This window comes from Dysgonomonas massiliensis, assembly GCF_900240225.1.
Taxonomy (GTDB): domain Bacteria; phylum Bacteroidota; class Bacteroidia; order Bacteroidales; family Dysgonomonadaceae; genus Dysgonomonas; species Dysgonomonas massiliensis.
The window spans coordinates 57,672-115,342 of record NZ_OEPV01000006.1 but is presented as its reverse complement, the minus strand read 5'-3'; the positions used below and the strand labels follow the sequence as shown (position 1 = coordinate 115,342).

The 57,671-nt window shown below is 37.8% G+C and carries 52 protein-coding genes (2 of these 52 cut by a window edge); 27 read left to right on the top strand and 25 right to left on the bottom strand.

What is annotated here, in order from left to right; all coding sequences use genetic code 11:
• From C1A06_RS07485 to priA, 6 genes are all read left to right on the top strand, one after another.
• Positions 1-747, top strand: partial view of an RluA family pseudouridine synthase gene (locus tag C1A06_RS07485; RefSeq protein WP_101689624.1) — the 3' portion only. Its footprint begins 348 nt before the window's first position; the window shows 747 of its 1,095 coding nt (coding positions 349-1,095); its start codon lies beyond the left edge, outside the window; it ends in the stop codon at positions 745-747.
• A gap of 8 nt (positions 748-755) precedes the next feature.
• A complete protein-coding gene (locus C1A06_RS07480; RefSeq protein ID WP_101689623.1) occupies positions 756-1,739 on the top strand; it encodes a D-alanine--D-alanine ligase in 984 nt (327 codons plus the stop codon).
• 10 nt (positions 1,740-1,749) lie between these two features.
• Positions 1,750-2,913, top strand: a complete 1,164-nt coding sequence (locus C1A06_RS07475) for a 1-acyl-sn-glycerol-3-phosphate acyltransferase (protein WP_101689745.1) — start codon at positions 1,750-1,752, stop codon at positions 2,911-2,913.
• 118 nt (positions 2,914-3,031) lie between these two features.
• The gene (locus C1A06_RS07470; RefSeq protein WP_101689622.1) at positions 3,032-4,885 is read left to right on the top strand and encodes a DUF4139 domain-containing protein; all 1,854 of its coding nucleotides are present in this window, start codon (positions 3,032-3,034) and stop codon (positions 4,883-4,885) included.
• A 71-nt stretch (positions 4,886-4,956) separates the two neighbouring features.
• Positions 4,957-5,580, top strand: a complete 624-nt coding sequence (locus tag C1A06_RS07465; RefSeq protein ID WP_101689621.1) for a porin family protein — start codon at positions 4,957-4,959, stop codon at positions 5,578-5,580.
• A gap of 13 nt (positions 5,581-5,593) precedes the next feature.
• Positions 5,594-8,029 carry a replication restart helicase PriA gene (priA, locus tag C1A06_RS07460; RefSeq protein WP_101689620.1) on the top strand — a complete coding sequence of 812 codons (2,436 nt, stop codon included), beginning with the start codon at positions 5,594-5,596 and terminating at the stop codon, positions 8,027-8,029.
• A gap of 140 nt (positions 8,030-8,169) precedes the next feature.
• On the opposite strand, the gene epsC is transcribed toward priA, so the two are convergent.
• From epsC to C1A06_RS07440, 4 genes are all read right to left on the bottom strand, one after another.
• Entirely contained in the window at positions 8,170-8,967 is a 798-nt protein-coding gene (epsC, locus tag C1A06_RS07455) for a serine O-acetyltransferase EpsC (RefSeq protein WP_101689619.1), read from the bottom strand.
• 29 nt (positions 8,968-8,996) lie between these two features.
• Positions 8,997-11,228 carry a RelA/SpoT family protein gene (locus C1A06_RS07450; RefSeq protein ID WP_101689618.1) on the bottom strand — a complete coding sequence of 744 codons (2,232 nt, stop codon included), beginning with the start codon at positions 11,226-11,228 and terminating at the stop codon, positions 8,997-8,999.
• An 86-nt stretch (positions 11,229-11,314) separates the two neighbouring features.
• Positions 11,315-11,509: a type II toxin-antitoxin system antitoxin gene (locus tag C1A06_RS07445; protein ID WP_101689617.1), complete on the bottom strand. Its 195-nt coding sequence runs from the start codon at positions 11,507-11,509 to the stop codon at positions 11,315-11,317.
• A gap of 12 nt (positions 11,510-11,521) precedes the next feature.
• Positions 11,522-12,427, bottom strand: coding sequence for an SPFH domain-containing protein (locus tag C1A06_RS07440; protein WP_101689616.1), 906 nt, complete (start codon positions 12,425-12,427; stop codon positions 11,522-11,524).
• A gap of 175 nt (positions 12,428-12,602) precedes the next feature.
• Between C1A06_RS07440 and C1A06_RS07435 the strand changes: the two genes are divergently transcribed.
• The 3 genes from C1A06_RS07435 to C1A06_RS15295 all read left to right on the top strand — a co-directional run bounded on the left by C1A06_RS07435 (position 12,603) and on the right by C1A06_RS15295 (position 15,259).
• Entirely contained in the window at positions 12,603-13,199 is a 597-nt protein-coding gene (locus C1A06_RS07435) for a hypothetical protein (RefSeq protein WP_145996362.1), read from the top strand.
• Between the two features lie 595 nt (positions 13,200-13,794).
• Entirely contained in the window at positions 13,795-14,256 is a 462-nt protein-coding gene (gene ndk / locus C1A06_RS07430; protein ID WP_101689614.1) for a nucleoside-diphosphate kinase, read from the top strand.
• Positions 14,246-15,259, top strand: a complete 1,014-nt coding sequence (locus tag C1A06_RS15295) for a peptidoglycan DD-metalloendopeptidase family protein (RefSeq protein WP_281253936.1) — start codon at positions 14,246-14,248, stop codon at positions 15,257-15,259. Before ndk ends, C1A06_RS15295 begins: the two co-directional genes overlap by 11 nt.
• A 72-nt stretch (positions 15,260-15,331) precedes the next feature.
• Here C1A06_RS15295 and C1A06_RS07420 read toward each other — a convergent pair whose 3' ends face one another.
• The 3 genes from C1A06_RS07420 to C1A06_RS07410 form a co-directional block, all read right to left on the bottom strand.
• A complete protein-coding gene (locus C1A06_RS07420) occupies positions 15,332-16,792 on the bottom strand; it encodes an aminoacyl-histidine dipeptidase (RefSeq protein ID WP_101689613.1) in 1,461 nt (486 codons plus the stop codon).
• A 247-nt stretch (positions 16,793-17,039) separates the two neighbouring features.
• A complete protein-coding gene (locus C1A06_RS07415) occupies positions 17,040-17,732 on the bottom strand; it encodes a hypothetical protein (protein ID WP_101689612.1) in 693 nt (230 codons plus the stop codon).
• Between the two features lie 134 nt (positions 17,733-17,866).
• On the bottom strand, positions 17,867-19,711 hold the full coding sequence (locus tag C1A06_RS07410) for a DEAD/DEAH box helicase (protein ID WP_101689611.1): 1,845 nt from the start codon (positions 19,709-19,711) through the stop codon (positions 17,867-17,869).
• A 216-nt stretch (positions 19,712-19,927) separates the two neighbouring features.
• On the opposite strand from C1A06_RS07410, the gene bamJ reads away from it, so the two are divergent.
• On the top strand, positions 19,928-20,962 hold the full coding sequence (bamJ, locus tag C1A06_RS07405; protein WP_101689610.1) for a BamJ family beta-barrel-assembly machinery protein: 1,035 nt from the start codon (positions 19,928-19,930) through the stop codon (positions 20,960-20,962).
• A 289-nt stretch (positions 20,963-21,251) separates the two neighbouring features.
• A complete protein-coding gene (locus C1A06_RS07400; RefSeq protein ID WP_245872028.1) occupies positions 21,252-23,558 on the top strand; it encodes a transglycosylase domain-containing protein in 2,307 nt (768 codons plus the stop codon).
• Between the two features lie 34 nt (positions 23,559-23,592).
• Here the strand turns inward: C1A06_RS07400 and C1A06_RS07395 are convergent, their stop codons facing one another.
• Positions 23,593-24,693, bottom strand: coding sequence for a glycosyltransferase family protein (locus C1A06_RS07395; protein WP_101689608.1), 1,101 nt, complete (start codon positions 24,691-24,693; stop codon positions 23,593-23,595).
• A 292-nt stretch (positions 24,694-24,985) separates the two neighbouring features.
• Between C1A06_RS07395 and C1A06_RS07390 the strand changes: the two genes are divergently transcribed.
• The 5 genes from C1A06_RS07390 to C1A06_RS07370 all read left to right on the top strand — a co-directional run bounded on the left by C1A06_RS07390 (position 24,986) and on the right by C1A06_RS07370 (position 31,045).
• Positions 24,986-28,450 carry a glycosyltransferase family 117 protein gene (locus tag C1A06_RS07390; RefSeq protein ID WP_101689607.1) on the top strand — a complete coding sequence of 1,155 codons (3,465 nt, stop codon included), beginning with the start codon at positions 24,986-24,988 and terminating at the stop codon, positions 28,448-28,450.
• Between the two features lie 67 nt (positions 28,451-28,517).
• Positions 28,518-29,129: a polysaccharide deacetylase family protein gene (locus C1A06_RS07385; RefSeq protein ID WP_101689606.1), complete on the top strand. Its 612-nt coding sequence runs from the start codon at positions 28,518-28,520 to the stop codon at positions 29,127-29,129.
• Between the two features lie 60 nt (positions 29,130-29,189).
• The gene (gene recF, locus C1A06_RS07380; protein WP_101689605.1) at positions 29,190-30,296 is read left to right on the top strand and encodes a DNA replication/repair protein RecF; all 1,107 of its coding nucleotides are present in this window, start codon (positions 29,190-29,192) and stop codon (positions 30,294-30,296) included.
• Complete coding sequence (locus C1A06_RS07375) at positions 30,293-30,586, top strand: DciA family protein (protein ID WP_101689604.1); 294 nt, start codon at positions 30,293-30,295, stop codon at positions 30,584-30,586. The genes recF and C1A06_RS07375 overlap by 4 nt, the downstream gene beginning before the upstream one ends.
• A 12-nt stretch (positions 30,587-30,598) precedes the next feature.
• The gene (locus C1A06_RS07370; RefSeq protein ID WP_101689603.1) at positions 30,599-31,045 is read left to right on the top strand and encodes an acyl-CoA thioesterase; all 447 of its coding nucleotides are present in this window, start codon (positions 30,599-30,601) and stop codon (positions 31,043-31,045) included.
• Positions 31,046-31,055: 10 nt separating this feature from the next.
• Here the strand turns inward: C1A06_RS07370 and C1A06_RS07365 are convergent, their stop codons facing one another.
• Positions 31,056-32,123, bottom strand: coding sequence for a metallophosphoesterase family protein (locus tag C1A06_RS07365; protein WP_101689602.1), 1,068 nt, complete (start codon positions 32,121-32,123; stop codon positions 31,056-31,058).
• A 310-nt stretch (positions 32,124-32,433) separates the two neighbouring features.
• Between C1A06_RS07365 and trpB the strand changes: the two genes are divergently transcribed.
• From trpB to C1A06_RS07340, 5 genes are all read left to right on the top strand, one after another.
• Positions 32,434-33,621 (top strand): tryptophan synthase subunit beta, encoded by a 1,188-nt coding sequence (gene trpB / locus C1A06_RS07360; RefSeq protein WP_101689601.1) that lies wholly within the window; start codon positions 32,434-32,436, stop codon positions 33,619-33,621.
• 124 nt (positions 33,622-33,745) lie between these two features.
• Positions 33,746-34,918 (top strand): MFS transporter, encoded by a 1,173-nt coding sequence (locus C1A06_RS07355; protein WP_101689600.1) that lies wholly within the window; start codon positions 33,746-33,748, stop codon positions 34,916-34,918.
• Positions 34,919-34,988: 70 nt separating this feature from the next.
• Complete coding sequence (locus tag C1A06_RS07350; protein ID WP_101689599.1) at positions 34,989-36,437, top strand: lipopolysaccharide biosynthesis protein; 1,449 nt, start codon at positions 34,989-34,991, stop codon at positions 36,435-36,437.
• A gap of 8 nt (positions 36,438-36,445) precedes the next feature.
• On the top strand, positions 36,446-37,447 hold the full coding sequence (locus tag C1A06_RS07345) for a glycosyltransferase family 2 protein (RefSeq protein ID WP_101689598.1): 1,002 nt from the start codon (positions 36,446-36,448) through the stop codon (positions 37,445-37,447).
• Complete coding sequence (locus tag C1A06_RS07340; RefSeq protein WP_101689597.1) at positions 37,447-38,271, top strand: LicD family protein; 825 nt, start codon at positions 37,447-37,449, stop codon at positions 38,269-38,271. The genes C1A06_RS07345 and C1A06_RS07340 overlap by 1 nt, the downstream gene beginning before the upstream one ends.
• A gap of 2 nt (positions 38,272-38,273) precedes the next feature.
• On the opposite strand, the gene C1A06_RS07335 is transcribed toward C1A06_RS07340, so the two are convergent.
• The 8 genes from C1A06_RS07335 to rpmB form a co-directional block, all read right to left on the bottom strand.
• Positions 38,274-38,516 (bottom strand): hypothetical protein, encoded by a 243-nt coding sequence (locus C1A06_RS07335; RefSeq protein ID WP_101689596.1) that lies wholly within the window; start codon positions 38,514-38,516, stop codon positions 38,274-38,276.
• Between the two features lie 5 nt (positions 38,517-38,521).
• Entirely contained in the window at positions 38,522-39,721 is a 1,200-nt protein-coding gene (locus tag C1A06_RS07330; protein WP_101689595.1) for an HU family DNA-binding protein, read from the bottom strand.
• On the bottom strand, positions 39,714-40,004 hold the full coding sequence (locus C1A06_RS07325) for an HU family DNA-binding protein (protein WP_101689594.1): 291 nt from the start codon (positions 40,002-40,004) through the stop codon (positions 39,714-39,716). Before C1A06_RS07325 ends, C1A06_RS07330 begins: the two co-directional genes overlap by 8 nt.
• Positions 40,005-40,025: 21 nt before the next feature.
• Complete coding sequence (gene rimO, locus C1A06_RS07320; RefSeq protein ID WP_101689593.1) at positions 40,026-41,324, bottom strand: 30S ribosomal protein S12 methylthiotransferase RimO; 1,299 nt, start codon at positions 41,322-41,324, stop codon at positions 40,026-40,028.
• Positions 41,325-41,330: 6 nt separating this feature from the next.
• Positions 41,331-42,284 carry a signal recognition particle-docking protein FtsY gene (gene ftsY / locus C1A06_RS07315; RefSeq protein ID WP_101689592.1) on the bottom strand — a complete coding sequence of 318 codons (954 nt, stop codon included), beginning with the start codon at positions 42,282-42,284 and terminating at the stop codon, positions 41,331-41,333.
• 152 nt (positions 42,285-42,436) lie between these two features.
• Positions 42,437-42,598 (bottom strand): DUF4295 domain-containing protein, encoded by a 162-nt coding sequence (locus tag C1A06_RS07310; RefSeq protein WP_101689591.1) that lies wholly within the window; start codon positions 42,596-42,598, stop codon positions 42,437-42,439.
• A 13-nt stretch (positions 42,599-42,611) separates the two neighbouring features.
• Positions 42,612-42,800: a 50S ribosomal protein L33 gene (gene rpmG / locus C1A06_RS07305; RefSeq protein WP_101689590.1), complete on the bottom strand. Its 189-nt coding sequence runs from the start codon at positions 42,798-42,800 to the stop codon at positions 42,612-42,614.
• 18 nt (positions 42,801-42,818) lie between these two features.
• Positions 42,819-43,073, bottom strand: a complete 255-nt coding sequence (gene rpmB / locus C1A06_RS07300) for a 50S ribosomal protein L28 (protein ID WP_101689589.1) — start codon at positions 43,071-43,073, stop codon at positions 42,819-42,821.
• Positions 43,074-43,272: 199 nt separating this feature from the next.
• On the opposite strand from rpmB, the gene C1A06_RS07295 reads away from it, so the two are divergent.
• From C1A06_RS07295 to C1A06_RS07270, 6 genes are all read left to right on the top strand, one after another.
• Positions 43,273-44,289: an NAD-dependent epimerase/dehydratase family protein gene (locus C1A06_RS07295; RefSeq protein WP_101689588.1), complete on the top strand. Its 1,017-nt coding sequence runs from the start codon at positions 43,273-43,275 to the stop codon at positions 44,287-44,289.
• Positions 44,280-45,278 (top strand): M28 family peptidase, encoded by a 999-nt coding sequence (locus tag C1A06_RS07290; protein ID WP_245872025.1) that lies wholly within the window; start codon positions 44,280-44,282, stop codon positions 45,276-45,278. Before C1A06_RS07295 ends, C1A06_RS07290 begins: the two co-directional genes overlap by 10 nt.
• A 348-nt stretch (positions 45,279-45,626) precedes the next feature.
• Positions 45,627-46,631: a type I glyceraldehyde-3-phosphate dehydrogenase gene (gap, locus tag C1A06_RS07285; RefSeq protein WP_101689587.1), complete on the top strand. Its 1,005-nt coding sequence runs from the start codon at positions 45,627-45,629 to the stop codon at positions 46,629-46,631.
• A 236-nt stretch (positions 46,632-46,867) separates the two neighbouring features.
• The gene (locus C1A06_RS07280; RefSeq protein WP_159461391.1) at positions 46,868-48,400 is read left to right on the top strand and encodes a phosphoethanolamine transferase; all 1,533 of its coding nucleotides are present in this window, start codon (positions 46,868-46,870) and stop codon (positions 48,398-48,400) included.
• A gap of 18 nt (positions 48,401-48,418) precedes the next feature.
• Complete coding sequence (locus C1A06_RS07275) at positions 48,419-48,718, top strand: Dabb family protein (protein ID WP_101689585.1); 300 nt, start codon at positions 48,419-48,421, stop codon at positions 48,716-48,718.
• Between the two features lie 4 nt (positions 48,719-48,722).
• On the top strand, positions 48,723-49,394 hold the full coding sequence (locus C1A06_RS07270; protein ID WP_101689742.1) for a DNA alkylation repair protein: 672 nt from the start codon (positions 48,723-48,725) through the stop codon (positions 49,392-49,394).
• A 49-nt stretch (positions 49,395-49,443) separates the two neighbouring features.
• Here the strand turns inward: C1A06_RS07270 and C1A06_RS07265 are convergent, their stop codons facing one another.
• From C1A06_RS07265 to C1A06_RS07230, 8 genes are all read right to left on the bottom strand, one after another.
• Complete coding sequence (locus C1A06_RS07265; RefSeq protein ID WP_101689584.1) at positions 49,444-50,286, bottom strand: mechanosensitive ion channel family protein; 843 nt, start codon at positions 50,284-50,286, stop codon at positions 49,444-49,446.
• A gap of 17 nt (positions 50,287-50,303) precedes the next feature.
• Positions 50,304-50,969: a 4'-phosphopantetheinyl transferase family protein gene (locus C1A06_RS07260; RefSeq protein ID WP_101689583.1), complete on the bottom strand. Its 666-nt coding sequence runs from the start codon at positions 50,967-50,969 to the stop codon at positions 50,304-50,306.
• A 328-nt stretch (positions 50,970-51,297) separates the two neighbouring features.
• Positions 51,298-53,079, bottom strand: a complete 1,782-nt coding sequence (locus C1A06_RS07255; protein WP_101689582.1) for a hydroxymethylglutaryl-CoA lyase-like TIM-barrel protein — start codon at positions 53,077-53,079, stop codon at positions 51,298-51,300.
• A gap of 302 nt (positions 53,080-53,381) precedes the next feature.
• Positions 53,382-53,801, bottom strand: coding sequence for a DUF4377 domain-containing protein (locus tag C1A06_RS07250; RefSeq protein WP_101689581.1), 420 nt, complete (start codon positions 53,799-53,801; stop codon positions 53,382-53,384).
• 108 nt (positions 53,802-53,909) lie between these two features.
• Positions 53,910-55,391, bottom strand: a complete 1,482-nt coding sequence (gene gltA / locus C1A06_RS07245) for an NADPH-dependent glutamate synthase (RefSeq protein ID WP_101689580.1) — start codon at positions 55,389-55,391, stop codon at positions 53,910-53,912.
• A gap of 13 nt (positions 55,392-55,404) precedes the next feature.
• Complete coding sequence (locus C1A06_RS07240) at positions 55,405-56,187, bottom strand: sulfide/dihydroorotate dehydrogenase-like FAD/NAD-binding protein (RefSeq protein WP_101689579.1); 783 nt, start codon at positions 56,185-56,187, stop codon at positions 55,405-55,407.
• 43 nt (positions 56,188-56,230) lie between these two features.
• Positions 56,231-56,653 carry an rRNA maturation RNase YbeY gene (gene ybeY / locus C1A06_RS07235; RefSeq protein ID WP_101689578.1) on the bottom strand — a complete coding sequence of 141 codons (423 nt, stop codon included), beginning with the start codon at positions 56,651-56,653 and terminating at the stop codon, positions 56,231-56,233.
• Between the two features lie 132 nt (positions 56,654-56,785).
• On the bottom strand, positions 56,786-57,671 hold the 3' portion of the coding sequence (locus C1A06_RS07230) for an isocitrate dehydrogenase (NADP(+)) (protein ID WP_101689577.1). It continues 341 nt past the right edge of the window; 886 of the gene's 1,227 nt are visible here — the last part of the coding sequence; its start codon lies beyond the right edge, outside the window — the gene reads right to left on this strand; the stop codon is at positions 56,786-56,788.

Genomic DNA, 57,671 nt, shown 5'->3' with positions numbered 1-57,671 from the left:
GAAGACGAAGATCTAATGGTTATAAATAAACAAGCCGGGCTAGTTGTTCATCCCGGGTTTGGTAATTGGGATGGCACATTAGTCAACGCTATAGCATGGCGACTGAAAGACACTCCTGAATACGATCCGAAAGATCCCAGATTTGGGTTAGTACATCGTATAGACAAAGACACTTCGGGACTTTTAGTTATCGCTAAGAACGAAAAGACAAAAGCGCATTTAGCATCTCAATTCTTTCATAAGACTTCGAAAAGGGAGTATGTAGCACTCGTTTGGGGCTTAATAGAAGCTGATAGAGGACGCATTGAAGGAAATATTGGAAGAAGTCCGAAAGACAGAAAACAAATGACAGTGTTTCCCGATGGAGAGCAAGGCAAAGCTGCCGTTACAAATTACGAAGTTATAGAAAGGATTGGTTATGTAACGTTAGTAAAATGTCGTCTCGAAACTGGTCGAACTCATCAGATACGTGTTCACATGAAACACATAGGACACACCCTATTCAATGATGAACGCTATGGAGGTAATGAGATACTGAAAGGAACTCGATTTACAAAATACAAACAGTTTGTACAGAACTGTTTCAGCATATGCCCACGACAAGCATTACATGCTCGCACACTAGGCTTTGTGCATCCACGTACTGGAGAAGAAATGCTATTCGAAACTTCTATACCCGACGACATGAGTCAACTTATTGACAAATGGAGGGGATATATTGCCAACAGAGAAATTTTTGAACAATAGTAAAACTAATGAACATGAAAAATATAGCAATTGTCTGGGGAGGATACTCATCCGAGATGATAGTTTCAGCTAAGAGCATGCAAGGTATTTATGGCTTTATGGATAAGCAAAAATACAATGTATACAAAGTACAAATTAGCCGTGATGCATGGAGAGTAGACGTTGAAGGAGAAGTTTTCGATGTCAACAAGAACGATTTCAGCTTTACTGACTCTAAAGGCAATATAACAAAATTCGATTTTGCCTACATAACAATACATGGCACACCTGGAGAAGATGGACGCCTTCAAGGTTATTTTGACATGATCAACATTCCATACTCAACTTGTGGAATGATGGCTTCAGCTTTGACTATCAATAAATACCTATGCAATAAGTTCCTAAAGAACTTCGATATAAAAGTTGCCGAATCTCACTATATAAAAAAAGGAGAGTCGTACGATGCGCAACAGATAATCTCGGATCTAGGACTGCCTATTTTTGTAAAGCCTAACACCGGAGGGTCTAGTTTTGCTACTACAAAAGTCAAATCAATAGAAGAACTACCGACTGCAATAGATACGGCACTTCAAGAAACCGACGAAGTTATTATCGAAAGCTTCATGCAAGGACGCGAAGTTACATGTGGCTGTTACAAAATAAAAGACAAAGAAGTAATCTTACCAATAACTGAGGTTATCACTTCTAACGAGTTTTTCGACTACAACGCGAAATACGAAGGTGAGGTTTTGGAGGTAACTCCTGCTCAAATTTCAGAAGTTTTGACAAATAAGATACAAGAGTTAACATCTAAAATATATAACTTAGTAGATGCGAAAGGAATCATCCGTGTAGATTATATCATCAAGGAAGATAACATACCTTATCTACTAGAGGTAAACACTACTCCGGGCATGACGGCTACAAGCTTTATACCACAACAAGTTGAAGCAGCAGGCCTATCGATGACCGATGTGTTAAATGACATTATTGAAAACGAATATCAGAAATAATATTCAGAATATGGATAGTACAAGATTTAATGATATTGCTCCGCTACCTGACAACGTAGTAAAATATGCAATCAATGACCTATTAGAAGATCCGGGATTTAAGCACGCTGTCGGATATGTAATCCCCAATATCGATTGGGAAGAATTCTCGGCAACTATGCGTAGCTTCAAAAGCCGCGAGGATTTTCAAAGCAATATGATTTCGCCCGTTATGTGGGCTTTAGCAGCAAAAGTTACGGATGGTTTGGATGGCGAAGGCTGGGAGAACCTTGAGAAAGACAAAGCTTATACAATATTGACAAACCACAGAGATATCGTTCTTGACTCTGCTTTTCTCAACATATTGATGGTCAAATATGGCTACCCAACGACCGAAATTGCAATTGGAGATAATCTATTAATCCACCCATGGATCGAGACACTAGTAAGGCTCAACAAAAGCTTTATAGTTCGCCGTGGTGTATCTGTCCGTCAGATGCTGGAAGTATCTAAACATCTATCAGCATATATTCACTACGCTGTGAATGAGAAAAAGTCATCAGTGTGGATGGCTCAGCGTGAAGGACGAGCTAAAGACGCAAATGACAAAACTCAGGAAAGCGTACTCAAAATGCTATCACTTGCTCCGGAAGGTGGAAACTTTATCGACAACCTGAAAGATGCAAATGTATTGCCTGTATCTATTTCTTATGAGTATGATCCTTGCGATTATTTGAAAGCTCAGGAGTTCCAACTTAAACGCGACGTTCCCGGCTTTAAGAAATCGAAACGAGACGACCTTTTCAGCATGGAAACCGGCATACTAGGAGATAAAGGCCAAGTATATATACATTTCGGTAAAAACATAAATGACAGTCTTGATAAGATTCGTGAAGTTGAATCGGATAAACGCGTTCAGGTTGAAATGGCTTGTAAAGCTATAGATCATCAAATATATAGCAATTATAAGATTTTCCCTTGTAATTATATAGCATACGAAATGCTATACAATGAAAATCGCTTCAACGACAAATACACATCACAAGACAAAGAAAAGTTTGAGGCATATTTGGAGAAACAACTCGACAAAGTAGAAATACCAAAGAAAGATCAGGATATCAACTTCTTAAGATCAAAAATTCTTGAAATGTATTCAAATACATTGAAGAACCACATGAAAACGATAAATCTATAAAGAACAATAATTTTAATTAAGAATACGAACCCTACAAGTTAAATTGTGGGGTTTTTTCGTGAAAATTTATATACCTTGCAAAAGTTATGACCCAATATAAACCTTAAACAATAAGGCCATGAATACAAAAATATCGATCCTTATCTTGCTTATAATCGTTTGCACATCTAAAAGTTTTGCTGACACCAAACCAATCAAGGCTGAGCTAAAAGAAGCTACTGTTTTCTTTACTGGAGCAGAACTCAAACACAAGACAACCAGCATTCAACTGAAGCAAGGCGAAAACAATATCGTTATTGAAGGGATTAGTCCTAAGATAGATAAAAACAGTCTCAAAATAAAAGCGTCGAACGGAGTGTTAATTTCTTCTTTCGAATTCTCTATTGATTATCTATCTGAAGTGAAGAATAAAAACCAACAAACAAAAACCCTTCAAGATTCGATTGATTTATATACAGAGAAAGTTAATGCAGTTAATACCGAATTCAAGATAAACAACGAGCTTGCTGATATACTCAAGAAAAGTACTGACAAAAATGTTTCAGGTTCAGAGAAAGGGCTGGGTATAGACGAATTGGTAAAAACTATGGACTACTATAAAACCAAGAGGAGCGCTTTAGAAAAAGTACTTAGCTCGAATAGAAAACAGATTGATAAATATAACGAGATTATCGAGCGCTTAACAAAACAACTGAAGCAAGAGTCTATCAAAAACAACATATCATCGGGAATTCTTAATTTATCACTTAACTCCCCAACAGCTACAAATTCGACTTTCGAAATAAGTTATTATACAACCGATGCCACTTGGACACCATTCTACGACATCAACATACCATCGACAGATAAGCTCATACAAATAGAAAGCAAGGCGAAAGTTCGCCAAATCACAGGACTCGATTGGGATAAAATAAAGCTCACCTTATCAACAGCTACACCCAGTAACGGTAAAGTTGCACCTCTATTCAGTACATGGTTTTTAGAAGAAGTAAAGGCAGCCAATAATATAAGAATAAGAGGAATGTCCAGTATCAATAATGCGATGCAGAATAGCTACTCTTACAAAGAGCAAAATAGACTTAATTTTTCTCAAGACACAATCTCTCAAGCTAACAAATATGGAAAGAACATAATTAGAGACTCAATGCCAATACCCCCTCCAGGGCCCATCTACATAGTAGATGGGATGCCAATGGATGCGGATCAAGCAACACATATTAATCCGAATGCCATAAAGAATATAGAAGTACTAAAAGATGCATCAGCGACAGCACTTTATGGATCAAGAGCAAAAGATGGTGTAGTACTTATTACCCTTAAAGACAACATGAGTGATCACATCTACGTATCTGACAACGATCTGAATATCTCTTACAATATAGATCTTCCATTCTCGGTACCCGGCAACGGCAAAGAACAGTCTCTTACATTGAAAAAAGATGAAATCATGGCTGATTACAAATATTACTCAGCGCCTAAACTTAATCCTGAAACCTATCTGCTTGCCGAAATAGATAATTGGGAAAAATTGAACTTGCTTAACGGCAAAGCCAATATTACCTACGATGGCACATATGTGGGAGAATCTCTGATAGATGCCAGCAGCACTTCGAAACTACTGACATTGACTTTAGGAAGCGATAATCGGGTTGTAGTCAAACGCGAAAAGATGCGAGACTATAGCAGTACTAAATTTTTGGGTAATGATACTCAGCAAATTTTCACATACAACCTAACGGTCAAAAACAATCAAAACAAAGACATCAAAATGGTACTGAAAGATCAGTATCCAATATCGACACAAAAAAATATCGTCGTCGAACTCATTGATCAGAACACGACCAGACCAACAATCAACAAGCCTGAATTGGGCGTAATTACTTGGGAAGAAACGCTAAAACCGGGCGAAACAAAAATCTATAAAATAAGCTATAGCATTAAGTACCCAAAGAACATGAAACTAAACTTATAACCCAATCAGAATTGAGAAATCAAGATTTTAGTATCTTTGTTTAATAATTTACACTTCTAATTTTGAAAATTATGAAAACGACTAAAGTTATAACATTGCTTGCAATATGCCTATTTGCTTTTGCAGCTACCGCTACAGCCCAACTCCGTTTAGGAATAAAAGGAGGCGTAGGTATTATAGACCACAAGTTAAAATCAGATATCCTCAACGCTAAAAACCGACTAGGATACTCGATAGGGCCAACACTTGAATTATGCGGACCTACAGGTTGGGGCTTCGACCTTTCAGTTCTTTATGGACATAAAGAATATTCTGTCGAAGACCATAATAAATATGATTCGACTTTCGAGCTAACTGATTACAAATACGTAGCAATCCCTCTAAATCTTAAGAAACGATTCGATCTAGGAATCGTAGGCATCTACGGAGCAGTAGGTCCATACGCTGCAGTGAAGATAGATGGTGGAGATTTGAAAGAAATAGTATCGCAAGAGACTGTGAATAACTTCAAATCGAAGAACTTCGAATTCGGTATCAACGCAGGATTTGGCATCAGCCTATTTAGTCATGTAGACCTAGGTTTGAACTATAAATGCAGATTGACTGAGAATTTCAAAACCGACGAGCCTAGAGTCAAAGATTTGAAAGACAAGAAATACCAGTCTTGGGAAGCTAACTTAACTTACTTCTTCTAAGTAACCCCTCGGAATGACATACGCCGACGTTATATTGCCTTTACCTCTACACGAGGTATATACATACTTTGTGCCCGAAGATATGCAATCGGATATAAAGGTCGGCAGCCGTGTAATAGTACAATTCGGATCGAAAAAGCTTTATACGGCCATCGTTTTCCGCATATACGATTCCCAACCCAAAGAGGGTATCAAGGAATTAAGTTTTTTGCTTGATGACTATCCAACCGTAACACAGAAACAGCTCAATTTCTGGCAATGGATTGCATCCTATTACATATGCTCTCTAGGCGACGTGTATAAGGCTGCATTACCTTCTGCACTGAAACTGGAAAGCGAAACTTTCGTTCTTCGAAATCCCGAATTCGAAGGTGAAGCTCAACTTACGTCCAACGAGACTAAGACATTCTATGCTCTTTCCGACAGCAAGGCAATGCGCATAAGTGAGATAGAAAAGAAAGCCTCGTTACGCTCTGTTATCTCGAATGTGAAATCGCTAGTGGATAAGGGAGCAGCCATCATCAGCGAAGATGTTAATCGCGATTATTCAGCCAAAACTCAGTCTGCTGTGAAGTTCTCCAAAGAATTTACCGATGCAGAGCTGATCGAAATAATTGATTCGCTCAAGAAAGTAAAGAAACAAGAGCATTTACTACTTACATTTCTTGACTTAAAGTCGGACAAAGACTTCGTATTCAAAAAAACGCTCCTCGAAAAAGCAGAAGTAACCAGCGGAGTTTTAGACTCTCTAGCAAAGAAAGGAATCCTGACTATTTATGACCATGAAGTCAATCGTATTGACTATGGTACAGCACATCTGGACGCAGCTCACCAACTGAATGGACATCAACAAAAGGCTTATGAAGATATTGTCGATTCATTCACGCAGAAAGATGTTACCCTTTTATTTGGTGTCACATCTAGTGGAAAAACCGAAGTATACATCCGCCTGATACAAGACTATATTGCTCAGGGCAAACAAGTACTTTATCTTCTGCCCGAAATTGCACTTACAACACAGATTACCGAACGTCTGAAAGCGATATTCGGAAATCAATTAGCTGTTTACCATTCACGCTTCAACGAAAATGAGCGCGCCGAAGTCTGGTCTAAGCTTCTGAACAACAAAGAAGTTAAAGTTGTCTTAGGTGCTCGATCTGCCATATTCTTACCATTCACCGATCTTGGACTAGTGATAGTTGACGAAGAACACGAAAGTTCTTACAAACAACAAGATCCTTCACCCAGATACAATGCTCGAAATCTTTCGATGGTACTGTCAGCAATGTACAAAGCTAAAACCTTACTAGGAACGGCCACACCCGCAATCGAAACATACTACAATGCCCTGCAAGGCAGATATGGATTGGTTCGCCTGACAAAACGTTTCGACAACATTCCATTACCCGAAATACAAGTAGTAAATGTAAAAGAGCTACGCCGTACCAAAAAGATGAAATCTATTCTTTCGCCCCCTCTCATTCAAGATATGGATCAGGCACTAGCGCGAAAAGAACAAATAATCCTTTTCCAAAACAGACGTGGATTTTCCTCAATGGTCGAATGCACAACCTGTTCATGGACTCCTCATTGTCAGCACTGCGATGTAAGTCTTACTTATCACAAAGGACAAAACGTGTTGGTTTGTCATTATTGTGGAGCAGCATATTCTGTACCGAGTGTATGCGCTGAATGCGAGACTCCTACTCTCAGCAATATCGGTTACGGAACGGAGCGTATTGAAGAAGAAGTTGAAAATCAGTTTCCTCAGATCAAAACACTACGTATGGACTTAGATACCACTCGCGGTAAACGTGCATACGAACGTATCATCACCGATTTTGCAACAAACAAAGCAAGTGTACTGATTGGCACTCAAATGGTATCCAAAGGATTGGATTTCGACAATGTTAGTATCGTTGGCATTCTGAATGCAGACAACATGCTCAACTATCCCGATTTCAGAGCTTACGAACGTGCTTTTCAGATGATTATGCAAGTCAGCGGTCGTGCCGGACGAAAAAACAAACGTGGCTTGGTTGCTTTACAGACATCACATCCGGGAAATCCAATCATTCAAGCAGCCGTAAAGAACGATTATGAATCTTTCTACGAAATGCAACTTGCCGAACGGCAACTATTCAGATATCCTCCTTTCTTTCGATTGATCGAAGTTATAATCCGCGGAAAACATGAAAATATTGTTGAGCAAGCATCCAAACGTTTCGCCGATTCGCTACGCACTACGTTTGGCGAACGTATCCTAGGGCCAAGTAAACCTCCTATTGCCCGTATACAAACATTGTATATTCGTAAGATTGTAATGAAAATAGAACATCAGGCTTCTATATCCGATGTCAGAGCTGCAATCAAACATCATCAGCAAGCAATATTTACAATACCTGAGTTCAAATCATTGCTCATACATTTCGATGTAGATCCAATGTAGTACTAATTGTTAAAAAGTAACACTTGTGCACAGTTTTTATTGGTTTTACGATTGCCTCTTTTTGCTTATCACAAAACACCCACAGTTTCAAAGACCTTTATCATATAGATAAAAATCTAAGAATAAGATACAAGAAAATGCTATTTCCTTTCTGTCAGTGTACTTCGAATCGTAACCTGAGCTTTTTGCTGTACTAGTGAATGAGGTGCAATAGACTCGGTCACCCAAGCATTACCACCTATAATAGAATCATGCCCGATAACGGTTTTACCTCCAAGAATAGTCGCGTTTGCATAAATAATAACATTATCCTCAATGGTAGGATGACGCTTCTGATCGCTCATCTCTTTTGTCACAAATAGCGCCCCTATAGTAACCCCTTGGTAGATGGCTACATTATTCCCGATAATGGTAGTTTCGCCAATTACAATACCGGTACCATGATCGATATAGAAAGAGTCTCCTATCTGTGCCCCGGGATTAATATCTATTCCAACCCTAGAATGGGCATATTCCGAGAATAGACGAGGAACAATAGGCGTCTGCATCATATAAAATTCATGCGAAATGCGATAAACAGTCAAAGCATAGAAACCCGGATAAGTAATTATAACTTCCTCTATCGATTTGGCTGCAGGATCATTTCGGTTGAAAACTTCGGCTTCGCGATACAATTGCTCTTGTAATGCAGGTAATTTGTCTATAAAAGAATCGATTTGCATTTCAGCTACTTCACGACCTAATAAGCTTTCCATATTACGGATCATCGTTTCACGAAAGAAAAACAATCCATTCGCAACAGTAGATTCGCCACAACAGACCGGGAATAAAACATCACTTATTAATACACTCAGAGCTTCCTCCAACTCAAGTTTATTTATAGCTAACTGCTTTGTAGAAGCTTTTAGCTGATTTGCGATCTGCGAAATTTTAGACATACCAATCTTTGCGGTTAATATTAATAGTATTAATTAAGGCGGGTAACCTGCTTTATACCCTTTATTGTTTTTATTTTTTTGACCAACATATTCAACGTACCGGTATCGGTAAGCATTACTGTTATATTACCTTGAAATAGACCATCATTAGAATCGATACTTATCGAACGCATCGAAACTCCTTTTTCCTTCGAGATGATTGATGTCAGGTTATTAACAATGCCAATATCGTCGTTTCCGATAATACGAAGAGTAATAGCATAATCTGAGCGTGGAGTTCCTGACCATTTGGCCGGTACGATACGGTAACCAAAACGCTCGAATAAATCTTGCGCATTCGGACAACTTGTTCTATGAATCTTTATTCCTTGTGTCGATACAAATCCGAATATTTCGTCGCCATAAATTGGATTACAACATTTAGCCATACGATAATCGATACCGGTCATATTCTGATCGATAACCAATTCATCATTCTGACGCACACCTTCTTTTACCTCATCAGGAGTATAAACAACATAATTTTCAGCACTTGTTGCCTCATGCTTTTCATGTTGCTCTGCTTCTTTGCGTTCCAGATCGTTGTATTGCTCAATTACACTATTGACATCCAACGATTCATCAGCAATCTTGATGTAGAAGTCTGTCACCGTCTTGAATCCGAGTTTACGAATCAAACGCATCAATACTGCTTCAGATATCTCAATTTTACGATTCTTGAAACGGCGTGCCAGCTGTTCTTTGGCGATTTCTATCTGCTTGTTGGTCTCCTCTTTCAGCTGCTGACGAATTCGGTTACGAGCTTTAGTCGTAACTACTATATTCAGCCAGTCTCGCTTAGGTGACTGATTGGGCGATGTGTTAATTTCAATCTGATCACCGCTGTTCAATTTATGCCGTATGGGTACATTTCGCCCATTTACTTTTCCCGAAACGCAAGTAGATCCTATACGTGAGTGGATTGCAAAAGCAAAGTCCAACACTGTTGCTCCCTTTGGCAATTTATAAAGATCACCTTTCGGAGTAAAGACATATATTTCATCTTCGTAGATATCCAACTTGAAGTCTTTCAACTTCTCGGTAGTATCCATCGATTTATTCTCTAGAATTTCACGCAGATTTGCAAGCCATTCGTCGACACGTTTCTCGTTACTCTTTATTCCTTTATATTTCCAGTGAGCTGCGAAACCTTTTTCGGCAATCTCGTCCATCCTTCGTGTTCGGATTTGCACCTCGAACCATCTCGAGTTTTTACCCATAACCGTTGTATGCAAGGATTCATAACCGTTGCTTTTCGGTATAGAAAGCCAATCTTTCAATCTCTTAGGATTTGGTATATAAAGATCTGTCACTACAGAGTAAACCTGCCAGCAGTCTGCCTTCTCACGATCCAAATCAGAATCTAGAATAATTCTTATCGCGAAAATATCATATATATATTCGAAATCAATCTTTTGCTTCTTCAGTTTGTTGTTGATCGAAGAAATAGATTTGACACGTCCTTTTATTTCATATTTTAAGCCTAAATCGCGTAAACGTTGATCTATAGGCTGAATAAATTCTTTAATAAACAGATCACGGGCATCTTTACTTTCCGATAGTTTGTGCTCTACGAAATGATAGGCTTCAGGGTCGCTATATTTCAGATACAAGTCTTCAAACTCGGTTTTAATGTTATACAAGCCCAACTTATGCGCTAATGGAGCATAAAGATATGAGACCTCCACAGTCAATCGCTTCGCTTCGTGCTCTGTGCATAGCTCGATATGGCGCATCAAAAATAAACGTCCAGCCAAAGCGATAAGTATCACACGAATATCCTCGGCCATTGATAATAGCAGATTGATAAAGTTTTCGGATGCTAACGCCGATTGATTGGCTTCCAATTCACCGATCTTGATCAGACCTGACACAATCTTTGCGACATCAGAGCCAAACATTTCTTTGACCTCTGACAAAGAGACTCCACCTGATTTGGTTGGGATGTATAAAAATTGAGCTAAAACAGACGAACCTTTCAATCCGAGTTCTTCAATTCCAATAATAGCACTTTTAACTATCGAAGTAAATGAGATATAATACTTCTTATCATAATTATAGATATGCTCGCGAAATGATCTTTTTAGAATGTACCTCAGATTTTTGTATTCTTCGTCAGAAAGCACAGCCCTAGCTCCTAGCAACAGACGTTTTGCTGTCGAATACCTTACTTTTCCCTCTATATTATGGTCTTTTGCTCCTTTTACTTTCTCTGAGTTCATCTTTCGCCTCGTTACTTTACTTCTCCAAACATTACAAATGTAGTGTTTTTTTCAGTGAGAAATCTGTCATTTCAACTTAAAGAATATTATTCAATATCATTTTTATGTTTGTTCTTCTTGATTCTTCCTGCCTTTCGCAACGCTTCGTTCAATAGATATTGAATCTGACCATTGGTGCTGCGAAACTCGTCCGCAGCCCACTTTTCAATCGCATCCATCATATCCTTATCCATTCGCAGAACAAAGCTCTTAACAGTAGATTCATTTTCTTTCTTTGCCACTTTCTATACAATTTAATGATGCAATGTTCCGGTATTAACTACGGGCTGAGCCGATTCGTCGGCACATAGCACAACTAAAAGATTACTAACCATTGCAGCTTTGCGCTCTTCATCCAGTTCAACTACTTTATCTTTTTCTAATTTTTCCAGAGCCAATTGTACCATACTCACAGCTCCTTCTACAATTTTTTCGCGAGCTGCAATAATGGCATCGGCCTGCTGACGACGCAACATAACACTAGCTATTTCGGATGCATAGGCCAAATAATTTATTCGAGCTTCAATCACTTCAATACCAGCAATGGCCAATCTGCTATTCAACTCGTCTTCCAAACGTTGACTAACTTCATCGCCATCAGAACGCAATGTAATTGCATCTTTATCATTATTGTTATTATCGTAAGCATACATACCTGCTACCTGACGCAAGGCTGCATCACTTTGTATCATCACAAAGCTTGAGGCTGCTAGCATTTCATTCCCTTTTAGAGAATCGATATCGAACGTGACCTTATAAGTATCTTTTACTCGCCATACAAGAACAGCACCAATCATAATCGGATTACCAACCTTATCGTTTACTTTCACGGGATCAATATCTAAGTTACGAGCCCGAACGGGAATTCGTCTTTTAGATAAAAATGGATTTACCCAAAAGAAGCCATTATCAGAAAGTGTTCCTTTATATTTACCAAAAAACACCAATACGCGCGTCTCGTTTGGCTCAACCATCACCAATCCTGAAATCACAGCAGGTATTAGAGCCAAAGACAGTAGCACCCCAACCACCGTGAGAGCCTCATCCTTAAACACAACATAACCTACCAGCAACAAGCAAACTACAATTAAAACAGCAAGACCTATAGCAGCAAATCCGGACATTTTAAAACCTGCAAAATTTTTCTCTTTTGTTTCCATATGCAAATATTTTGATATTATAACGATATCACTAATATATAATTTTTATTCCAATTAAACATGTATTTTCAAAATAAATTTCTAGATATACTTCTATTAACAAAACACCTTTTGTTAAATTTTAAGAACATTTTCACACTCATCTATGTATCTTTGCAAGTATAAAATAGAAAATATGAAACCAACAGATTGCTTAAAACTAGAAAACGACAATACTTTCAAAGGCAAATACCTACGCATGACATCGTGGTGGAAAACACCACTTATTATTCCTCCAATATTAATACTTTTCACAGGTATAGTAGGACTTATCTATTGCCTTAAAGCAGATTTACTGATTTCAGTATACTCTATCCCATATATCATAATATTCCTACTAGGCACGATCTGGTTTAAAGGATTAAAGAAATATCTATTCAAATCAAAACTTAACGACAAAAATGCTTTTAAGGTCTGCCTTAGCGGAATTCTAGCAATAGAGAATAGTCACACTTATCTTGTTTTCTCAAAGGATCAAAAACGCCATAACGAGCATTTCATCAACAAAGTATCATCTATTATATCGAACAAAAGCATCGATCTATCAACAATAAAGAATAGCCAAGCTAGTCCAATAGATCACATCGAGGATACGGAAATACTTCTTACTAAGATATCGAATGGAAAACTGAAAAAATCAATTGCTAATATTGAGAGCAACCAATCTATTCCACTACTATATATTAATGACAAAAACATTTTTGTGATACTCAAAAAGGACCAAATAAATTAAATATTCAGGATAAAAGGAGTAAACAATTTGAAAAAATATTGTTTATGCTAATTTAATATTTATCTTTGCGTCATAACAACGCTACAAACAGAGCTAAAAACATAACTAAAATACAACCAAACAATATAAGAACTGTCATCAGCAATCAAATCATTTACAAAAGGATAACAATATAATACAACAAAGCATAAATCCAATGTCTTGATAGAAGAGGTTGTTATTTCAACCATAACTCTACAATTCAAAAAACTTGTCTTTCAACTTTATGTCTAGCTTAGAGGTGTGTTGCTTGAGAAAGCAGTCTCCTTCAAAAAATCCTGAATTAGTGGATTATTCTTGACAGCATTGGATTTTTCTTTCTTTAACTAAGCAAAACTCTATCAGCATTATCTACAACACTTTTCAAACGACTCAAAATATGAACGATTCACTCTACAAATCAAAACAATGTGTTTTTAAACATAGGATTTTGATACAATAAAAAAGGTTATTTAAGGTTTCTATAGAAGACTATATCATAAGAAATGTCTTATATTTGCATGTTAAGTTTTCTTGATAACAATACTTATTATTATAATTACAAAATCACAATAGCATGGAGCGCACACTGATCATTCTAAAACCATCATGCATACAAAGAGGCCTGATTGGTAGAGTCATAAGCAGATTCGAACAAAAAGGGTTACAACTGGCAGCAATGAAGATGGTTCAACTGGATGATAAAATACTAAGTGCACACTATGCTCACCTTAAAGACAAACCATTTTTTGGCGATGTTAAAGCATCTATGATGGTATGTCCGGTTGTAATTATGTGTTGGGAAGGAAAAGAAGCCGTAAGAGTTGTACGTAACCTTACCGGATACACTAATGGCAGAGAAGCTCTACCAGGTACTATTCGCGGAGATTTTTCAGTAAGTATGCAAGAAAATATTATTCACGCATCAGACAGCGCCAAATCAGCAAAAGCTGAACTGAAACGCTTTTTTGATGAAAAAGAAATTTATAACTATAAACTATCTACAGCAGCAAATTTATATTCTGACGATGAAATTTAAAGTAATGAATCTAAGAAAACTAAGTATAGCTAAATTCCTTATCATCCCTGTATTCTATTTGGCTTCGACGAGTGCCGCTTTCGGCCAAGAAAATATAAGTAAGGCTGACGACAATCAGAAAGAAAATTCTGAGAATCGCATATCATTCAACTATCGTCAACGACATAGCAGCCTTATTACCAACAATCAGAATTTATATGCTGACGGGATCAAAATAAAAAGAGATCTCTCAATCCTAAAGGAAGTCCAAGAACAACGCATCCTGAGCGAAACTGAAATTCCGGCTGAAGATCTTTATGGCGGATTATGGGTTAACAACAGAGTTGCTGCATACAACGATATTATTAAACAAGCTCCAGATACATTTAAAGTAGATCTTAGCGGATTCACAATGCCAACGACCGGACATGTCACTTCTCAATTTGGAATGCGTCGTCGCAGAATGCATTATGGGATGGACCTAAAAGTACAAACCGGTGATACGATCTATGCTGCATTCGATGGAAAAATACGAGTTCGTCAATACGAAAGACGCGGATATGGATATTACTTAGTTATCCGCCACCCAAATGGACTTGAAACTGTATACGGCCATCTTTCAAAATTCTTAGTAAATGTTGATGATGTTGTAAAATCAGGACAACCAATCGGTCTTGGAGGCAATACTGGTCGCTCATTCGGATCGCATCTGCACTTCGAACTACGCTATCTTGGCAAGCACATTGACCCTCGCGAAATCATAGATTTCGAGAACCAAGTCTGCCACAGAGACACATATACTATAACACCTGCAACATTCAACTACCGTGGCTCAAAATATTTGAACTATGCAGCAAAAGGAACTGTCAAAGCAGGACAATCGAGTTTTCACCGTATAAAAAGCGGCGATACATTATCTACTATTGCCAGAAGGTATGGAACTACAGTAAGCAATCTATGTCGTTTGAACAACATAAATTCCAAATATATACTAAGAGTAGGACGCTCGCTAAGAGTTTCTTAAGTATAGATAAAATATAGAAAAAGACATTGCAAATGCAATGTCTTTTTTTTGCTTAATATTATAGCGTAAAGATTATTTGATTCTTTCCAAAGTCTTTATCAAATAATCATAGAATGGCTCTACTGTATCTATTTCGATATATTCACCCGGTGAGTGCGCATTCAAAATTGTAGGTCCAAACGAAACGATATCCAATCCTGGTGTGCTTGCCAATATGATACCACATTCCAAACCTGCATGTACTACCGAAACACGAGCTTCTTCATTAAACATTTCTTTATACAGATCACGCATCATATTCAATGTATCTGATTGAGCATTAGGTTGCCATCCCGGATAAGGATTTTCGATAGAAACACGAGCTCCTGCCAGAGAAAAGATACTATCCAGACTAGAACAGATCTCAGCCTTTTTAGTTTCGGAAGAACTGCGAGTCAACATTTTCGCTTCTATAATACCTTCTTTCGACTTAACCGATGCTAGATTTGTTGAAGTTTCGATTGTTCCTGCAAAAATAGAGTCAGACAATACACTGATTACTCCATTCTGACAACCAACTACAGCATGGATCAAGCTATCTTGAATTTCCTCTGGAATCAATGTTTTAGGCAATTCAGTTTTCTCGGCCTTGAATGAAATATTCGGATCAGCTGCTTTATATTCTTCACGATATATTTCTTCAAACTCAGAAACCAAATCCAAGAAGTCTTCAACATCTTCCTCCGGAAGAGTTACAATAGCAAACGCTTCGCGAGGGATAGCATTACGTAACGAACCTCCATCAACCCAAGAAAGACGTACTTCACAATCGGCAACTGCTTCTTTCAAGAAACGGAACAACAGTTTATTCGCATTTGCACGCCCCACGTGGATTTCTGTACCAGAGTGACCACCTTTCAATCCAGTTACACTCAATCTATAAGCTACATCCCCTTCAGGAACTTCTACATCCTTGTATTGCCAGTCAACGTTAACATCTGCTCCACCAGCACAACCAACACACAAGTCTCCGATTTCTTCGGTATCAAGATTCAACAGAATTGAACCAGTAAGGAATCCCGGTTTCAAACCGAAAGCTCCGATCATACCTACTTCTTCATCTATTGTGAAAAGAGCTTCAAGTTTACCATGCTTTAGAGTTTTGTCAGCCAAAACAGCCATCATAGCTGCAGCACCCAAACCATTATCAGCACCCAAAGTTGTATTGTTAGCTCTAACTACCTTTCCATCAATATGCGCATCGATAGGATCTTTCAAGAAATCATGCACTTTATCAGCATTTTTCTGAGGAACCATATCAACATGCGACTGTAGGATAACCGTAGATAGATTTTCCATACCCGGAGTAGCAGGCTTTGTGATCAATACGTTACCCACCTCATCCATCTTAGTATCTAATCCTAACGATTTACCAAAATCGAATACGAATTTTGTCACTTGTTCCATATGTCCGGTTGGACGAGGAATCTGCGTAAGCTCATAAAAATACTCCCAAACCTTTGCAGGCGCTAAACTTAGTATGTCTTTTGCCATTTTTATATTTATTTTAAGTTAGTACTCAATATAACAAAGATAAGAAAATTGAAAGATGTTCCTTTACAATTTGACATATTTCTAAACAGGGTTTTTACATTCAAAATCTTAATTTCATTTATAAAAAGTGACACTTGTATACAACTTTTCATTGTTTCTTCGTTTATAATTTAATCTAAAGAAAAAAGCCTCATCCATAAAATAGTATAGATAAAGCTTTCTGAAATATTTAGTAATAAGAACTCTACTACTCAATAGTATAATCTCCGAAGATATCTTTCTTGACAGTTTTCTTATTCCCTTTACTATCCTCTATAATCGTATTCCCAAAGATGTCTTTTTTCACAGTAGTCTTATTACCGTCTGAATCTTCGATTATAGTATTTCCGAAAATATCTCTCTTGACAGTTTTCTTATTTCCTTTATCATCTTTTATAATTGTATCGCCAAAGATATCTTTTTTCACAGTAGTCTTATTGCCGTTCGAATCTTCGATTATAGTATCGCCAAAAATGTCCTTTCTCACTTTCTTCTTACCACCGCTATCACTGTTTATAATCGCATCTCCAACTACCCCTTCTAGAATATCATCATGAATAGTCCTTTCTCTGGATTTTACCACTGCCGATACATTTTGTTCTACCGGTTGATTTATTACTGGTGGAATATATCTATGTAATTCTACTAAACGCCCATCGATAAAATAAAAAAGATAATCCGGCGAATATGTATAGTTGAAATGGATAACCTCCAGCAGCCCTTCAGGAACATTCGACATCGATTCGAGAATAAAGTTTCTTTCACCCATTATACCGATAGCTTCTTCTTTACTCATACCCAACGTAATCTGCGGTACTAGCTTGCTCGAATCCGGAGCATTGAGAACTGAACAAGAGGTTAATATAGCAGATGAAATTAATACAAGAAACATTTTTTTCATAGGTCTTTATTTTGATGTTTAAAATTTGACACTTTCTCGGAGGAAAGGTTTAATTCTAAGAGACCTCTAAGATAGAAAAAGCCCTTGAACCTAACGTTCAAGGGCTTCAAATTATTTAGCAGCTATATGATATTTTAAAATCTAGGCTTACTTCCTTTTCTGTGACTGCTTGATTTTCCTTTCGAAAAACCGCCTTTATCTCCTCCTTTACTGTCTCTGCGTTCTCTACGTTCGCCACCCGAACGATCGTTACCTCTATCGCTTCCACCTCTGAATCCGCCACGGCCTCCGCCTCTGCTCGACCCCGAATTTCCAGTACCGCTACCATCTCCGGTTGCAACTTCAATTGCTATCTTACGGCCGTTGTTACCTTCTTGGCGATGCATTCCTTTAACTACTTTCGTAGCATCACGTTCTGCCACTTCGAAGAACGAGAAGTTTTGCATAATATCGATACGACCGATTGACACTTTACCAGGAACGTAATCGTTAACTAAGCCCATCAATGTGGCAGGATTAACATTATCTGTACGACCTATATTGATGAACAAACGAGTAAATCCTTTTTCAGCTTGACGAGAACCGCCACGACTGTCGCGATCTCTACGACGAGGATATGATTGATCGTCACGATCTCCGCCTCTCGATGCTGTTGGAGTTTCAATTTCTTCAGCATCACGATAGTAATCTAGAATTCTGTTAAACTCTAGAGATACTACACGTTTGATGATATCTTCTTTTTGTAACCAGTCTAATTTGCGATAAACTGCAGGAAGGAACTTTTCGATTTCTTCTTCGTTTACTTTTACTTTTTCTACTCTGTCAACAAAGTTAAATAGTTGTTTTTCGCAAATCGCATCACCCGACGGCATTTCGCCAATTTCGAATTTCTTGTTGATTATTTTTTCGATCTCGCGTACTTTACCTTTTTCCTTAACATGGATAATCGATAATGAAATACCGGTTTTTCCGGCACGACCAGTACGACCACTACGGTGTGTATATGATTCTATATCATCAGGCAAACCATAGTTGATTACATGTGTCAAGCTATCCACATCCAATCCACGAGCAGCAACATCAGTTGCAATCAGTAACTGAAGGTTATGAACTCTGAATTTTTGCATCACACTATCACGTTGAGCTTGAGACAAGTCTCCGTGTAATGAATCAGCATTATAACCATCTTGAATTAACTTATCAGCTATTTCCTGTGTCTCTTTACGAGTACGACAGAATACAATTCCGTAGATATTCGGATAATAGTCAGCCAAACGTTTTAGAGCTAAATATTTATCTCTTGCATGAACCATGTAATACACATGTTTCACATTGTTTGATCCTTCATTTTTACGACCGATAGTAATTTCTTTCGGATCGTCCATGTATTTGCGAGTAATTTTCGCAATTTCCTTCGGCATCGTAGCCGAGAACAGCAACATTGTGCGTGTTGATGGAACTCTAGACAAAATATCATCGATACTTTCAGTAAAGCCCATATTCAACATTTCGTCAGCTTCATCCAGAACAACGTAACGCACATTATCCAATGCAACAGTCTTACGGTTCATCAAGTCAATCAAACGACCTGGTGTAGCCACAACAATTTGCACACCGCGTTTCAACGCTTTAATCTGGCTATCTATACTAGATCCACCATAAACCGGCAATACGCGTAAATTGTTGATATACTTCGAGTAGTCAGCCAAATCACCTGCTATTTGCAAGCAAAGTTCGCGTGTTGGACACAGAATCAATGCCTGAGGCACATTTTCATTTGTATTTATCTTCTGTAATACAGGAAGTCCAAACGCTGCAGTTTTCCCAGTCCCGGTCTGCGCCAATGCGATTACGTCTTTTGTTTCGGCCAGCAAATAAGGAATCACTTCTTCTTGTACCGGCATGGGCGACTCATAACCCATTTCTTCGATTGCACGACGGATATCCGCTGCAACCCCTAATTCTTCAAATGTCTTCATTAAAAATATATAACGTTTTATATTAAAACTTTGCGCTGACCGTAACCCGTTAATCTGCACGGCACTGACAAAATCGACTGCAAAGATAATCAAATCAATCCATGTTTTTATATCTATTTAGAATAAGTTTGATTAGTCATATGTTAATTACAAGTCAAAATTTATATCTTTGCTGCCATCTGAAACAAAAGAAATTAACTTTATCTGAATAAATTGATGAAAAAAATAGCATTATTAATATTAGCAACGGGTGTTCTGGTACCTTGTTCGCTATCAGCTCAAAAGAAAAGCAAGAAGAAAGAATCGAAACTAACAGAAAAAACTGCTGAGCCAGTTTCTATTCAAAGCCAAAACGACTCGATCTCATATGCTTTCGGTGCGAGTCTTACTCAAGGACTTCCTCAATATCTCACTCAGCTAGAAGTGTTAACAGACACAGCAGCTATCAGCAGAGAATTCAATCTGAAAATAGAAAACGAAAGTGATCTTAAGAAGCAAGAATCATTACGCAAAGAGCTGGCATCTAAATTAGACTCGACTAATACTGCAAACTCAGCAAATACTGCAAGATTCTTGGATGGTATAAGCAAAGGCCTAAACGATTCGAAAGACAAAGCCTACGAAACAGGGCTAAGCATTGCCGGACAGCTGAAAGAAATTGCACAGCGTTTTGCATCCGAAACTCTGAAAGAAGGAGAAGCTGTCAATCTCGATAAATTCAAAGCTGGATTTCTAGCAGCTTTCAAAGGCGAAAACACGCTTATCAATGAGCCTTCACAGCTGATCGACAATCTTATCACGAAATCCAGAGAAAATAAAGCAAAAGCAGAAGAAGCTGCATTGAAAGAACAATATGCAGAAACGATTGCCGAAGGTGAAAAATTCATGACTGAAAATAAAAGCAAGCCGGGAGTAATAACACTTCCTAGCGGATTGCAGTATAAGGTTCTGAAAAAGGGCGAAGGTGTTATTCCTCAAAACGGCGAACAAGTAACAGTTCACTATCATGGAACATTGCTTGACGGAACTGTATTTGACAGCTCGGTAGATCGTGGCGAGCCAATCAGCTTCAATGTTGGCCAACTCATCAAAGGCTGGAACGAAGCTCTGATGCTTATGCCCGAAGGATCGAAATGGGTATTGTATATACCTTACGATTTGGCTTATGGAACACGGGATCAAGGCCCGATCAAACCTTTCTCGAATCTGATATTCGAGGTAGAATTAATCAAAGTAGGCGACGGAGAATAATACACACAACTATATATTTACGAGGAACTTCTCTCTATAAGGGAAGTTCCTTTTCTATATCCCTAACTCTCTTATATATAAGTTTAAGCATTTTTAGAAATATATTTGAAACGTTTTGAGTAAATTTGCAGAAATTTCAGAGGAGTGTGCCTACAAGTACAAAAGAAAAAAATAACAGCACAAACCTAGATTAATTATCGATATGGATAAAAATACATCAAAGAAAGAAAAATCATCTGTGAAGAAAAATAAAGAATCTCGCTTTTCTATCAAAAAGATAGTAAAGTTTATGTGGGTTGTATTTATCGCTGGATTAGTTTCTACGATATTACTTTTCATTCTCATTGCCAATGGGGCTATTGGTTACATGCCAGACATCAAAGAGCTGGAAAATCCGATAGACAAATACGCATCACAAGTATACTCGTCTGACGGAGAATTACTAGGGACATATTCGCAAGCCAAAAACAATCGCATATACTCGGATTACAGTGATCTACCTCAGCATCTGATTGATGCATTGGTAGCTACTGAAGACGTTCGCTACTACAAACACTCGGGAGTAGATGCTAAAGCTCTAGGCCGTGTTATAGGAAAAACTATCTTAACGCTTAATCCGAGCGGAGGAGGTGGTAGTACCATAAGTCAACAGTTGGCTAAGTTACTATACTCGCCACCATCTGAAGGGCTACTTGATCGCGCCCTAAAAAAACCGATCGAATGGGTAATTGCTGTACAGCTGGAACGTTACTACACAAAGGACGAAATCATCAATTTGTACCTGAGTCAATTCGACTTTTTGAATAATGCAGTCGGAATACAATCAGCTGCTCAGGTATATTTCAACAAAAAGCCTCAAGAATTAACAATCGAAGAATCGGCGACTTTAGTAGGTATGTGTAAAAACCCATCTTACTACAACCCAGTACGCAAAAAAGCTTACGAACGTACAAAGCTAAGACGCAATACCGTTCTTGAACAGATGGAAAAGTATAATTTCATTACAACACAAGAATGTGATTCGTTAAAGAAATTAGACATGACGACCGATTTCCGTCGTGCTGATCACAAAGACGGGTTAGCTCCATACATGCGCGAGTACTTACGCATGATAATGAATGCAAAAAAACCGGATCGTAATAATTACAGAGGTTGGCAAGAACACCAATATTATTCTGACTCGGTAAACTGGGAAACAAACCCTCTTTACGGATGGTGTAACAAAAACAAAAAGCCGAACGGAGATAATTATAACTTATCGACTGATGGACTTAAGATATATACAACCATAGATTCTCGCATCCAGCAATATGCTGAAGAAAGTATGAGAGAACATATGGGTAATACTGTTCAACCGGCTTTCGACAAAGAGAAGAAAGGACGTAGCTATGCTCCGTTTGCATACTCGCAACGCAATCGTGCAAATGAGATTCTTGAGCGCGCCATGAAGCAAACCGACAGATACCGCAACCTAAAAAATGCAGGAGCAAGCGAAGACGAGATTAAAAAATCGTTCAAAACACCTGCCGAGATGAAAGTATTCTCATGGAAAGGCGAAATCGATACAACTATGACTCCGATGGACTCGATCCGTTATCATATGCAGTTCTTAAGATCGGGTTTTACGGCAGTAGACACATATACCGGACATGTGAAAGCTTACGTAGGAGGTATCGATTTCAAGTACTTCCAATACGACATGGTCAATAAAGGGCGCCGTCAAATCGGTTCGATTATCAAGCCATTCCTATATACACTGGCTATGGAAGAAGGTGCTACACCTTGCGACCAGATGCTACACGTAGAACAAACATTGATAACCGAAACCGGAAAACCTTGGACTCCAAGAAATGCAAATAGAAAATTAATCGGCGAAATGGTCTCTATCAAATGGGGGCTGCAAAATTCGGACAACTGGGTTACAGCTTACTTGATGGGAAGAACATCTCCATATACTTTTGCCCGCCTACTCTACTCTTTCGGTATTACGGGTAAAATTGATCCCGTTGTGTCAATGTGTCTTGGCCCACATGACGTATCGGTTGGAGAAATGGCTTCGGCTTATACAGCCTTTGCTAATAAAGGTATTCGAGCGACACCTATGTACGTAACTCAAATTGAAGATACACATGGGAATATAATTGCAACATTCTCGCCTCAACTTCACGAAGTGTTCAGCGAAAGAACATATGTCAAAATGATTGATATGCTTCGTTCTGTAATCGATGGAGGAACTGGCGGCCGTATGCGCCGATATGGTGTTGAAGGACAAATGGGTGGTAAGACTGGTACCAGCCAAAACAACTCTGATGGTTGGTTTATGGCTTTCTCGCCACGCCTTTCAACTGCTTGTTGGGTAGGAGGTGAAGATATGAGTATCCATTTCGACCGCATGAGTGAAGGACAAGGAGCTGCAATGGCATTACCTATCAATGCGTTATTCTTCAAGAAACTATATGCTGATGGGAAAACGGGCTACTCTAAATTCGATGAATTCGAAACAGTACCGGGAATCAGTCCTTGCGACAAATCACTTGACATGGAGGACGATGGTCAGAACCCTCAAGTAAAAATTGATAATATGTTCAACGAATAAAAGAACAGTAGATAAAGATATACATAAAGCAGTATCAAATTTCGTCCCAGAAATTTAGGTACTGCTTTGCTATTTTTCGGTAATCGTGATGTTCTTCGACAAACACCCTGCTATTGACTGACAATCGAGGAAGCTTTGACTTATTCAGTACCAGCCATTCTAACTGCTCGAACACGCCTTCGTATGTAGGAAAAACGTTTATAATCGGAAAATTTTCATCTTCGCCCAACAGATCATATATCTCTGGCTCGCCACCACTGACAACGACTTTACCTTTAGCCATTGCCTGCAAAGCATTTACTGCAGGTGAATGCGAATACAATTGATCCAAAACAACATGGGCTTTATCCATAGCTCGCTGATATTCCGAATAGCTCAATGATTCAGCACGTATCACATTAACCTGATCAGGATATTTATTTGCAATCGCATTCAAAGCTCTTTCCATAATATCGGTACCCTTCAATTCGCTACGGTCTTTATTAATACCTATAAAAAAGTTTACTTTATGCGGCTCAACCTCAATTGGGTCGAAAGCAATCTTATCAACATTAATCGGCAAAGGTAGATACTCTAATTTATCTTCATAATAAGGTTTATATGCCTTATAGTATTCATAAAGACAAGCTGCAATCCCATCCGATTCTTCAGCCATCATACGATTAGCCCTTTCGGCTGGCGAGTCTATCCATGTAGCTTTCAATATTTCGTTGCACTTCAAGTTAGTGGGCTTACCATCTATCCAGAATTCAGAGTATTTGAATATTTTATTATCCATGCAAGCTCTTACCCAATAGCTATCATCACCGAAAGCGCCTAGTATTATTTTCTTGTTATTTTTCTTTAATCTGTGGAAGAACTTTTCGTTAAAATTCACGTTTAGTGTTGTAAAATTTGGATTAATTAGCTGAACAACATCAAAACCTCGCATCTTCGATATTTTACGCGAGAAATCGAATACAGAAGAAAACGTATCGACGAGCCCCGAACTTTTACGTGTTAAATCAATATCACGCTCGAAGTCCTTAAAACCATCACCATTAGATGCCACAACCACTTCGTGTCCAAAAGTGCGCAAACCCTCAGCAAGGGTCAGATGCAAACGACTATATTCTCCGACTAAAAGAATCTTCATTTTTCAAATCTTTATACAGCAAAAATAGCATTTCTTTATTCGAATATCAAAATTGCCCTTTCTTTTTCACAGATATAACATTTCAGGGCCAAATATTAGTCAATTACACTTCAAACCCGACTAACATAAAACGTCAAAAAGCATATCAAATTATCGTCGTATATGGATTCCTAAAAGAACTGAAATTGTCATAAAAACACAATACATTAATACTTTATCTTTCTTTTTAACTATATTTGCAGCCTGATAATTATAATTATGCAATAGCCTGTCGGCTTACGAAAATAATCTTATGAAGAAATACAATCTTATAAACAATATTTGTGGCTGGTTTAGCTTTCTGATAGCTGCAACTGTTTATCTGTTAACCATCGAACCTACAGCCAGTTTCTGGGACTGTGGAGAGTTCATTTCATCAGCTTACAAGCTAGAAGTTGGCCACCCACCGGGTGCACCTTTCTTCATGATAACAGGTAACTTATTTACTCATTTTGCATCCGATCCTTCACAGGTGGCTGTCATGGTCAATGCCATGTCGGCTCTATTGAGTGCTGCAACAATCTTATTCCTTTTCTGGACAATTACTTTCCTTGTCAGAAAGCTCGTTTATACAGATAAATCGAAAGAAATGACTTTGGCTCAACTTATCGTTATCATGGGTAGCGGTCTAGTTGGAGCATTGGTATATACATTTACAGATACATTTTGGTTCTCAGCAGTTGAAGGGGAAGTTTACGCCTACTCTTCGATGTTTACTGCACTGGTTTTCTGGCTAATACTCAAATGGGAAAATCGTGCCGATCAACCAGGATCCGACAAATGGTTGGTACTTATAGCCTACGCAATGGGGCTTTCTATCGGAGTCCACTTGCTGAATCTACTTTGTATTCCTGCTATCGGACTTGTTTATTACTACAAAAAAGCTGCGAATCCGAACCTAAAAGGCACGTTATTAGCATTAATCGCTTCGGGATTCCTAATCGTCGTACTGATGTATGGAATCATACCGGGATTCACTAAAGTTGGAGGATGGTTTGAATTGTTATTTGTAAACCAATTCGGGCTATCATACAATAGCGGTGTATTCTTCTACATCGTTTTAATACTTGCCGTAATAGCTTGGGGATTATACGAAACTATAGCTAAGAAAGGCACTCTTAAGAAAGCAAAAATAGCAATGGCTCTTAGCCTTGTGCTAAGTGGCGCTGTACTTATTGGTGACAATGTGTTGCTTTGGATAGTACTAATAGCTGCACTAATAGCAGGTACGGTGATGTATAAAAAATTGGATGCTCAACGTATTAACACTGTAATACTTTGCCTTCTAGTTATACTTATCGGATACTCGTCATTCGCATTGATTCCTATTCGTTCGATTGCAAATACGCCGATGGATCAGAACTCGCCTGAACATGTATTCTCACTGGCTAGTTATCTGAATCGAGAGCAATATGGAGATCGTCCTTTATTCTATGGACGTACCTATGTATCGGATGTATTACGTGACAGCAATGGCCGTGCCTTAGAGCCTGCAAGCCAAAAAGAGAGCTACGACAAAATAGTAAAAGACAGCCCTGAAGATAAAGATCATTATTATGTAGCATCTACTATACCATCATACAAATTTGACAACGAAATGTTGTTCCCTCGTATGTATTCGAATGTAGATCGTCACTTAACCGGTTATCGCATCTGGGGGGGGATTACAGATACAAAAGTAAAACCTACTTTCTTCCAGAACATGGAATTCTTCTTCCGTTATCAGCTGAATTATATGTACTTCCGCTACTTCATGTGGAACTTCTCTGGCCGTCAGAATGACATCCAAGGAACTGGAGGTATCAGCAACGGAAACTGGATCACTGGTATCGGATTTATAGACGAACTTCTTGGTAATGGTCCTCAAGACAATCTTCCACCAGATATGGCAGAAAACAAAGGGCACAACGTGTATTACGCAATTCCTTTCCTTCTTGGTATCATCGGTATATTATATCAGGTTACTCGTGGACGCCGAGGCGAAGAACAATTCATAGTTACATTCATGCTGTTCTTCATGACGGGTATTGCAATTATTCTATATCTGAATCAGCAACCATTCGAACCGCGCGAGCGTGACTATGCATATGCTGGATCGTTCTATGCATATTGTATATGGATCGGGCTTGCTGTTGCGGCAATATGGAATTTCTTGTCGAAGAAAATTAAAGGAGCAGACACGATATTAGCTGTTGCTGTATCAGTTATATTATTGCTGGTTCCGGTGCAAATGGCTTGCCAAAACTGGGATGACCACGATCGCTCTGATCGCTACACTATGCGCGATTTTGCTCATAACTATCTGGATAGCTGCGAACCTAATTCAATCCTGTTTACGAATGGAGATAATGACACATTCCCTCTATGGTACGCTCAGGAAGTAGAAGGATATCGTACAGATGTTCGAGTTTGTAACCTGAGCTATCTGCAAACTGATTGGTATGTAGAGCAAATGCGCCGTCAGGCATACGATTCAGAACCGCTTCCGATCAATTGGGAACCTAAACAATATATGGGCGACAGAGGAGCTTCGGCATACTTGTTATCGCGCAAAGAACTGGAAGATGTAATCACATCTCAACTTGATCAATCGGATCGCAGATGGGGAGGTTATGTAAACTATGCGCAATATTTCGATACCGCTGCATTCCGCAACATAATGCCACTTGATGAAGCTCTGAATATATTGAAAAACAACGAGAATTATGCGCCGCGCAATCCGTTTATCAATTCGGGCGTTGTCCTTCCTTCTCGTAAATTCTCAATGCCTATCGATAGCGCAGCTATTGATTGGAAAGCGCTTGGAGTAGAGCCTCGTAGCGAAATGGTTATCGACCTCGATAATGGCAGAGCCGGTATCTATCGTCAGGAAATTATGATCATGGAGATGTTGAACAGCATAAATAAAGATAATTGGAAACGTCCGATCTATTATGCTCTCACTATTGGAGATTATCCACTGAACATCAATAATCATCTTATACTGAATGGTATTGTTTACAGAATTACTCCGGGAGAGGTGAACGCAAATCGTGTAGATACGAAAGTGATGTACGATAACGTAATGAATAAATTCAAATGGGGAAATGCAAACGATCCGAATGTATATCTTGACGAAAACAACTTGCGTCTGTGCCGTACATTCCGTCTGACATTCACTTATCTGATCTCAGCTCTGATGGAAGAAGGTCAGAATGATAAAGCGTTATTAGCTCTAGACAAATGCATGGAAGTCCTTCCTGGTAATACAATTCCTAGAGGACAAGAATCGCTGGTATTTGCTAATGCATATTACGAGTTGGGTCAAAAAGCAAAAGGAGATAGTATTCTGAACGAGATATACTCTCGTGCTGACAGAACGCTACAATGGTATGCTAGACTTGATCAAAATAACATGGTTCAAAGTAGTGTCGATATCAGAGAACATGTTACAACTATGGTTAAATCATTGGATGTAATAAGCGACCTTGACAAAGTTAGATATGACAAAGAGATGACTCATGTATTATCTTATATCGAAACATTCATGAAGAATGGTGTCGTATTCGATAATCGTAGCCATCCGCTTGACTACATATATTATATGATAGCCATGGGACAACGTATCGACACAGATTCAGCATCGCAAGAGCAATACAAAGCATATGCTTCGAAAGTGCTTGATCTAATGAACAGATACGATCAAAGTCTTCTTCAAAAATATATCAGACAACAATAATTTACTAAAGTAGCATAAGAAACAGGTTTCAGAATTGTAAAACCTGTTTCTTTCTAAATATTACACAATGCTAATAGAACAGCCACCTTTGCTGTACAGAGCCCTTTATAAAGGAGCTATCTGGAAAAAAGAAATAGAAGGAGAGAAAGTAGTATATCTGACTTTCGACGATGGACCAATTCCCGACATAACACCTTGGGTACTTGACCTTCTAGACCAATACAATATCAAAGCAACATTTTTCTGCGTAGGAGACAATGTGCGCAAATATCCCGATATCTATCAAATGGTATTAGATAGAGGTCACCATGTTGGCAACCATACATTCAACCATCTTCAAGGACTGAAAACGAAAACGAAAAATTACTTGGAGAACGTCGAATTAGCGACCAAGTATATCAAATCAGACTTATTCAGGCCACCTCACGGACACATCCGTTTGCCACAGTTTTATATGCTAAGGAGTCAATATAAAGTTGTGATGTGGGATGTTGTCACACGCGATTACAGTAAGATTCAAACACCTGATAAAGTTCTACAGAATGTCAAGAGATACACTCGTAATGGTTCTGTCATTGTTTTTCACGACTCGATAAAAGCCGAGAGAAACATGAAATATGCTCTACCTAGGGCTATCGAGTGGCTAAAAGAACAAGGATATAGCTTTAAACTATTATAACTAGTTATTTTGTCGACATAAGACTTTAAATTGTATTTTTGTAATACAATTTTATAGATTATGATATTAGAACGGCTATCCATACTCAATTACAAAAATATTGAACAAGCAGAGTTAACACTTTCGCCAAAAATCAATTGCTTTTTAGGAAGCAACGGAATGGGAAAGACCAACTTGCTGGATGCTATCTATTATCTTTCGTTCTGCAAAAGTTACAGCAATCCTATCGATTCGCAAAACATCAGACACGATGCCGATTTTGCCGTTATCCAAGGATTCTACAAGCTAGACGAACGTCCCGAAGAAATCTTCTGCAGTCTTCGCCGTCGTCAGAAAAAGCAATTCAAGCGCAACAAAAAAGAATACGAGCGTTTATCAGATCACATTGGATTATTACCCGTAATTATGATCTCCCCGAGCGATACCGAGCTGATTAATGGAGGTAGTGAAGAACGTCGTAAATTCATAGATACGTTCTTATCGCAATTTGACAAGGAGTATCTCAACTCGTTGATCAGCTATAACAAAGCACTTCAACAACGCAATGCACTATTGAAAACAGATGGGTATATAGACGATACCTTACTCGACCTTTGGGACGATCAGATTGTTGCAGAAGGGCAAATTATATACGAAAAACGAAAAACGTTTATCGAGCAATTTATTCCTACATTTCAGAAATTCTACAACCATATATGTTCATCGAACGAGGAAGTCAGCCTTGCATACGAATCACACTTTGGCAAAGGTGATTTTAGAGACATATTGCAACAAAGAAGATCAAAAGATAAAATACTGGGGTATACTTCGGTCGGAGTACATAAAGATGATCTAGAGATGCAAATGGATGGCTACGCCATCAAAAGGGTTGGATCGCAAGGGCAAAATAAGACATATGTAGTAGCTCTCAAATTTGCACAATTCGACTTTCTACGAAAAGTCGGATCTACAACTCCAATCATGTTATTAGATGATATTTTTGACAAACTAGATGCTTCACGTGTCGAAAAAATCATATCTTTAGTATTGGATAATGATTTTGGCCAAATTTTCGTAACCGACACAAACCGCGAACATTTGGACGAGATACTATCAAATACTCAAACAAACTATCACCTCTATGAGGTTGATAAAGGTGAAGTAACACAAAAAAGACCGGCTAAATGAGAAAGAGAAATACTGAAAGTTTAGGCGAAGTTTTACAGGAGTTTTTCTCCGAGAATCAATTTTTCAGACAGAAATTGGCTGAGAGCAGAGTTGTTTCGGGTTGGCCAAAGCTTATGGGAAAGGCAGTCAGTTCATACACGACAAGTATTTACATGAGAAACGGCATATTACATATTTCCATCAGCTCATCGGTTCTACGCTCCGAACTAATCATGGCCAAAGATGTCCTTATAGAGAAAATCAACCAAATGGCAGGCTTACCTGTAGTTAAAGATATTATTTTCAGATAAAAAACTAACATAATGGATATTCCTCATATCAAATTCAAGCATACAGTTCCACTTCAGATTCGATTCAATGACATCGATTCATTGGGACATATCAACAATAATATTTTCTTCAGTTTTTTCGACTTAGGTAAAACTACTTATTTCGAGAATATAAAAGCGCAGCATTTTACATGGTTCGACGGTGCAATTGTAGTGGCTCGCATCGAAACAGATTTCTACTCGCCGGTATATTACAAGGAAGCTATTGCTGTTGATACTAAAATATCAAAACTAGGCAACAAGAGCGGCACATTCGTACAACAAATTAGAAATGTCGTAACCAATGAAATTAAATGCCGTGCCAAAAGTATATTTGTTGCTTACAATCCCGACATTCAGGCATCAATGCCTATCCCTCGCATCTGGAAAGATGCTATAGAGCATTACGAAGAAGTAACTGCCGAAGAAATGGAAGGATAAGGCTGAAGCCTTATTCTTCCTCAGCTTTATTTTCTTCTACTTTGAAAGAATCGGGATATTTTACTTCGTGAATTTTTTCGCCACCCAACAATCGGATGTAAGAAGTAAACGAACGATCTCCTTCTGTTAGTTCAATCACACGGCAGCCGTTAAGTCCTAAATTGTTATATACAGTTTTACCACCTGAATAGCGTCCATAAGCCAAGGCTATATCCTGATAAACACCTATATAGTCATTGTCGTGGTCGTGACCTACGAAAGTTCCCATAATATCGCCCGACTCGCGCATAGCGGTAAACATTCCTGAGTTAAGTAATGCTGGACATTCATTCTCATTTCGTGTTCCAACTATATTTCCCGACTTAGCCATCACTGTGTATTCACGGAGAGGAATATGAAAAAATGCTAAAGATGGTACAAGGGTACTATCATTCTTGATATAATATTCTTTGCTATTATTGCGATACCATGCAATCTGATCGAAAGACAACCAACCATAGCCACCGATTTCTTTATCCGAAGTATATTGATTTTTGAGTGTTGCATAATCTCCTGAATCAAAGAAATAAAGGACAGACCTTACACTGTCAGTCTCACTTCCTTTAAGTTCGATAATATAGTTGCCAATTCCATTTAACTGATCAGGTCCTATCTGAGCATAACAGTTAGGTTTCTCCATAGCATACATCATAATACTATCACGAGTCATATCTCGTTCCGAATCATGGTTTCCTAAAACATACGTCCAAGGTACATTACGCTCAACAATAGGAGCTAGTACGCTATCTAAGCACACCTTGGCAGGTTCGCGCCAGATCAAGTCACCTGTAATGACAACCAGATCCGGTTTTTCGGCATCAATAGCTTCCCTCAAAAGCGCAAGTGCTACTTTTGATGAGTCATTGCCAGGGATATAATGTATATCGGTAAACTGTATGATTTTAAAAGATTTATCTTCATTAAATTTGAGTTCTTTCACTGCCTTGTTTTCAACAATAGTAGCCTTGTCTGAGCAAGATGCAAAGAAAACAGATAAAGCGACGATAGTAAATAAAATAGATAGGGTAACTTTTTTCATGATATTTAGTTCTGGATAATTTTAAACAGTCGTAAAATTATAGTTTTATATCAAGTCTTCGAAATTTTAACGAATTTAAATCGCAAATATTGGCTTAAATTCAAAATATTCATATATTTGCAAATATAAACAAGAAACTATGACATCATTCTCAGTAAATAAATATTGGTGGTGGCTCTCAGAATACTCAAATTCCGTGAGCTAAATTGGTATGTATCTACTCAAATAAATGATGAATAAAATACAAAGCCTATCGTTACTCACGATAGGCTTTTTTATTTAGAAACAAACAAATCAAAATATTACAACAATGAAAAAATTTGCAATTGATCAAAATGGATTTTACGGGGATTTTGGTGGTGCTTTTATCCCTGATGTATTAAAAAACAACATCGAAAATTTACAAAAAGCTTACGGCGAAATATTAGCAGACCCATCATTTCAGGCTGAGTTCGACGATTTGCTACGCAACTACGTAGGTCGTCCTTCACCACTTTACTTAGCAAAACGTCTTTCTGAAAAATACGGATGCAAGATTTATTTGAAGCGTGAAGACCTAAATCATACCGGAGCCCATAAAATAAACAATGCAATAGGACAGATACTTATTGCCAAAAGAATGGGCAAAAAGCGTATTATTGCTGAAACCGGAGCCGGACAACATGGCGTTGCTACTGCGACAGTTTGTGCGCTTCTAGGACTTGAATGCGTGGTTTATATGGGGAAGACTGATGTGGAGAGACAATTCCTAAACGTACAAAAAATGGAAATGCTGGGAGCTAAAGTTGTAGCGGCTACCAGTGGTAATATGACTCTGAAAGATGCTGTAAACGAGGCTTTAGAAGACTGGTGTAACAATCCGGATGATACATTTTACATCATCGGATCTGCCGTAGGACCACATCCTTACCCCGATATGGTTGCACGCCTTCAATCTGTAATCAGCGAAGAAATACGTAAACAATTGAAAGAACAAGAAGGTCGTGAAACACCTGATTATATCATTGCTTGCCTTGGTGGCGGAAGTAATGCTGCAGGAGCGACATACCACTTTTTGGAAGACGAAAGTGTAAAAATTATTTTTGCCGAAGCTGGAGGTAAAGGTGCTGAAACAGGTATGTCGGCAGCTACTATCACGACTGGTCGTGTTGGTGTATTGCATGGCAGCAAGACGCTGATCATGCTCGACGAGAACGACGAGGTAATTGAACCGTATTCAATATCAGCTGGTCTTGATTATCCCGGAATAGGTCCATTATATGCATTCCTCGATCAACAGAAGCGTGCACAAACATTAGCTATTACTGACGACGAAGCTATGCAAGCTGCATTCGAACTTACAAATCTTGAAGGTATCATTCCTGCTATCGAGTCATCTCACGCACTTGGAGTACTAGGTCGTGTAAAATTCGACAAAGACGATGTAGTTGTTCTCAACTTATCGGGAAGAGGTGATAAGGATATGGAAACCTTCATCGCATACAGAAATAACAAATAAAACAGGTTACACAAACCTATATATAAAGAGCTGAGTAGATGTTGTTCAGTTCACAAGAAAATAGAGAAAGCATTCTCTATTTTCTTGTTTTAAATGAGTACTTTTGCAGCACAAAATTAAACTCATGGATATCCTATATACGAAAGAACAATTACAACGCATTCGCATTGCTATATTTATATTCTACTTTACTCAAGGAATCTGTTTTTCGAGTTGGGCAAGCCGCATTCCTGATATAAAAAATTCACTATCACTAGATGATGCAGCGTGGGGCACAATCTTATTGATGATGCCAATTGGACAAATTTGTGGCATGACATTGTCGGGATTATTGGTATCTAAATTGGGCAGCAACAAGATATTTCCTATAGCGATCTTTGGATACATCATTTCTCTTGTTACAATCGGCATTTCATCTAGCGAATACTCATTAATACTCTGCTTGATTGTATCTGGCTTTTTTGGCAATTTATGTAATATATCTATCAACACGCAGGGCGTCAATATCGAGAGTATGTACGACAAACCGATAATGGCATCCTTCCACGGAGGGTGGAGCATAGCTGGCCTTGTAGGTTCTTCTATAGGTCTTTTAATGTCATATCTACGCATCGTTCCTCTATATCATTTCATTATTGTTGCAGTACTTTTATCAATATTAGTGAGTCTGAATCTCAAATTCTTACTGCCTGATACAAGGAAAGAGAAATCAGAACTGGAAAAGAAATCGAAAAGAGCAAAGCCTGAAAATTTTTTATTTCTACTCGGAGCTGTAGCTTTCTTCGGAATGGCAGCAGAAGGAGCAATGGCAGATTGGAGTGGATTATACCTTCAAGATGTAGTTGGAACAGAAAAAAGTCTTGCTCCATTAGGGCTGACCGCATATATGCTAACAATGGCTACGGGACGCTTTCTTGCTGACAAAGCCGCTATGCGATTCGGTAATCAACGCATTCTTCAAGCCGGCGGGATACTTATAGCAACAGGACTCTTCTTGACTGTTGCATTCCCTACCCTCCCCATTACAATCATTGCGTTTATGATTATTGGTTTTGGTACTTGTAGCATTGTACCTACAGTATACAGCATTGCCGGCAAAAAAACTAAAATAGCAACCGGGATGGCATTAACTATCGTATCAAGCATCAGTTTCACAGGATTTCTTATTGGTCCACCAATTATTGGATATATATCGCACATAAGCAATCTACGCTATTCATATGCACTGATAGGAATCTTCGGAATATGTATTGCAATAATTACCTCGCGGATAAAAATTCTAAAGGCAAAAGACTAAAAATCATAGCTCGCTAGAAACCAGCTCTGTTGAAGAAAAAATACGACGAAAATAGCTACCTTTGCCAATCATGGCAGATTCGTTGAAACAAAAAACCGGTGTAGCCCTATTCTGGAGCTTGATTGACAAAGGAGGATTCCAAGTCATTCAGATGCTTGTGCTTTTCTTTTTGGCACGAGAGCTGACTAAAGACGAATTCGGGACTATAGCCGTATTAGGTATTTTCACTGCTATAGCAACTATTCTGCAAGATAGCGGATTTACCATCGGGCTAATCCGAAAAAAAGATGTCAGCCAAGAAGAATACTCCTCGGTTTTCTATTTCAATATAATCACGAGCATCAGCATTTATACACTATTTTTCATTTCCGCCCCATCACTTGGCAGATTTTATAATAATCCTGAGCTAATTAACCTATCGCGGTTCGTATTTCTGGCATTTCTACTTAATTCGTTTGGCATAGTACAGAATATACATCTCATCCGTCAGATGAATTTCAAGACCAATGCTATTATTTCCTTAACAGCCAGTATCATATCGGGCATAATTGCCATATGGATGGCTTATAACGGATATGGGGTATGGGCACTGGCAACACAATTAGTCTTGCAATTTGCTGTCAGAAATCTTCTTCTATGGATTTTCATACGATGGATACCTAGTATGTTCTTCTCTTTTTCGCACCTGAAGGCCCTAATACCCTTTAGTATGAAGCTGACAATTACCGGAATTATCAATCAACTGGGATCTAACATACAACCTACGATCATAGGTAAATACTCGATGGGGCAAGCCGGTTTATATAGCCAAGGAACAAAATTTAATACGATAACCCAAGTAATCATCGCCGATAGCATTAAAGCAGCTATACTGCCAATGTTTACACACATCAATGATGATCCGGAGAGGCGCACTCGTGCTTTTCGCAAAGCGGTTCGCCTGAGTTCCTTCGTCGGATTTCCTATCACTTTATTACTTATAATACTGGCAAAGCCTATCGTTCTGACAGTATTGACCGAGGAATTTATTGAGGCTATTCCAATTTTACAAATAGCAGCAATCGGAGCAATATTCTTTTGTATCAACACAATGAATACTCCTATATTGCAGGCTTTAGGACGATCGGGAGATATTCTTAAATTTGACACGGCCCGAAACATCGTTATTATACTAACCATGTTTATAGCCATTCGTCACGGGGTTCTTGCTTTAGTTGCTACCATGGGATTAGTGAATATCTTATTCTTCATCATTCAACTCACCTATGTTGGTACTCTTATAAACTACAACTTTAAACAAATCATTTCTGATATTGTACCTTATCTAGGTATAGCTATCGGAGCATTCGCTCCGGCAATTTTACTAGGTCATTTCTATAATGATATAAATATGTACTTGCTTGGAATAATACAAACGCTACTATCCGCAGTATTATATCTGGCAATTTCAAAGCTTGCAGGCTCCACTGTTCTGGAAGATTGTATTAACTTAGTGAAACATCTGCTAAAGCTAAAATAGTGATTCGTATGCCGAAAGTTTCCATTTTAATGCCAGTCTATAATGCCGAGAAATATTTAATCGAAGCGGTTGATAGTATCTTGAATCAAACATTCAGGGATTGGGAGCTTATAATTATCAATGATGGTTCAACAGACAGGAGTCGGGAGCTACTTTCACAGATAGCAGATAATCGTGTAATAATTGTTGACAATGAGAAAAATCTCGGACTAATCGATACTCTGAACAAAGGAATTAATCTTTCCAAAGGAGAATATATTGCACGTATGGACGCTGACGATATTTCGACTTCTGAGCGTATTGAAAAACAAGTCCAATTCATGGATAGTCATCCTCACCATATCATGTGTGGAACAAATGCTCTTGTGATTGACAACAGTGGGAAAGTAACAGGTAAAATCAGAAATCTGACTGATAATCAATTTCTCCAAATCAATCTTCTGTTTTCCAATCCTTTTATTCATCCGAGTATGATGATTAGACGCGATATACTTAGGAGCAATCTCTACGACAAACAATACAAACACATCGAAGATTATGAATTATGGTGCCGCATAGCTTTGCTTGGAGAAGTTGCAAATCTTCAAGATGACTTATTGCTTTATCGCTGGCACAATTCAAATATATCTGTAATTAATGCAGAGACTCAAATTCGATCAAAAAAAGAGATAAATAAACGTCAACTCGAAAGATTCGGAGTTACTCCTGACGATAGCGAATTATATGCTCATAACATAACATTCAATCTTTATCATCTAGGAACGAAACAAGAGATTTCCGTAGATAAGGTTAACGACGTTGAAAAGTGGTTTAATAAACTAAGCATTCAGAACAAAAAATTAAACATATTTCCACAGACCGATTTTACAGCTTTTCTATGGAGCAGATGGCTGGTACTATGCCTATCACAAAAACGATATAACAGAATATTGAATCCTAGGTTTGCATCATATAAAGCACCTATCATCAGAAAATTAATAGGTCTTGTCTCACATTTAAAGAATAAATAATGCATCCGCAAACACAAGAATTACGCGAAAGATATAATCCCGATGGATCGCAACTTAGGCTATTACAACTCAAGATGCTGGAGATTCTTGTCGTTGTAGATGACATCTGCACGCGACATAATCTTTCTTATTGGCTAAGCGGAGGAACCTTACTGGGAGCTGTTGTACACGATGGTTTTATTCCTTGGGATGATGACATAGACATTGAAATGATGCGTGACGATTATAAGAAGTTACTCAAAATACTCGAAAAAGAACTACCTGAGCATCTATATCTTCAGACGACGAAAGAGAAAGGATATTCATTGCTAATGAGCAAAGTTCGTGACAAAAACTCGATTGTATATATGAAAGATGAGGATATGTCACGATATCCCTATAAAGGCTTTTTCATAGATATCGTACCGATAGAACGTAGCTACCCTTGGATGAAGAAAATGTTAGATTTCACTTATGGACGAGCATTCAGAAGATTAAAAAGGAAACGTTTAGATACATTAAAGAATATTTATGAGTATGCAGTATCATTGGTTTTATATCCCCTAAGTCGTAGTGCAATATCGATATGCAGATTCATTTGCAGGCTAACCAAACCGGAATCACTTGTATACACATACGGAATCACAGCAAAGCATACTCAACCTTACGAAAATATTTTCCCAACCAGTAAAATTTGTTTTGAAGGACAAGAATTTTCGGCTCCGCATAAGCCTCACGAGTATCTATTCACTCAATATCGCTGCGACTATACCATTATTCCGGGAGAAAACGGACGTCCTCAACACTTCGAAAAAGTAGAATTCATCAATAATCAAGATACTTGATACTATTCAGCTTTTGATGCACCAATACTTTCATCAATAGTAAGACTATCCACTAACGATTTATTGGTTAAAGTATCATCATATATCTTAATATCTTTATTATTCTGATCAATAGCTACAATGTTTGACTTCTCAGGCCAAATAACCTTCAATAAATCATACTTATATACAAGCAAAGAAATTCCAATAAACAAAGCTATCAGAATTTGAACTATCTTATTTGATAATAAATCTCCTATATTCATTTATGTTAATTTTGAGGTGTCCAATACCCTTCTTCCAATTCTCTTGCCTTAGCTAATGACTCTTCGCTATTAGCATCAATACCATACTTTTCAGCAGCAGGAATTACTAAAGGTGTTCCGATAGGGACATTGTTAAAATCATTAATCTTGTCTATATTTTCCTGATAGATATAAACCCAGAAAGACTTATTACCGTAATATTTCAATCCAAGCTTGCGCATAGTATCTCCATATTCTATCTTGATCGTATCTAGTGGAACAAGGACTTGAATACTATTATTTATTATAGTATCACTTGCTAATGCTACCGAGTCTTGAGCACCAGCATTACTATCTATTGGATCTGATGGTGCTGCATCTACATTATTTTCGATAGAAACGATACTAGCATCCGTATCTTTCGGACCGAATATTTGATTCCTAAAGACATAGATTCCACCCAAGATCAGAAGAACTGCGCAGATTGATAATATCCAAACTAAAGTTTTAGAACCTTCACCTTCGTCGCCGATATCATCAATATCATCCTCAACTATAACTTCTTCTATTTCCGGAAGGATAACCTCTTGACCTACTATTTCATCTTCAACAATTGGCTCATTTTCAACTTCAGCAGGCAATTCTTGCTCTTCTTCAATTGGAAGATCAATCTGCTCCTCAATTAATTCTCGAACCTCACTTTCAGTAGACAAAATAGCTTCAATACCATTCGATACTGCTACTGTATCTTCGATCACAGTATCTTCGATTATACTCGGCTCTGTAGATTCTATCTCCTCTTTTGCTTGATCTTGCTCAACATTATCTGTTAGATCTTCAGATTCGTCGTTAGCCAAAGCCTCAAGCGTTTCCGAAAACTCTTCTGTATCTTCGAAATTAACGCCATCGTTCAACAAGGTAGTTTCGAAATGAGCAAAAGGAGCATTGATACGATCTCGCAACGATTTATCCGGAGTGAATCCCAATTTATAATGAGCTGGTATTTCAATATCCTGTCCCGTATTTACATCTACACTCTTACGACTATTAACTTTAACGAGTTTAAACGTTCCAAAATCTTTTATCCGTACTGAATCTTTCTTTTCTATATTTTCAGAAATAACAGCGAATAATTCGCGCACAAAGTTTTCGGCATCTTTTTTAGTGATACCTTTATTCTCGGCTAGAATATCAACCAGATCTTGTAATGTCAATCGTTTACTCATCTACAGTTAATTTTCTAAGGTTATCTTTCATTGTTTGCCCTTGACGAAAGGCCAAAGTTATCTTTGGTGGAACTAAAAATCGCTGCTTGCTTACAGGATTAACAGAAATACGATCTTTTTTCTTCTTTGGTTCAAACAAACCAAAGCCTTGAATATTAACTGAATTATCATCCAATAATTCTTTATTAATAATTCCGACTAAAGATTCAAGCATATCTCCCGTATCGCGTTGCGTCCATTCCAGACGTTTAGCCAAAGCCGCTATTAATTCCTGATTCGTCATAAGCTAGATCGTAGATTTAAATTATTCGACAACCTCGCCATACAGATCGAATGGCTGAGCTGCAGTAATCTTCACATCATAAAATTCACCAATCTCCAACTCGAAGTTTTTTTCAATCAAAACTTCAGGATCGACCTCCGGCGAATCAAATTCTGTTCTGCCAATATAATAATCTTCGTCCTCTTTATCAATGATAACACGCAAAACTTTTCCTATTTTGGACTCATTCGAAGCCATAGCAACTTCTTCCTGCAAACCCATCAATTCATCCATTCGGCTTTGCTTAACCTCATCTTCGATAACATCTTCGTAGTTATCCCACGCATAAGTTCCATCTTCGTGCGAGTAAGGGAAAGCCCCCATACGCTCGAAACGAATATCTTTCACAAACTGTTTCAGTTCTTCGAAGTCTTGTTCTGTTTCGCCCGGATGACCAACCATCAACGTCGTACGAATATGTATTCCGGGAACCTCTTTACGAATGGTTTCCAGCAATTTGTATGTTTCCTCTTTTGTGATATTACGTCTCATTTTCTTCAACATATTATCACTCACGTGTTGTAATGCAATATCCAGATATTTACATACATTATCATTTTCACGCATCACACGAAGCAGATCGTAAGGAAAGTGGGCCGGATATGCATAATGCAAACGAATCCACTCAACACCTTCAATTTTTGCTATACGTTCAACCAATTCAGGCAATTTCATTGTTTTATACAAGTCCAATCCGTAGAAAGACAAGTCTTGTGCTATCACCTGAAACTCCTTAACTCCCGAAGCTACTAAGCCGCGAACCTCTTCTTCTATTTCTTCCATTGGGCGTGAAATATGTTTCCCCGTCATTATTGGAATAGAACAATACGAACAAGTACGGTTGCAACCTTCCGATATTTTCAGATAGGCATAATGCTTGGGTGTAGTAATGCTTCTTTGCTGAGCTAAATCTTGATCATACGATTTTCCAAGATCTGTTATCAAAGCTTTCCAGCTAAATTTGCCATAAAAGTTATCCACTTCCGGAATTTCCTGACGGAGTTCGTCCATATACCGTTCAGTAAGACAACCCATTACAAACAACTTATTCAGCTTGCGATTCTTTTTAGCTTCAGCAAACTGTAGGATCATATTGATCGATTCCTCTTTGGCATCGCCAATAAATCCACAAGTATTTATGACAGCTATCTCACCTTCAGGCTCTTCCGGATCATGCTTCACAGTGTATCCGTTAGCCAATAGCTGTTTCATTAAAAGCTCGGAGTCAACTAAATTCTTAGAGCATCCGAGCGTTATTACATCAATTCTATTTTTCTTCATTAAATATTATTCTCCAAATAAGCTGTCTACAAACTCCTTTCGTTGGAAAATCTGCAGATCATCTATTCCTTCTCCTAATCCAATATATTTTACAGGAATCTTAAACTGATCAGAGATACCGATCACAACTCCACCTTTTGCAGTACCGTCGAGTTTAGTTATAGCTAAAGCCGTAACATCAGTCGCAGCCGTAAATTGTTTAGCTTGTTCGAAAGCATTTTGTCCTGTCGAGCCATCCAACACAAGAAGGACTTCATGTGGAGCTCCCGGAACAATCTTATCCATTACTTTCTTAATCTTGGTCAATTCGTTCATCAAACCAATTTTATTGTGCAAACGACCTGCTGTGTCAATAATTACAACATCTGCATCATTAGCTTTAGCCGAACTTAGCGTATCATAAGCTACCGATGCCGGATCCGAACCCATTGCTTGTTTTATCACCGGAACTCCTACGCGTTCACCCCAAATCACAAGTTGTTCTACCGCAGCTGCTCGGAAAGTATCTGCAGCTCCTAGATATACACTTTTCCCTGCTTTCTTGAATTGGTTTGCCAACTTACCAATTGTAGTCGTTTTACCAACACCATTTACACCGACAACCATAATCACATATGGCTTTTTATCGGTTGGCAATTCAAAATTTTCAATATCCATTGCATTGTTTTCTGTCAACAATGCTGTTATTTCTTCACGAAGAATACGATTCAATTCTTCGGTACCCAGATACTTATCTTTAGCTACACGGCTTTCGATTCGATCAATAATCTTCAGTGTTGTATCAACACCAACATCCGAAGAGATCAATTCTTCTTCCAGATTATCCAACACATCTTCATCTACTTTCGACTTACCTGCCACTATACGCGACAATTTCGAAAACATCGATTCTTTTGTCTTTTCTAACCCTTTATCTAAAGTCTCCTTTTTTTGTTTCGAAAAAAGTCCAAATAAAGCCATTGTATAATATTTTATGATTTATAGTTCTTTCGGATTCCTGCATCAAAATTAATACTTTAATACAGAATAACAATAATTTACAAGACGAAAACAGACAATAAAAAACCTCCAAACATTAAAATGCTGGAGGTTTCTTTATATCGTAAGAGCGATTATTTCGCCAAGTAGTCTTTTACTTGTTCGTTTGGAATCATTTCTTCCTTAAATGCATAAGCACCTGTTTTAGGAGATTTTTCCATTTTTATAACTTTTGCATAGTTACGACCATCTTTATTAGACGCGTCACGGTAACCTGCTACTGCTTTTTTTGCCATGGCTTATCTTGTTTTACTTAATTTCTTTGTGAACAGTCATTTTTCTCAAAACTGGGTTGTATTTTTTCAACTCCAATCTCTCTGTAGTATTTTTTCTATTCTTAGTAGTAATGTAACGAGAAGTTCCCGGCATACCACTTTCCTTGTGCTCTGTGCATTCCAAAATAACTTGGATTCTGTTTCCTTTTGCTTTCTTTGCCATCTCTAGAACCTCCTTAAATTAAGATATTACTTTGATAGTTTGAAGATAACCAGCTTCGGCTGCTTTTTGAATTGCAGCGTTCAAACCTATCTTATTAATTGTACGAAGACCGGCAGCTGTTACGTTCAATGTAATCCAGCAGTCTTCCTCTACCCAGTAGAATTTACGGGTAAATAGATTGATATCAAAACGTCTCTTAGTTTTTCTGTTAGAGTGCGAAACGTTGTTACCAACCATAGCCTTTTTTCCTGTTATTTCACAAATTTTGGACATCGCTATATCGTTTTTATTTTATATTCTTGTATATTAAGCTGCAAAATCGGGATGCAAATTTAGATATTATTTTGGAATTTACAAATTATTATTGTGTTAAAGTTCAATTATTTTATCAGACAAGCGAATTACCTCTCGTCTCAAAAACAAGCAATTACAATTTTACTACTTTTGCAGTAAACATTCAATCTCGCATCAAATGTCCAACTCGCCGAAAATTCTAATCACCGGTGCCAGCGGCTTTATAGGCAGCTTTCTTGTCGAAGAAGCTCTCCGTCGTGGCTACGACACATGGGCCGGCATCCGCAAGTCCAGCAATCTTGATTACCTTCAAGACCAACGGATCAAATTTATCGATTTTAATTTTAACAGCAAAGAAAAATTGGAAAAACAACTTTCCGAGTTTTATCAAAAAAATGGCAAATTCGACTACATAATACACAATGCCGGAGTAACTAAATGCTTAAATAAGGATGATTTCGACCGAGTGAATTATCAAAATACCGTCAACTTTATCGATGCATTGATTTCTACACAAAACACTCCTTGCAAATTCATATTCATGAGCAGCCTCAGCGTCATGGGAAAAGGAGACGAAACTGGACAGAAACCTTTCTTCACAGAAGATACACCAAAACCAAATACAGCCTATGGCAGGAGCAAAGTCAAAGCCGAGAATTATATAAGAAGTACAGAAACACTACCCCACCTCATTTTCCGTCCAACCGGCGTATACGGTCCGCGCGAAAAAGACTACTTCATGATGCTTAAAACCGTAAAATCAGGACTCAACATAGGCGCAGGATTCAAACCCCAGCATCTCACCTTTATATACGTGAAAGATCTCGCTCAAGCCATATTCAATGGAATTGAGTCTGATATAATCAACAAAACATACTTTGTTGCTGATGGCAATACCTATACCGATAAGGAATATACCGAGTTAATCAAAGAGACATTAGACAAAAAGCGCACACTCAACTTCAAAATCCCATTTTTCTTATTGAGAGGGATTTCCATAATAAGTGAAAGTATTTCTTTTTTCACAAAAAAAGCATCAACCCTAAATCGTGATAAATACATTATCATGAGCCAGCGAAATTGGAAATGCGACATTACCCCCCTAATCAACGATTTAAATTTCAAAGCAAAATATAACCTCAAAGATGGGCTAAAAGAATCAATCGATTGGTATAAACAACATAAATGGCTATAACATATCCACAAACCCTAATCACACATATCATGAAACGACTGGCAACAATCATCACTATTACAATAATAAGCCTCACAACCGGAGCTTATGCGCAATCTGACACTACTTTAATAAAAAATCATTTAACCACAATTACCAAAACAGATGAATACCGAAACTATAAAAATATCAAAGCACTAAACCAAACAGCAGAATACATCTTCAATACCTTTCAGCAATATGCTGATACTACTTACTATCAGACTTATGAAGTAAAGGGTAATGCCTATAAAAATGTAATATGTCGCTTCGGGACGAAAATAGACAAACCCACAATGATAATCGGCGCACACTATGATGTATGTGGCGATCAAGAAGGAGCCGACGACAACGCTTCAGGCGTTGTAGCATTACTAGAAATTGTACGCATGCTAAAAAATAAGAGCCTGACACGCCCTCTTGAATTAGTTGCCTACACTCTGGAGGAACCTCCATTCTTCAGAACCCCTCACATGGGCAGCTACGTACATGCAAAATCTCTTATTGATTCCAAGACGAAGGTCTATGGTATGGCCGCAATCGAAATGATCGGCTATTTTAGCGACGAGAAAGGCTCACAAAACTACCCTATCAAGGTAATGAAGGTTGCCTATGGTACGCGTGGAGACTTTATTTTACTTGTAAAAAAGAAAGGCTATGGCGATTTTGTGAAAAATTTCTCAAAAGAATTCATCAACGCCGAAACTATAGAGACTAGTAATTTCAAAGCACCTTTTGATATCGAAGGGATTGACTTCTCCGACCACCTTAATTATTGGGAATTTGGCTTCGACGCTATGATGGTTACAAACTCTGCTTTTTTCAGAAACAAAAACTATCATCAAAAAACAGACAAGATGGAGACACTTGACATCAAACGAATGGCAAACGTAATCGATGCAATATACCATGCTATCTTAAACATTGATTTAGATCCTACTCCCAATAACAACAAATCTCTTAAAAAGTAAGCATTCCACATTCTCCAAAACAAAAAAACATCATGACTCATATAGAACTGAGATCAAGATTACTCAATTATTTTTAGATCATAGATTCTATCCCTCAAAACACAAATAGCAATAAATGCAAAGAGCAGATATCAAAACAACAAAATAGTCTAACAAAATAATCTTTTTTAAAAGATAAAGGCCAAAAAACAACATAATTACATTTATTTAATAAAGATATTTCACTATCTTTGTGTGCCTTTTGAGAAGTAACTATCGCCAAAAGGAAAAGCTTTAAATGTTTTCGAACATAAAAGCATATACGACAGTGAATTAATTCAATTTTTTAACCAATAAAAGTAAAAAAAAATGATTAAAGTAGGTATTAACGGTTTTGGACGTATCGGTCGTCTAGTTTTCCGTGCTGCTCAAACAAGAAACGATATCCAAATCGTGGGTATCAATGACCTAATTGACGTAGAATATATGTCTTATATGTTACGTTACGACTCAATGCACGGTCGTTTCAACGGAACAGTAGAAGTTAAAGACGGCAACCTAATTGTAAACGGAAACACTATCCGCGTAACAGCAGAAAGAAATCCAGCAGACCTTAAATGGGATGCAGTTGGTGCTGAATATGTAGTTGAGTCTACAGGTCTTTTCCTTGATAAAGAAAAAGCTGGTGCACACATCCAAGCTGGTGCTAAATATGTAGTTATGTCAGCTCCTTCAAAAGACGATACTCCTATGTTCGTTTGCGGAGTTAACGATGATAAATATGTAAAAGGAACTCAAATCGTTTCTAATGCATCTTGTACAACTAACTGTCTTGCTCCTATCGCTAAAGTATTGAATGACAAATTCGGTATTCTAGAAGGATTGATGACAACAGTTCACGCTACAACTGCAACTCAAAAAACTGTAGACGGTCCTTCAGCGAAAGACTGGAGAGGTGGACGTGCTGCTGCTGGCAACATCATCCCTTCATCAACAGGAGCTGCTAAAGCTGTAGGTAAAGTTATCCCTGAATTGAACGGTAAATTGACAGGTATGTCATTCCGCGTTCCTACTTTGGACGTTTCAGTAGTTGACCTTACAGTACGTCTAGCCAAAGAAGTTTCTTACGCAGAAATCTGCCAAGCAATGAAAGATGCTTCAGAAGGCGAATTGAAAGGTATCCTTGGATACACTAACGAAGAAGTTGTTTCAACTGACTTCTTAGGCGATTCTCGTACTTCAATCTTCGACGAAAAAGCTGGTATCCAACTGAGCCCAACTTTTGTTAAAGTTGTTAGCTGGTATGACAATGAGTGGGGTTACTCAAACAAAGTTCTTGAGCTAATCGCTAGCATGGCTAAAATCAACGGATAATTTTATTCGCTTAATTATAAAAAAGGCTGTACATTTGTACGGCCTTTTTATATTTACAATACAGAACTACAACAATGTACGCAAAACAAATACTCATCAATCTTAAAAAATTTACAACCGATTTTTTACGTTGTTACAAATTCTCAATTATATACTTCTTTTTTTTACTATATATAGCATTCAGACCTAATGGCTTCATATTCAGCATACCTTTAGTCATCAACATCATCTCTGTGATGCTATTAATTAGTATCATTGCTCAAATACCATATAAACCTATAAAAATAATACTGAACATAGCAATCATATTCTTCATATCGTGGGCAACATTTTTCTCTCTCGAATTCTCAGATTGGATATGGACTGAAACCGTGGTATCAATACTAAATACAGATAAAAAAGAAGCCCTAGACATGGGGTCTACATTCTTCATTACAGCCATAATATCAATAGTTGCCAATACTATACTTCTATCATTATCAGAGAAAGAATTCAAAAAGAAATTACCTATACCAATATTAACAATCACATTCTTATTCATCTTATCTTTTATATCGATAATATACCGAGCACACGACCTACAGCTGGGAAAAGGTCCTATCACAAACAAGATATTAGCACTACCGAACTTTAGCCTGGGATACCATTCGACTATATACCTAACATACACATCACCAGTACTGTATTCCAATATTACAACTCTATATATTGCGATCGAGGAATACAATAACATAAAGAATAATATAAACAATATTACCTCCAGAAAAGAACCAAGTTTTCTTTTTACGGATAGCATCGACACGGCGCAGCAAATAGACCGAATATATTTGATAATCGGAGAGAGCTCAAATAGGCAACATTATTCATTATATGACTATAAGCGCCCTACTACACCATTTCTTGACAGCTTAAAACAGGTTAAAACTACTTCATTCTCGTTTCATTGTGCAATATCAGCTGCACCTTCAACAGCGCAGTCAATACTTAGACTTTTAAGCTTCTCTGGTGTAAACTTCACATCAAAAGACCTAGACATCAAAAGTATTTTAGGCATAGCCGTCAACAAAGATTATGAGACATATTGGATATCAAACCAGCCCTCATTAGGTGGACCCGAAAACATTATATCAACATTCCCAACAGAAGCAGAAAACGTCTATTATACCGACTCACCGAGCTTACTAGATCCGAATCACAGCATCATTAAAGATATAACATTGACACCTATCATAAAAGAAAAGCATGATATCAATCAAAAGCAATTTACAGTGATTCATCTTTTTGGAAGCCATATATATTATTCATCCAAATTTGATAGCAAAGACGAAAAAGCAATACCCAAAAGCACAAATGATAACACGTTCAACAATATAGACAATTACGACAGAAGCATACACCACACCGATCGAGTACTTAGAGAAATATACAATTCTTTAAAAGGAGACAAAAATAGTATCGCTATATACATATCTGATCATGGAGAAATAGTTGGCACTGGACATGGATTTATGAAAGAATTTGAAGATCAATATAGTATACCTCTAATCTTCTTCAATTTTACGGATATAGATATAGATAATCTAGTCAAAAAATATAAAAATTCGGAAGACGAAAATTTCAACACTGTAAATTTATGTTATATCTTAGCTGAACTAATGGGATATCAAGTTACACCTGAAAGGGTGAAATTTGCCTTAGAAAACTCCCCGTTTGTTTATCTACCAAATGGCGAAATCAAAAGATTTGAAGATATTAAGAATATTAAGTAATAACTAAATTATAGGATAATGGTAAAACATATAGTAATGTGGCAGCTGAAAGAAGAAGCACACGGCAATAATAAAGAAACAAACGCACGTTTGATAAAAGAAAAGCTTGAAGATTTGAACGGCAAGATTGAAGGCCTACTGAAAGCCGAAGTTGGCATAGACTTTCTTGGTAATGGAAACTTCGACGTAGTATTATATTCAGAAGTTACATCGCGCGAAGCTTTAGATTTCTACCAGAAACATCCGCTACATCAAGCTGTTCTTCCATTTATCCGCGAAGCTGTATCTGACCGCAAAGCTGTTGACTACGAAATCTAATAAAATGGAGTTACAAGACGCTTTAAGGGATATACGTACTAAATGCCGACTAGCAATGAACGGCATCGCCTCAACAAGCATGCGTGAAAGAGGCTTAGATTACAAGCTAAACTTTGGACTTCTACAAGAACAAATAAAACGTATTGCTGATGAATACGAGCCAAATAAGCAACTTGCAGAAGCTCTATGGAGCGAAGAAACTCGCGAGCTGAAAATTTTGGCTACTATTCTATATCCGATAAATGAATTTACTGAAGATATAGCAGATAAATGGGCTTCCGAAATCACGCTACAGGAGATGCGCGAACAAATCTGCATCAACTTATTTCAGAAGTCACCTATCGCGAATAAGATCGCATTAAAATGGGCCAATAGCAATGACGAAGAAACCAGAACCACTGGATACTGGCTCCTTGTTAGATTATTTGTCACAAAAAAAGCTGATAATAAAATTGATCATTCCTATTTTAATGAGTTTATCTGGACTGATATTATTGCAAATGACTTATTCCGAAGAAACGCATCATTGTCTGTTCTTAAATATCTTGTTAGAAGATCAAAGGAAGAAGCAGATAGCATACTAAAGAGGCTATCAATCTACAAAAACGATCCCAGCCCTATAAAACAAGAAGCATATAACAGTATTTCGTTCGAAATAGACTTTATGCACTCTTAGAGACTTGATCAAACAAATAACACTAAGCACAATCCTCCAATGGTTGTGCTTATTCTTTTTCCAACTTGAGTACTGGAACTGGAAGCTTCACTCCATTCTCCTTAAATAAACGATCAATTTCGAAGCGAATATCACTTGCAATGCGATCGTTATTGAAAGCATCGCAAATAAAGTAGCGCAAACAAAAGCGAACAGAAGATTCCCCAAAATTGTCAAGCATTACAATTGGCGCAGGATCCTTCAACACATCACCTACATTCTCAACACTCTTCAACAATAACTTTTTAACGAGCTGCACATCCGTTCCAATATAAACCCCAACTTCGATGGTAGCTCTTATCACATTATGATCCTGAGTCCAGTTATTAACAACATCGTTAATAAACATGCGATTCGGAATAACCACTATTCTTCTATCTCGAGTCTCGGCAATTGTAGATCGAAGATTTATGACTTTAACACGTGCAACTTTACCTTCAATATGAATAATATCGCCTACATTAAGTGTTTTATCAAAGAGAATATAAATTCCAGCTATCAAATCCTGAAATATCTGCTGCAACGCAAATCCCAATCCGACAAACAAGGCTGCAGAAGCCGTTAAAAACATCGTTATATTAACACCAATACCACTCAACAACGAAAAGAATACGATTAGATACACAAAATAACTAACGTAATTAAACACAGTCTCTATCCTACCCTTATCAGTTTCTGAGTAAAGCCGTACTATTGCTTTCTTCACAACCCGAAGCAGAATGCAGGTTATAATAAAGACTACAATAGCAAATACAATAGTCCGAACTCGAATAGTCAAATGTTCATCTTGATACAATTGAAAGTTCAGTATATCAAAAACCAGATTGATTATAGTACTAATAGCTGCAAGCATAACTATAACTCATTTTATTATTTACTCAAACAGGTTAATACAAATTCAGAATTTACAATATAAAACACATCGAAACTTTTATTCTCAGCTGTCCTAGATTCTGTCGCCTTAAACCATCCCTCATCAACTGGATCAAAGTGAGTAACATGCATATGATCGATATAATCGACACCCTCCGAATCCATAACTTTAAACATTGACTCTTTCGCACACCAATGAAGTAGAATGTGTGTCAATTCTTTCGCTGAGTCTATATATTCATCCTTCGAAATAATACGGTCTTTCACACGAAGAATCTTATCTGACACGAACTCAATATCAATACCGACTTCTGACAACGGATTAATTGCAATAGCAGCAAATCCATTTGTATGAGATATAGATATATTACGATCATCGCCAACCAAAAAGGGACGTCCTGCATTGTTATACGTTAAATCAAGTTCACAACCAAAGACAGCTTTAATGAGAGCTCTAATAGCTAGTTTCTCTATCTTTATTTTATTCGACTTTATTTGCAGAATATGACTTAGCTGAGATTTATTCTCTAGCATAGCCAATAGATCCTCGAAAGATTCTTCAATCTTCCAAAGTGCAATAAGTGTATCGTCTATATTCCTTTTTAAATAAAGCATTTCACAAAGAAACTCAAAATATTCATAATTACATAAATAAGGCTCCATCGAAATGAAGCCTTATTATTGAATATTAAATTCTAAACATTGTTCTTCAGTAAATTAGCTCTAGAACTTTGTTTGTAAAGCGGTCTTTATCGACCTATATATAGAAGTCTGTGTGTTCTGTAAAATTTAGACAAATGAACTATCTAAGTTAATTTTCAGGATGCAAAGATATAGTCAAAAAATCACAAAACAACAAGTATAGAAACTATTGATAGATTCAATTCGTTATATAGTATTTTTTAATAACTATTGCATTTCCAACTACAAAAAAAAGAGGGGGAAGAAAATGACTTTCTTCCCCCTATCTCTATAATAATACTAGCAAATATTAGTCAATATAGGCAAGTACTTGATTTTTTTGAACTTTATCTCCTTGCTTAGTTTCGATTTGGACAATCTTACCTGATTTAAGAGCTTTAACCTCTTCAATTCCGTAATATGTCTGAATGAAACAAACAACATCACCCTCGTTTACTTTTGTTCCTACAACCGGAGCAGAAGATACATCATCAACATCAACTTGCCAGATAACCTGACCAGCAACAGTCGATTGCAATGGTTGAGCATTAGGATATTTTGCTTGAATAGCCTCAGCATCAAAACGAGGGACCTCAATAACTTCACGAGTCACAATGATCGGAGCACCAGCTTTTGCTTTAGCTGCTTCTAGATCTTTATTGAAACGCTCTTTAGCTGCTCCCGATTTGAAGTCACGATATTGACGATCGAACATAGCAAAGCTGAATAGTTCTTCATCATCTTGACCATAATCCCATCCAAGTTCATCCATTTCTTTACGATATTTATCAAGAACATCTGGATATTCTTCTTGTGGATTACCTGTATAGAATGTTTCACCTTTCGATTTAGCTAATTCGATGATCTCATCATCAAGTTTACCCGGAAGCTGACCTGATTTACCAAGAATCATACCCCAGCTATCTTTATCGATATTAGAGAAACGTGGTTGTCCTTGAGCCATTGAGAAGATATTCATCAATGCAATATTTTTTACATATTGGCTGAATGGAGTAACCAATGGTGGATAACCTAACTTAGGCCAAATATATTCTACTTCTTCGAACAGTTGAACTACAAGGTCGTTTACCGACACTTCAGCTTTACCATTGTTACGAAGAGCCATATTGATAGCAGGATGCATTGTACGCAAGTCAGCCATCATTGATCCCATCATACCACCTGGTAGTCCGCAACCTACAAGCAAAGAAGTACTAACTTTATTAGAAGGGTCAATGAAGTAGCCCAAGAAGTCATCCATAAATTCTTGAGTCAATTGACGAGCTTCCATATATGCACTCATATTGATTTCAGGCACTGAGAAGCCAGCATCTTTCAACATCGCTTGGATAGTGATAACATCCGGATGCACCATACCCCAAGCTAGAGGCTCAATCGCTGTATCTAGATAATCAGCACCCGCACGAGCAACTTCCAACATAGAAGCTACCGAGAAGCCTGGTCCTGTATGTCCGTGATATTGGATCGGAATATTTGGATGGCGATCTTTCAATGCTTTCACTAGTTTTCCTAGGAATGCAGGACGACCAACACCAGCCATATCTTTCAAACAGAATTCATCGGCTCCAAAGTCTGCCAATTGATCTGCATATTTTACATAATAATCTACTGTATGTATCGGAGAAGATGTGATACAAAGAGCTGCCTGAGAAATCATGCCTGCTTCTTTTGCATACTTAACAGAAAGTTCCAAGTTGCGAGGGTCATTCAATCCGTCGAACGAACGAGAAATATTTGTTCCTTGTTTTTGTTTTACCTGGAACATCAATTGACGTACATCTTTTGGAACCGGGAACATACGAAGTGCGTTCAAACCACGCTCCAACATATGTGTCTGAATTCCCACTTTATTAAACGGAGCTGTCCATTCGCGAACCGATATATTCGGATTTTCTCCGTACAACAAGTTTACTTGTTCAAATGCTCCTCCGTTAGTTTCAACACGTGCAAAGCAACCCATATCGATGATTACCGGCGCAATTTTCACTAACTGATCTACACGTGGCTGGTATTTACCAGATGATTGCCACATGTCACGATACACTAAGCTAAGTTTAATCTCTCTTCCCATATATGTGTTTTATTGTGGTGATAAAAGGAAAAAATCATTCGATTTTTTTCTTCCGAATCTATTAATTTGTCATATTATAAAATACTCATACAAATTTAACCTTTTATATTCAAAATGAGGTTATACTTTCACATGAAAAAAATTATCATTTTGTCATAAAATAGTTAAAGATTTAGGGTTAACAAGTGAACAGACATACTTCCTGCACACTTCAGTTAAAGATGAGCAGGAATCATGCGACAATTCCGTCAACGATTCCTTACTCCATCTGTTATATTAACTGTAAAATACTTTCCTTTTGCTTATTTAGCAGCAGGAATACTAGGCATATTTTCCGATTGTTTCTGGGTCTTCGAAATTTCCTGAACAAAAGTATAAATTATAGATGATGCGTCAGCTGCTGGTGTAGCAACAGTATCCACTTTAACCTCGATTACATATTCGTAACCTGGTTCGTAATTGAATTCTTGAATACCTGAATACCAAAAACTCCAATCAGTTTCACCTTCCTGTTTAATCAAAAAACATTTCTGAGGGCCTACTCCTGTACAATCAACTTGATCTGATGCAATAGTCAACTTGATCTGATTAGCTACAGCTTCTTGAGGATCTGCATTCGCCTCATTGGTTTCTGCATTTGTTTCTTGTTGTTGTTTCGTTGTTCCTCCACAAGAAACCATAAATAGCGCTACGCTTAAAGCGATAAATAATACTTTTTTCATAATAGTAATTTTTGTCGTTCTCGTAAAGGTAGCAATTTAGAAACAAAAAAAGAGAATATTGTAAGTCGTTTACAATATTCTCTTCAACAATACATTCTATAAGGATGGTTATTCTTTCCCTTTAATTGCCTTATCCATCATAGCCGCAGCTTTACGGCCATCACCCATAGCAAGGATTACCGTAGCCCCACCACGCACGATATCGCCTCCGGCATAAATACCTTCAACATCAGTCTCCATAGTTTCCTGATTCACTACAATAGTACCCCATTTGGTGACATCTAAGCCGCTAAATGATCTCGGAATTAATGGATTCGGAGATACCCCAACACTAACAATTACTTCATCAACTTCAACCCAATCCGTAGCACCTTCTACAGCAACTGGTCTGCGGCGTCCCGAGGCATCAGGCTCACCCAATTCCATACGCTGAAGAAGCATAGCTGTGACGCGACCATTTTCATCTCCTTTATATTCCAACGGATTGTGCAAGAACATAAAATCAATGCCTTCTTCTTTGGCATGCTTTACTTCTTCCAGACGAGCTGGCATTTCTTCTTCCGAACGGCGATATACAATGATAGCTTTTTCAGCACCAATACGACGTGCAGTACGTACAGCATCCATTGCCGTATTACCACCGCCGATAACAGCAACACGTTTACCTTTCTGAACAGGAGTGTCGCTATCTTCGCTAGCTGCATCCATCAGATTGACACGAGTCAGATACTCGTTACAAGACATCACTCCGATAAGGTTCTCTCCTGGTATATTCATAAAGTTAGGCAAACCAGCCCCACTACCTATAAATACACCTTCAAATCCCGCTTCTTTCAGATCTTCTTGAGAGATAGTTTTTCCTACAATACAATCTTTCTCGAATTTCACACCCATCTTGCGAAGGATATCAATTTCAGTCTCAACAATTTCGTTTGGTAAACGAAATTCAGGAATACCATATTTCAAAACACCTCCAATTTCATGAAGAGCTTCAAATACTGTTACATCATAGCCAAATTTAGCCATATCAGTAGCAAAAGACAATCCAGCAGGACCTGAACCCACTACAGCTATTTTTATTCCATTAGCAGGAGCCATTTCCGGAATAGAGATATTTCCGCTCAAACGTTCATAGTCTGCTGCAAATCTTTCTAGATAACCAATAGCTACTGCGTCTTTTTTTAGTTTTACTGTGTAGAAACATTTTTCTTCGCACTGTTTTTCTTGAGGACAAACACGTCCACAAACAGCAGGGAGAGCACTTGTTTCTTTCAATACACGAGCAGCTTCAAGGAATTCACCTCTTTCTATATTTTTTATAAACGTAGGGATATTGATTCCAACTGGACAACCCTCCATACATGTAGGGTTTACACAGTCAAGACAACGAATAGCTTCTCCTACTGCTAATTCTTCTGTCAATCCCAAGTTTACTTCTTTTTTCAATTCATGGCTACGAACTTCAGGATCAAGTTCGGGCATATGTACCCTTTCTCTATCAGTACGCTCTTTAGCCTTCATGCTTTTACGCAATTCTTCACGCCAAGCTTCGTTACGACGTGCTTTTATTTGATCTTCTAATACAGACATCGGTATTCTTTGTTTAATTGTATGCTTTTAATCTCATCAACATTTCGTCGAAATCCACCTCATGAGCATCGAACTCAGGACCGTCAACACAAACAAACTTTGTTTTACCGCCAACCGTCACTCGACAAGCTCCACACATACCTGTACCATCAACCATAATTGTATTTAGCGATGCTACTGTTGGTACATTGTATTTCTTAGTCAGCAATGAAACAAATTTCATCATAATAGCAGGTCCGATAGTAACACACAAATCCACTTTTTCGCGATTGATTACCATTTCAACTCCATTTGTCACAAGTCCTTTTGTTCCGTAAGAACCATCATCGGTCATCACGATAACTTCGTCCGAATATTTTGCCACTTGTTCTTCCAATATAACCAAGTCTTTTGTTCGAGCAGCCAATACCGAAATTACTCTATTTCCTGCTTTTTTCATAGCTTCGATAATTGGCAACATAGGAGCTACTCCTACTCCACCTCCGGCACATATTACAGTCCCGAAATTTTCGATATGCGTTGCTTGACCTAGTGGTCCTACAACATCCGTAAATGAGTCACCTACTTCGAGAGCACAAATTTTCTTTGACGATAATCCTACAGCTTGAGTTACCAGCGTAATTGTTCCTTTTGACAGGTCAGACGAAGCAATTGTCAATGGCACTCGTTCTCCTTTTTCTCCAACACGTACAAGCACAAAATGTCCAGCCTTGCGACTACGTGCAATTAGTGGTGCTTCTACCTCCAGCTTAACAACGTTAGCCGAAAAGTATTCTTTGTCTACTACTTTAAACATTTAATGATATTATAGCTTATTAAGGGTTAAACCTTGATGATTATTATTCTCTGATATACATTGCGAGTGCTTTATTTTCGCACTCGGTCATATGTTTGCGTTCTTCGGGCGACTTATCATTAATGCCGCACAGATGAAGAACTCCATGGATTATTATTCTATGCAATTCGTCTTCAAATTTAACTTCGAATTTTTCCGAATTGCTTTTAACAGTATCTAAACTGATAAATATATCTCCCGATATTGTATCTTCATCAGTATAGTCGAATGTAATGATATCTGTATAGTAGTCATGCTGTAAATACTGCTTGTTCACTTCGAGAATTTTCTCGTCCGAACAGAACATATATGCTAATTCGCCTACTTTTTTCCCATAATCAGCTGCAACAGCCTTTATCCAAGCCGAAACTTCGCGTTTCTTAATCTTTGGTTGCTTTACGTCTTCCGTCTGAAAAGATATTGACATGTTATATTTGTTTTTTGGCACTGTTAACGCACACAAAGATATCTATAATTCTTTTCACAGTCTAATTTTTCGAATTATTTATACTTATGAATTTATGTTCGTACATATTTTAAGAGACTAATACAGATAGCCTTATACTGAAAGCTTATTTTTCAATCCTTTATCAATTTCACCCAAGAAATCTTGTGTACTGAGATAATGCGAACGCTCTAGTTTATCTCCATGTATCAACATTGCCAAATCTTTAGTCATAAAACCATTTTCTACAGTTTCAATACAGGTTTTTTCAAGTTTATCTGCAAAATCTACCAACGGCTGATTATCATCCAACCGTCCACGATGGGCAAGTCCTCGCGTCCATGCAAAAATAGAAGCTATCGGGTTGGTCGATGTTTCTTTACCTTGCTGATGTTGACGATAATGGCGTGTAACAGTGCCATGAGCTGCTTCTGCCTCCATTGTCTTTCCATCAGGAGTAAGCAATACTGATGTCATCAATCCCAAAGAGCCAAAACCTTGTGCTACAGTGTCAGACTGAACATCACCATCATAATTCTTACAGGCCCAGACAAATCCACCTTCCCACTTCAAAGCCGAAGCGACCATATCATCAATCAAACGATGTTCATATATTATTCCAACTTCTTCGAACTTCGACTTATATTCCTTTTCATATACTTCTTGAAAAATATCTTTAAATCGTCCATCATAAGCCTTAAGGATAGTATTTTTTGTTGACAGATAAAGTGGATACTTTTTATCCAAAGCTAAGCGGAAGCATGAATGAGCAAATCCATAAATCGATTCATCAGTATTATACATGCCCATAGCAACCCCATTTCCATCAAAATTATACACTGTATGTACTTGCGGATCTCCATTTTCAGGGGTGAAAGTCAGCGTCAATGTTCCTTTACCTTTGGTTACAAAATCAGTTGCTTTATATTGATCAGCATTAGCATGACGACCAATTATTATCGGTTTAGCCCAAGTATTGACCAATCTAGGAATATTTTTC

Excerpts from the sequence above, each read along its gene's own strand:
- C1A06_RS07260 (WP_101689583.1), bottom strand. The coding sequence starts at position 50,969 with ATGGAGCCTTATTTATGTAATTATGAATATTTTGAGTTTCTTTGTGAA.
- C1A06_RS07295 (WP_101689588.1), top strand. The coding sequence starts at position 43,273 with ATGTCCAACTCGCCGAAAATTCTAATCACCGGTGCCAGCGGCTTTATA.
- C1A06_RS07255 (WP_101689582.1), bottom strand. The coding sequence starts at position 53,079 with ATGGGAAGAGAGATTAAACTTAGCTTAGTGTATCGTGACATGTGGCAA.
- epsC (WP_101689619.1), bottom strand. The coding sequence starts at position 8,967 with ATGTCTAAAATTTCGCAGATCGCAAATCAGCTAAAAGCTTCTACAAAG.
- C1A06_RS07335 (WP_101689596.1), bottom strand. The coding sequence starts at position 38,516 with ATGAATATAGGAGATTTATTATCAAATAAGATAGTTCAAATTCTGATA.
- bamJ (WP_101689610.1), top strand. The coding sequence starts at position 19,928 with ATGAAAAAAATAGCATTATTAATATTAGCAACGGGTGTTCTGGTACCT.
- C1A06_RS07385 (WP_101689606.1), top strand. The coding sequence starts at position 28,518 with ATGCTAATAGAACAGCCACCTTTGCTGTACAGAGCCCTTTATAAAGGA.
- C1A06_RS07475 (WP_101689745.1), top strand. The coding sequence starts at position 1,750 with ATGGATAGTACAAGATTTAATGATATTGCTCCGCTACCTGACAACGTA.
- C1A06_RS07410 (WP_101689611.1), bottom strand. The coding sequence starts at position 19,711 with ATGAAGACATTTGAAGAATTAGGGGTTGCAGCGGATATCCGTCGTGCA.
- C1A06_RS07420 (WP_101689613.1), bottom strand. The coding sequence starts at position 16,792 with ATGGCAAAAGACATACTAAGTTTAGCGCCTGCAAAGGTTTGGGAGTAT.
- C1A06_RS07365 (WP_101689602.1), bottom strand. The coding sequence starts at position 32,123 with ATGAAAAAAGTTACCCTATCTATTTTATTTACTATCGTCGCTTTATCT.
- rimO (WP_101689593.1), bottom strand. The coding sequence starts at position 41,324 with ATGAAGAAAAATAGAATTGATGTAATAACGCTCGGATGCTCTAAGAAT.
- ftsY (WP_101689592.1), bottom strand. The coding sequence starts at position 42,284 with ATGGCTTTATTTGGACTTTTTTCGAAACAAAAAAAGGAGACTTTAGAT.
- C1A06_RS15295 (WP_281253936.1), top strand. The coding sequence starts at position 14,246 with ATGAAATTTAAAGTAATGAATCTAAGAAAACTAAGTATAGCTAAATTC.
- C1A06_RS07325 (WP_101689594.1), bottom strand. The coding sequence starts at position 40,004 with ATGACGAATCAGGAATTAATAGCGGCTTTGGCTAAACGTCTGGAATGG.
- ybeY (WP_101689578.1), bottom strand. The coding sequence starts at position 56,653 with ATGTCAATATCTTTTCAGACGGAAGACGTAAAGCAACCAAAGATTAAG.
- C1A06_RS07440 (WP_101689616.1), bottom strand. The coding sequence starts at position 12,427 with ATGGAAACAAAAGAGAAAAATTTTGCAGGTTTTAAAATGTCCGGATTT.
- C1A06_RS07330 (WP_101689595.1), bottom strand. The coding sequence starts at position 39,721 with ATGAGTAAACGATTGACATTACAAGATCTGGTTGATATTCTAGCCGAG.
- rpmB (WP_101689589.1), bottom strand. The coding sequence starts at position 43,073 with ATGTCCAAAATTTGTGAAATAACAGGAAAAAAGGCTATGGTTGGTAAC.
- C1A06_RS07480 (WP_101689623.1), top strand. The coding sequence starts at position 756 with ATGAACATGAAAAATATAGCAATTGTCTGGGGAGGATACTCATCCGAG.
- C1A06_RS07400 (WP_245872028.1), top strand. The coding sequence starts at position 21,252 with ATGTGGGTTGTATTTATCGCTGGATTAGTTTCTACGATATTACTTTTC.
- priA (WP_101689620.1), top strand. The coding sequence starts at position 5,594 with ATGACATACGCCGACGTTATATTGCCTTTACCTCTACACGAGGTATAT.
- C1A06_RS07240 (WP_101689579.1), bottom strand. The coding sequence starts at position 56,187 with ATGTTTAAAGTAGTAGACAAAGAATACTTTTCGGCTAACGTTGTTAAG.
- trpB (WP_101689601.1), top strand. The coding sequence starts at position 32,434 with ATGAAAAAATTTGCAATTGATCAAAATGGATTTTACGGGGATTTTGGT.
- C1A06_RS07310 (WP_101689591.1), bottom strand. The coding sequence starts at position 42,598 with ATGGCAAAAAAAGCAGTAGCAGGTTACCGTGACGCGTCTAATAAAGAT.
- C1A06_RS07450 (WP_101689618.1), bottom strand. The coding sequence starts at position 11,228 with ATGAACTCAGAGAAAGTAAAAGGAGCAAAAGACCATAATATAGAGGGA.
- C1A06_RS07395 (WP_101689608.1), bottom strand. The coding sequence starts at position 24,693 with ATGAAGATTCTTTTAGTCGGAGAATATAGTCGTTTGCATCTGACCCTT.
- C1A06_RS07270 (WP_101689742.1), top strand. The coding sequence starts at position 48,723 with ATGGAGTTACAAGACGCTTTAAGGGATATACGTACTAAATGCCGACTA.
- C1A06_RS07345 (WP_101689598.1), top strand. The coding sequence starts at position 36,446 with ATGCCGAAAGTTTCCATTTTAATGCCAGTCTATAATGCCGAGAAATAT.
- C1A06_RS07370 (WP_101689603.1), top strand. The coding sequence starts at position 30,599 with ATGGATATTCCTCATATCAAATTCAAGCATACAGTTCCACTTCAGATT.
- C1A06_RS07280 (WP_159461391.1), top strand. The coding sequence starts at position 46,868 with ATGCTATTAATTAGTATCATTGCTCAAATACCATATAAACCTATAAAA.
- C1A06_RS07250 (WP_101689581.1), bottom strand. The coding sequence starts at position 53,801 with ATGAAAAAAGTATTATTTATCGCTTTAAGCGTAGCGCTATTTATGGTT.
- rpmG (WP_101689590.1), bottom strand. The coding sequence starts at position 42,800 with ATGGCAAAGAAAGCAAAAGGAAACAGAATCCAAGTTATTTTGGAATGC.
- C1A06_RS07340 (WP_101689597.1), top strand. The coding sequence starts at position 37,447 with ATGCATCCGCAAACACAAGAATTACGCGAAAGATATAATCCCGATGGA.
- C1A06_RS07355 (WP_101689600.1), top strand. The coding sequence starts at position 33,746 with ATGGATATCCTATATACGAAAGAACAATTACAACGCATTCGCATTGCT.
- C1A06_RS07415 (WP_101689612.1), bottom strand. The coding sequence starts at position 17,732 with ATGAAAAAAATGTTTCTTGTATTAATTTCATCTGCTATATTAACCTCT.
- C1A06_RS07265 (WP_101689584.1), bottom strand. The coding sequence starts at position 50,286 with ATGCTTGCAGCTATTAGTACTATAATCAATCTGGTTTTTGATATACTG.
- C1A06_RS07375 (WP_101689604.1), top strand. The coding sequence starts at position 30,293 with ATGAGAAAGAGAAATACTGAAAGTTTAGGCGAAGTTTTACAGGAGTTT.
- C1A06_RS07390 (WP_101689607.1), top strand. The coding sequence starts at position 24,986 with ATGAAGAAATACAATCTTATAAACAATATTTGTGGCTGGTTTAGCTTT.
- gltA (WP_101689580.1), bottom strand. The coding sequence starts at position 55,391 with ATGTCTGTATTAGAAGATCAAATAAAAGCACGTCGTAACGAAGCTTGG.
- recF (WP_101689605.1), top strand. The coding sequence starts at position 29,190 with ATGATATTAGAACGGCTATCCATACTCAATTACAAAAATATTGAACAA.
- C1A06_RS07470 (WP_101689622.1), top strand. The coding sequence starts at position 3,032 with ATGAATACAAAAATATCGATCCTTATCTTGCTTATAATCGTTTGCACA.
- C1A06_RS07465 (WP_101689621.1), top strand. The coding sequence starts at position 4,957 with ATGAAAACGACTAAAGTTATAACATTGCTTGCAATATGCCTATTTGCT.
- C1A06_RS07435 (WP_145996362.1), top strand. The coding sequence starts at position 12,603 with ATGAAACCAACAGATTGCTTAAAACTAGAAAACGACAATACTTTCAAA.
- C1A06_RS07290 (WP_245872025.1), top strand. The coding sequence starts at position 44,280 with ATGGCTATAACATATCCACAAACCCTAATCACACATATCATGAAACGA.
- C1A06_RS07275 (WP_101689585.1), top strand. The coding sequence starts at position 48,419 with ATGGTAAAACATATAGTAATGTGGCAGCTGAAAGAAGAAGCACACGGC.
- C1A06_RS07350 (WP_101689599.1), top strand. The coding sequence starts at position 34,989 with ATGGCAGATTCGTTGAAACAAAAAACCGGTGTAGCCCTATTCTGGAGC.
- ndk (WP_101689614.1), top strand. The coding sequence starts at position 13,795 with ATGGAGCGCACACTGATCATTCTAAAACCATCATGCATACAAAGAGGC.
- gap (WP_101689587.1), top strand. The coding sequence starts at position 45,627 with ATGATTAAAGTAGGTATTAACGGTTTTGGACGTATCGGTCGTCTAGTT.